The sequence below is a fragment of the Chryseobacterium sp. A321 genome, assembly GCF_054489265.1.
Genome location: NZ_JBTMWZ010000001.1, coordinates 691,692 through 749,362 on the forward strand (window position 1 = coordinate 691,692; position 57,671 = coordinate 749,362).

At 40.4% G+C, this 57,671-nt stretch carries 52 protein-coding genes and 3 tRNA genes (2 of these 55 cut by a window edge); 24 read left to right on the forward strand and 31 right to left on the reverse strand.

Features of this window, described 5'->3' with window-relative positions:
* Window positions 1–983 carry the 5' portion of an ATP-dependent zinc metalloprotease FtsH gene (gene ftsH, locus ACX3PZ_RS03305; RefSeq protein ID WP_459083096.1) on the reverse strand. Its footprint begins 1,042 nt before the window's first position, so 983 of the gene's 2,025 nt are visible here — the first part of the coding sequence; the start codon lies at window positions 981–983; its stop codon lies off the left edge, out of view.
* A gap of 42 nt (window positions 984–1,025) precedes the next feature.
* Window positions 1,026–1,388, reverse strand: a complete 363-nt coding sequence (gene rsfS / locus ACX3PZ_RS03310) for a ribosome silencing factor (protein ID WP_459083098.1) — start codon at window positions 1,386–1,388, stop codon at window positions 1,026–1,028.
* 87 nt (window positions 1,389–1,475) lie between these two features.
* On the opposite strand from rsfS, the gene ACX3PZ_RS03315 reads away from it, so the two are divergent.
* Entirely contained in the window at window positions 1,476–2,189 is a 714-nt protein-coding gene (locus tag ACX3PZ_RS03315; protein WP_459083100.1) for a biotin--[acetyl-CoA-carboxylase] ligase, read from the forward strand.
* Here ACX3PZ_RS03315 and ACX3PZ_RS03320 read toward each other — a convergent pair.
* Genes ACX3PZ_RS03320 through ACX3PZ_RS03335 form a run of 4 tightly spaced genes read right to left on the reverse strand, consistent with a single transcriptional unit; the run spans window position 2,183 to window position 5,515 of the window.
* A complete protein-coding gene (locus ACX3PZ_RS03320; protein ID WP_459083102.1) occupies window positions 2,183–3,277 on the reverse strand; it encodes an LptF/LptG family permease in 1,095 nt (364 codons plus the stop codon). The genes ACX3PZ_RS03315 and ACX3PZ_RS03320 overlap by 7 nt on opposite strands.
* Window positions 3,278–3,284: 7 nt before the next feature.
* Window positions 3,285–4,421 carry a tRNA guanosine(34) transglycosylase Tgt gene (gene tgt / locus ACX3PZ_RS03325; protein ID WP_459111961.1) on the reverse strand — a complete coding sequence of 379 codons (1,137 nt, stop codon included), beginning with the start codon at window positions 4,419–4,421 and terminating at the stop codon, window positions 3,285–3,287.
* 3 nt (window positions 4,422–4,424) lie between these two features.
* Window positions 4,425–4,802, reverse strand: a complete 378-nt coding sequence (locus ACX3PZ_RS03330; protein WP_459111962.1) for a DUF4296 domain-containing protein — start codon at window positions 4,800–4,802, stop codon at window positions 4,425–4,427.
* Window positions 4,799–5,515, reverse strand: a complete 717-nt coding sequence (locus ACX3PZ_RS03335; protein WP_459111963.1) for a polyprenol monophosphomannose synthase — start codon at window positions 5,513–5,515, stop codon at window positions 4,799–4,801. The genes ACX3PZ_RS03330 and ACX3PZ_RS03335 overlap by 4 nt, the downstream gene beginning before the upstream one ends.
* Window positions 5,516–5,598: 83 nt before the next feature.
* Here ACX3PZ_RS03335 and ACX3PZ_RS03340 point away from each other — a divergent pair, with 83 nt between their 5' ends.
* The 8 genes from ACX3PZ_RS03340 (at window position 5,599) to ACX3PZ_RS03375 (ending at window position 13,439) form a co-directional block, all read left to right on the forward strand.
* A complete protein-coding gene (locus ACX3PZ_RS03340; protein ID WP_459083110.1) occupies window positions 5,599–6,240 on the forward strand; it encodes a DUF4271 domain-containing protein in 642 nt (213 codons plus the stop codon).
* A gap of 12 nt (window positions 6,241–6,252) precedes the next feature.
* The gene (locus ACX3PZ_RS03345) at window positions 6,253–6,990 is read left to right on the forward strand and encodes a uroporphyrinogen-III synthase (RefSeq protein ID WP_459112742.1); all 738 of its coding nucleotides are present in this window, start codon (window positions 6,253–6,255) and stop codon (window positions 6,988–6,990) included.
* 86 nt (window positions 6,991–7,076) lie between these two features.
* Window positions 7,077–9,119: a S9 family peptidase gene (locus tag ACX3PZ_RS03350; protein ID WP_459112743.1), complete on the forward strand. Its 2,043-nt coding sequence runs from the start codon at window positions 7,077–7,079 to the stop codon at window positions 9,117–9,119.
* Window positions 9,116–9,490, forward strand: coding sequence for a hypothetical protein (locus ACX3PZ_RS03355; protein WP_459111964.1), 375 nt, complete (start codon window positions 9,116–9,118; stop codon window positions 9,488–9,490). Before ACX3PZ_RS03350 ends, ACX3PZ_RS03355 begins: the two co-directional genes overlap by 4 nt.
* 119 nt (window positions 9,491–9,609) lie before the next feature.
* Window positions 9,610–11,157 carry a sensor histidine kinase gene (locus ACX3PZ_RS03360; protein ID WP_459083114.1) on the forward strand — a complete coding sequence of 516 codons (1,548 nt, stop codon included), beginning with the start codon at window positions 9,610–9,612 and terminating at the stop codon, window positions 11,155–11,157.
* A gap of 44 nt (window positions 11,158–11,201) precedes the next feature.
* Window positions 11,202–11,888, forward strand: a complete 687-nt coding sequence (locus tag ACX3PZ_RS03365) for a response regulator transcription factor (protein ID WP_459111965.1) — start codon at window positions 11,202–11,204, stop codon at window positions 11,886–11,888.
* A 50-nt stretch (window positions 11,889–11,938) separates the two neighbouring features.
* Window positions 11,939–12,454: a hypothetical protein gene (locus tag ACX3PZ_RS03370; protein ID WP_459083118.1), complete on the forward strand. Its 516-nt coding sequence runs from the start codon at window positions 11,939–11,941 to the stop codon at window positions 12,452–12,454.
* 118 nt (window positions 12,455–12,572) lie between these two features.
* Window positions 12,573–13,439: a hypothetical protein gene (locus tag ACX3PZ_RS03375; protein WP_459083120.1), complete on the forward strand. Its 867-nt coding sequence runs from the start codon at window positions 12,573–12,575 to the stop codon at window positions 13,437–13,439.
* A 55-nt stretch (window positions 13,440–13,494) separates the two neighbouring features.
* Here the strand turns inward: ACX3PZ_RS03375 and rodA are convergent, their stop codons facing one another.
* From rodA to ACX3PZ_RS03400, 5 genes are read right to left on the reverse strand one after another with little or no spacing between them, the layout of a single operon-like run.
* Window positions 13,495–14,724: a rod shape-determining protein RodA gene (gene rodA, locus ACX3PZ_RS03380; protein ID WP_459083122.1), complete on the reverse strand. Its 1,230-nt coding sequence runs from the start codon at window positions 14,722–14,724 to the stop codon at window positions 13,495–13,497.
* A 3-nt stretch (window positions 14,725–14,727) separates the two neighbouring features.
* Window positions 14,728–16,734: a peptidoglycan D,D-transpeptidase FtsI family protein gene (locus ACX3PZ_RS03385; protein ID WP_459083124.1), complete on the reverse strand. Its 2,007-nt coding sequence runs from the start codon at window positions 16,732–16,734 to the stop codon at window positions 14,728–14,730.
* Window positions 16,731–17,237: a rod shape-determining protein MreD gene (gene mreD / locus ACX3PZ_RS03390; RefSeq protein ID WP_459083126.1), complete on the reverse strand. Its 507-nt coding sequence runs from the start codon at window positions 17,235–17,237 to the stop codon at window positions 16,731–16,733. The genes ACX3PZ_RS03385 and mreD overlap by 4 nt, the downstream gene beginning before the upstream one ends.
* Complete coding sequence (gene mreC, locus ACX3PZ_RS03395) at window positions 17,230–18,081, reverse strand: rod shape-determining protein MreC (RefSeq protein ID WP_459083128.1); 852 nt, start codon at window positions 18,079–18,081, stop codon at window positions 17,230–17,232. The genes mreD and mreC overlap by 8 nt, the downstream gene beginning before the upstream one ends.
* 24 nt (window positions 18,082–18,105) lie before the next feature.
* Window positions 18,106–19,131, reverse strand: coding sequence for a rod shape-determining protein (locus tag ACX3PZ_RS03400; RefSeq protein WP_459083130.1), 1,026 nt, complete (start codon window positions 19,129–19,131; stop codon window positions 18,106–18,108).
* Between the two features lie 202 nt (window positions 19,132–19,333).
* Between ACX3PZ_RS03400 and hemA the strand changes: the two genes are divergently transcribed.
* Genes hemA through hemE form a run of 4 tightly spaced genes read left to right on the forward strand, consistent with a single transcriptional unit; the run spans window position 19,334 to window position 23,261 of the window.
* A complete protein-coding gene (gene hemA, locus ACX3PZ_RS03405) occupies window positions 19,334–20,608 on the forward strand; it encodes a glutamyl-tRNA reductase (protein WP_459083132.1) in 1,275 nt (424 codons plus the stop codon).
* The gene (gene hemC, locus ACX3PZ_RS03410) at window positions 20,595–21,515 is read left to right on the forward strand and encodes a hydroxymethylbilane synthase (RefSeq protein ID WP_459083134.1); all 921 of its coding nucleotides are present in this window, start codon (window positions 20,595–20,597) and stop codon (window positions 21,513–21,515) included. Before hemA ends, hemC begins: the two co-directional genes overlap by 14 nt.
* Before the next feature lie 23 nt (window positions 21,516–21,538).
* Complete coding sequence (locus ACX3PZ_RS03415; RefSeq protein WP_459083136.1) at window positions 21,539–22,225, forward strand: uroporphyrinogen-III synthase; 687 nt, start codon at window positions 21,539–21,541, stop codon at window positions 22,223–22,225.
* A 7-nt stretch (window positions 22,226–22,232) separates the two neighbouring features.
* Entirely contained in the window at window positions 22,233–23,261 is a 1,029-nt protein-coding gene (gene hemE / locus ACX3PZ_RS03420) for a uroporphyrinogen decarboxylase (RefSeq protein WP_459083138.1), read from the forward strand.
* 79 nt (window positions 23,262–23,340) lie between these two features.
* Here hemE and ACX3PZ_RS03425 read toward each other — a convergent pair whose 3' ends face one another.
* Genes ACX3PZ_RS03425 through mutL form a run of 3 tightly spaced genes read right to left on the reverse strand, consistent with a single transcriptional unit; the run spans window position 23,341 to window position 26,852 of the window.
* Window positions 23,341–24,321, reverse strand: a complete 981-nt coding sequence (locus ACX3PZ_RS03425; RefSeq protein ID WP_459083140.1) for an endonuclease/exonuclease/phosphatase family protein — start codon at window positions 24,319–24,321, stop codon at window positions 23,341–23,343.
* A complete protein-coding gene (locus ACX3PZ_RS03430; protein ID WP_459083142.1) occupies window positions 24,312–25,058 on the reverse strand; it encodes a rhomboid family intramembrane serine protease in 747 nt (248 codons plus the stop codon). Before ACX3PZ_RS03430 ends, ACX3PZ_RS03425 begins: the two co-directional genes overlap by 10 nt.
* A gap of 3 nt (window positions 25,059–25,061) precedes the next feature.
* Window positions 25,062–26,852 (reverse strand): DNA mismatch repair endonuclease MutL, encoded by a 1,791-nt coding sequence (gene mutL / locus ACX3PZ_RS03435; RefSeq protein WP_459083144.1) that lies wholly within the window; start codon window positions 26,850–26,852, stop codon window positions 25,062–25,064.
* Window positions 26,853–27,248: 396 nt separating this feature from the next.
* Here mutL and ACX3PZ_RS03440 point away from each other — a divergent pair, with 396 nt between their 5' ends.
* On the forward strand, window positions 27,249–27,776 hold the full coding sequence (locus tag ACX3PZ_RS03440) for a hypothetical protein (RefSeq protein ID WP_459083146.1): 528 nt from the start codon (window positions 27,249–27,251) through the stop codon (window positions 27,774–27,776).
* Between the two features lie 99 nt (window positions 27,777–27,875).
* Window positions 27,876–28,520, forward strand: coding sequence for a hypothetical protein (locus ACX3PZ_RS03445; RefSeq protein WP_459083148.1), 645 nt, complete (start codon window positions 27,876–27,878; stop codon window positions 28,518–28,520).
* A 934-nt stretch (window positions 28,521–29,454) separates the two neighbouring features.
* On the opposite strand, the gene ACX3PZ_RS03450 is transcribed toward ACX3PZ_RS03445, so the two are convergent.
* From ACX3PZ_RS03450 to ACX3PZ_RS03460, 3 genes are all read right to left on the reverse strand, one after another.
* Window positions 29,455–29,538 (reverse strand) — tRNA-Leu (locus tag ACX3PZ_RS03450).
* Window positions 29,539–29,551: 13 nt separating this feature from the next.
* Window positions 29,552–29,624, reverse strand: a tRNA-Gly gene (locus tag ACX3PZ_RS03455).
* Window positions 29,625–29,662: 38 nt separating this feature from the next.
* A tRNA-Leu gene (locus tag ACX3PZ_RS03460) sits at window positions 29,663–29,744 on the reverse strand.
* 164 nt (window positions 29,745–29,908) lie between these two features.
* Between ACX3PZ_RS03460 and ACX3PZ_RS03465 the strand changes: the two genes are divergently transcribed.
* Together ACX3PZ_RS03465 and aat are read left to right on the forward strand one after the other, a co-directional pair.
* Window positions 29,909–30,292 (forward strand): DUF3127 domain-containing protein, encoded by a 384-nt coding sequence (locus ACX3PZ_RS03465; protein WP_459083150.1) that lies wholly within the window; start codon window positions 29,909–29,911, stop codon window positions 30,290–30,292.
* Between the two features lie 56 nt (window positions 30,293–30,348).
* Window positions 30,349–30,999, forward strand: a complete 651-nt coding sequence (aat, locus tag ACX3PZ_RS03470; protein WP_459111966.1) for a leucyl/phenylalanyl-tRNA--protein transferase — start codon at window positions 30,349–30,351, stop codon at window positions 30,997–30,999.
* 6 nt (window positions 31,000–31,005) lie between these two features.
* Here aat and ACX3PZ_RS03475 read toward each other — a convergent pair whose 3' ends face one another.
* A complete protein-coding gene (locus ACX3PZ_RS03475; RefSeq protein WP_459083154.1) occupies window positions 31,006–33,798 on the reverse strand; it encodes a carboxypeptidase regulatory-like domain-containing protein in 2,793 nt (930 codons plus the stop codon).
* Window positions 33,799–34,128: 330 nt separating this feature from the next.
* On the opposite strand from ACX3PZ_RS03475, the gene ACX3PZ_RS03480 reads away from it, so the two are divergent.
* Window positions 34,129–34,551 carry a DUF6146 family protein gene (locus tag ACX3PZ_RS03480; protein WP_459083156.1) on the forward strand — a complete coding sequence of 141 codons (423 nt, stop codon included), beginning with the start codon at window positions 34,129–34,131 and terminating at the stop codon, window positions 34,549–34,551.
* 6 nt (window positions 34,552–34,557) lie between these two features.
* On the opposite strand, the gene ACX3PZ_RS03485 is transcribed toward ACX3PZ_RS03480, so the two are convergent.
* Together ACX3PZ_RS03485 and ACX3PZ_RS03490 are read right to left on the reverse strand one after the other, a co-directional pair.
* Window positions 34,558–35,778: an aminotransferase class V-fold PLP-dependent enzyme gene (locus ACX3PZ_RS03485; protein WP_459083158.1), complete on the reverse strand. Its 1,221-nt coding sequence runs from the start codon at window positions 35,776–35,778 to the stop codon at window positions 34,558–34,560.
* Window positions 35,779–35,912: 134 nt separating this feature from the next.
* Entirely contained in the window at window positions 35,913–37,454 is a 1,542-nt protein-coding gene (locus tag ACX3PZ_RS03490) for a glycine--tRNA ligase (RefSeq protein WP_459083160.1), read from the reverse strand.
* A 200-nt stretch (window positions 37,455–37,654) separates the two neighbouring features.
* On the opposite strand from ACX3PZ_RS03490, the gene ACX3PZ_RS03495 reads away from it, so the two are divergent.
* Entirely contained in the window at window positions 37,655–38,665 is a 1,011-nt protein-coding gene (locus ACX3PZ_RS03495; protein WP_459083162.1) for a quinone-dependent dihydroorotate dehydrogenase, read from the forward strand.
* Here ACX3PZ_RS03495 and ACX3PZ_RS03500 read toward each other — a convergent pair.
* Window positions 38,658–39,902, reverse strand: a complete 1,245-nt coding sequence (locus ACX3PZ_RS03500) for a DUF445 domain-containing protein (RefSeq protein WP_459083164.1) — start codon at window positions 39,900–39,902, stop codon at window positions 38,658–38,660. The genes ACX3PZ_RS03495 and ACX3PZ_RS03500 overlap by 8 nt on opposite strands.
* A gap of 75 nt (window positions 39,903–39,977) precedes the next feature.
* On the opposite strand from ACX3PZ_RS03500, the gene msrB reads away from it, so the two are divergent.
* Both msrB and ACX3PZ_RS03510 read left to right on the forward strand, forming a co-directional pair.
* On the forward strand, window positions 39,978–40,517 hold the full coding sequence (msrB, locus tag ACX3PZ_RS03505; RefSeq protein ID WP_459083166.1) for a peptide-methionine (R)-S-oxide reductase MsrB: 540 nt from the start codon (window positions 39,978–39,980) through the stop codon (window positions 40,515–40,517).
* A gap of 115 nt (window positions 40,518–40,632) precedes the next feature.
* Entirely contained in the window at window positions 40,633–41,397 is a 765-nt protein-coding gene (locus ACX3PZ_RS03510; RefSeq protein WP_459083168.1) for a murein L,D-transpeptidase catalytic domain family protein, read from the forward strand.
* 95 nt (window positions 41,398–41,492) lie between these two features.
* Here the strand turns inward: ACX3PZ_RS03510 and ACX3PZ_RS03515 are convergent, their stop codons facing one another.
* From ACX3PZ_RS03515 to ACX3PZ_RS03525, 3 genes are all read right to left on the reverse strand, one after another.
* Window positions 41,493–44,144 carry a TonB-dependent receptor domain-containing protein gene (locus tag ACX3PZ_RS03515; protein WP_459111967.1) on the reverse strand — a complete coding sequence of 884 codons (2,652 nt, stop codon included), beginning with the start codon at window positions 44,142–44,144 and terminating at the stop codon, window positions 41,493–41,495.
* Window positions 44,145–44,796: 652 nt separating this feature from the next.
* Window positions 44,797–45,480 carry a C40 family peptidase gene (locus ACX3PZ_RS03520; protein ID WP_459083172.1) on the reverse strand — a complete coding sequence of 228 codons (684 nt, stop codon included), beginning with the start codon at window positions 45,478–45,480 and terminating at the stop codon, window positions 44,797–44,799.
* Between the two features lie 567 nt (window positions 45,481–46,047).
* Window positions 46,048–48,246: a glutamine synthetase III family protein gene (locus ACX3PZ_RS03525; RefSeq protein WP_459083174.1), complete on the reverse strand. Its 2,199-nt coding sequence runs from the start codon at window positions 48,244–48,246 to the stop codon at window positions 46,048–46,050.
* 340 nt (window positions 48,247–48,586) lie between these two features.
* On the opposite strand from ACX3PZ_RS03525, the gene ACX3PZ_RS03530 reads away from it, so the two are divergent.
* Entirely contained in the window at window positions 48,587–50,266 is a 1,680-nt protein-coding gene (locus ACX3PZ_RS03530) for a DUF6909 family protein (RefSeq protein ID WP_459083175.1), read from the forward strand.
* 53 nt (window positions 50,267–50,319) lie between these two features.
* Here the strand turns inward: ACX3PZ_RS03530 and ACX3PZ_RS03535 are convergent, their stop codons facing one another.
* Window positions 50,320–51,711 (reverse strand): aspartate kinase, encoded by a 1,392-nt coding sequence (locus tag ACX3PZ_RS03535; RefSeq protein ID WP_459111968.1) that lies wholly within the window; start codon window positions 51,709–51,711, stop codon window positions 50,320–50,322.
* A gap of 149 nt (window positions 51,712–51,860) precedes the next feature.
* On the opposite strand from ACX3PZ_RS03535, the gene ACX3PZ_RS03540 reads away from it, so the two are divergent.
* Window positions 51,861–53,705, forward strand: a complete 1,845-nt coding sequence (locus ACX3PZ_RS03540; RefSeq protein ID WP_459083177.1) for a M1 family metallopeptidase — start codon at window positions 51,861–51,863, stop codon at window positions 53,703–53,705.
* A 32-nt stretch (window positions 53,706–53,737) separates the two neighbouring features.
* Complete coding sequence (locus ACX3PZ_RS03545; RefSeq protein ID WP_459083178.1) at window positions 53,738–54,505, forward strand: type III pantothenate kinase; 768 nt, start codon at window positions 53,738–53,740, stop codon at window positions 54,503–54,505.
* 1 nt (window position 54,506) lies between these two features.
* Here the strand turns inward: ACX3PZ_RS03545 and ACX3PZ_RS03550 are convergent, their stop codons facing one another.
* The 6 genes from ACX3PZ_RS03550 to ACX3PZ_RS03575 form a co-directional block, all read right to left on the reverse strand.
* Window positions 54,507–54,965: a nucleoside deaminase gene (locus ACX3PZ_RS03550; protein ID WP_459083179.1), complete on the reverse strand. Its 459-nt coding sequence runs from the start codon at window positions 54,963–54,965 to the stop codon at window positions 54,507–54,509.
* A gap of 64 nt (window positions 54,966–55,029) precedes the next feature.
* The gene (locus ACX3PZ_RS03555) at window positions 55,030–55,500 is read right to left on the reverse strand and encodes a DUF6702 family protein (RefSeq protein ID WP_459083180.1); all 471 of its coding nucleotides are present in this window, start codon (window positions 55,498–55,500) and stop codon (window positions 55,030–55,032) included.
* A gap of 62 nt (window positions 55,501–55,562) precedes the next feature.
* Window positions 55,563–56,285: an LOG family protein gene (locus ACX3PZ_RS03560; RefSeq protein ID WP_459112744.1), complete on the reverse strand. Its 723-nt coding sequence runs from the start codon at window positions 56,283–56,285 to the stop codon at window positions 55,563–55,565.
* Between the two features lie 39 nt (window positions 56,286–56,324).
* Complete coding sequence (locus ACX3PZ_RS03565) at window positions 56,325–57,038, reverse strand: nucleotidyltransferase family protein (protein ID WP_459111969.1); 714 nt, start codon at window positions 57,036–57,038, stop codon at window positions 56,325–56,327.
* A gap of 34 nt (window positions 57,039–57,072) precedes the next feature.
* Window positions 57,073–57,489: a RapZ C-terminal domain-containing protein gene (locus tag ACX3PZ_RS03570; RefSeq protein ID WP_459083182.1), complete on the reverse strand. Its 417-nt coding sequence runs from the start codon at window positions 57,487–57,489 to the stop codon at window positions 57,073–57,075.
* A 1-nt stretch (window position 57,490) separates the two neighbouring features.
* Window positions 57,491–57,671 carry the final stretch of an aminoglycoside phosphotransferase family protein gene (locus tag ACX3PZ_RS03575; protein WP_459083183.1) on the reverse strand. Its footprint extends 851 nt past the window's final position, so the window shows 181 of its 1,032 coding nt (coding positions 852–1,032); its start codon lies beyond the right edge, outside the window — the gene reads right to left on this strand; the stop codon is at window positions 57,491–57,493.

Consider the following 57,671-nt stretch of genomic DNA (forward strand, 5'->3'; position numbering starts at 1 on the left):
GTGTCGGTTCCAAAACCATCCATCTCCGTAAGGAGTTGGTTCAAGGTGTTTTCCCTTTCATCGTTTCCTCCCGTAATGTTTCCTTTTCCTCTCGCACGTCCAATCGCATCAATTTCATCAATGAAGATAATGGCGGGTGATTTTACTTTTGCTTGAGCAAACAGGTCTCGAACTCTAGAGGCTCCTACTCCTACAAACATCTCAACAAAATCAGAACCTGACAGGGAGAAAAAGGGAACTTTTGCTTCGCCAGCTACGGCTTTTGCAAGAAGGGTTTTCCCAGTTCCCGGAGGACCTACTAAAAGGACTCCTTTCGGGATTTTCCCACCTAATCTTGTGTATTTATCTGAATTTTTTAAGAAATCTACAACTTCTTGAACTTCTTCTTTTGCTCCTTCTAGTCCAGCTACGTCTTTAAAGGTAACTTGTACTTTGTCTTTTTCGTCGAAAAGCTTGGCTTTCGATTTGCCAATTGAGAAGATCTGTCCGCCAGGTCCTCCGCCTCCGCCACCCATTCTTCTAAAGAGGAAGAAGTAGAACAAACCAAGTACGGCAACCCAAATTAGGATCGTTACAAATAAGTCCGAAATCGGGTTTTTAGCGGTCGTGTAATCCATTGTGGTAGCAATGGCAGGGTTGGTCTTTTTAAGGTCTCGATACGTTTCTAATAGAATTGTTTTGTCCCCGTATGCAAAAGTATAGTCGGGTCCCGTTTGAGGACTTAGCATTTCAAAAGGGCTCGGAGTCTGCTCTTTGCCGTTTTTTGCCAGTTCTGCCTTGGCATCTTTGGTTAAAAAGACATCGGCTTTGCTGATGTCCGTGTAGACTAAGACATCTTTTACCTTGCCTTGTTCCACGAGCTCATAAAATCGCTCTTCGTCTAGTTTCGATCCTTCGCTAGAGCTAAACATGGGCTGTAAAAAGAGAAACAGCACCACTGCTATGGCGATCGGAAAAAACCAGTTAAATCCTTTATTTTTCATTTTTAATGGTCTTCTTGGTAGGAAACGAATTCCTTTTAATAATTAATCTTCGATGCTTGTAATCTTGGCATCCCCCCATAGTTCTTCTATTTCATAGTATTCGCGGGTTTGTCTTTGGAATACATGCACGACAACAGAGACATAGTCCATAAGCACCCACAGTGCATTGTCGGTTCCTTCCACGTGCCATGGACGTTCGCCCAGCTCGTTTCGAACTTTCTTTTCTACATTGCCAGAAATGGCGTTCACTTGGGTGTTGGAATTCGCACTACAGAGAATGAAGGTTTCTGCGACAGAGTTTTCGATGCCAGTAAGGTCAAAAATTTTGATATCCTCACCTTTGGTATCTTGAATCGCCTCGACGATTTTGTCTATAAGTTGTTGCTTTTGTGTATTTTTACTCATTCAAAAATTGGTCTAATCTGCAAATTTATTGTTTTTTGTTTACTTTCTGCGCTCCAAGGAGGGTTTTAATCTCATAAAGTTTCATAAATGTTTCCTCTCTACTACTTGACTTCCTGCCTTTCTACGAATGATGCCATCATAAACTTCCTTTCGGAACCTACACGATCGCTCGCTGTTTACACCTTTAATCAAACCAAGGGGCGCGGTCAGTACGGCAATTCGTGGGAAACTCAGGAGAATCAAAACCTGGCATTTTCTCTCGCACTTCCCGAGCAGATGCTCGCACTTAGTGAGAATTTGCTCAATTATCATACCGCGGAAACCTTTCGGCAGTTTCTTGCCAAATTGACCCAATCGGATACTTTGATCAAATGGCCAAACGACTTAATTCTACACAAGAAGAAAGTGGGAGGGATGCTCATTGAAAAACGACGGATTGGTAAAGTGGGATATTATATACTCGGTGTCGGAATCAATGTTCGCCAAAGAGATTTTACAGCTTTACCCTCGGCAGGCTCCTTATGGACGCAATCTGGGCAGGAGTTCGACTTGCATGAGACCGCGCAATTGCTAAATGAGTACCTTTTTCAGAACTTACAAAAATGGCCGAGTAGCGAGGCTATTCTAGAATCTTACAATGCTCATTTGTTCAAAAAAGACGAGGTTAGTGTTTTTGAAATTCAAGGCTTGCGCCAAAATGGCATAATCAAAGAGGCAGACCTCGAGGGAGGGCTCCTGGTGGATTTAGAAAAGGACGAAATGAGGCGGTTTTACCACAAAGAAATCAAAATGCTTTATTGATTCGCTCTTCTAAAATAGAGGATAAGGGCCATCGGTCCAAACAGTAAATTCGGAAGCCACATGGCTACCACAGGAGGAAGCACATTGTTTTGAGAAACGACCTTCAGGGCTTCAAAGGAGAATACAAAAGCAAATGCAAGGGAGATTCCAATAGCCAGATTGACACCAAGACCTCCTCTTTTCTTTTGCGAGGCGAGAGAAAGAGCAAGAATCGTCAGAATGATAATGGAAACGGGCATGGAAGTTCTTAGGTAGAGTTCGTTTAGAAAGTAATTTAAATTTTTGTTTCCTTTGTTTTTCTCCTGCTCAATTAGTTTTAAAAGTTTGGGTGTAGTTTTGGTTTGTCCTAAGTATTCGTCCGGAAACAACTCTTCCGGCGGATAGCCGAAATTCAGGTCTTTCAAATCCCCGTTCGATATTTTTTCTGTCTGTTTTGGGCCGCTTTTCCTCTCCAAATAACTCGTGATCGTGAATTTGTTCTTTTTGGCATCCCAAAAGATCTCGTTCGCAGAAATTTCTTCAATCAATTTGCGGTTTTTATCAAATTTTTGATACAAAAAGCTAGACCCTCGTTTTTCTTTCCGGTTGTAATTGTGAATAAAGATAAAGGTGGTAGGGGAGAGCTGAGTCGCTATTTCCACGTTGCCTAGGATTTTCTCTTTAGAAGTGTCCCCCATGGTATAAACTTCCAATTTGTTTTTTTGAATGTTTGCCCAAGGCAAAACAAAATGGTTTGTTGCTAAGGAAAAAATGGCAATCACCCCCGAGGCAATAAAATAAGGACGAGCAAACCGGTGGAAACTTGCGCCACTGCTTATGATAGCTACAATTTCGGTGTTGTTGGCCAGTCGAGAGGTGAAGTAAATTACGGAGATGAACACGAGAATGGACATGAACGTAATGACCAAATAGATCATCCAAAACGGATAGAAATTAAGCAGGAAATATCCTACCGTAAATCCATTTCCTTCAATTCTTGGAGATTTAGATTGCACATCGATTACCACTACAATTAAGGAGAGTAGCAAAAGCATGAACCCGAGCGTCCCTAAGTACTTTTTGATGATATATTTGTCTAGTATGGTCATAAATAAACTAGAGTCTTTGTTTTAAATTAGGAAGTATGGAATCTTTCCAGGAATAGAAGTCCCCTTTCACGATGTGTTCTCTTGCCACACGAACGAGATCAAGATAGAATGCGAGGTTGTGAATTGAAGCAATCTGTTTGCCTAAATATTCTTTCGAAACAAAAAGATGCCTTACGTAGGCTTTGGAGTATTCCTTATCGACGAAGCTAGTTCCAAAAGAATCGAGGGGTGAAAAATCGTCCTTCCATTTTTGGTTTTTCATGTTCATCACACCGTTCCATGTAAAAAGCATCGCGTTTCGAGCATTCCGAGTCGGCATCACGCAGTCCATCATGTCAATTCCAAGACCGATGGCCTCAAGAATGTTCCATGGCGTACCTACGCCCATTAGGTAGCGGGGTTTCTCTATAGGAAGAATGTCCGTCACTTCGTTTGTGATACGGTACATTTCCTCCTCAGGTTCTCCCACAGAGAGTCCTCCTATGGCATTTCCTTCAGCTCCCTGCTCTGAAATGAATTCGGCTGAAGCTTTCCTTAGGTCTGAGTAGGTGGATCCCTGCACAATTGGGAAAAGTCGCTGTTTGTGGTCGTAAATTTCTTTGTTTTGATCCACCCATTGAATGCATCGCTTTAACCAACGGTGGGTCATTTCCATAGACTCCTTTGCTTGGTTATACTCACAAGGATACGGAGTGCACTCATCAAAGGCCATAAAGATGTCTCCTCCAATTTGTCGCTGGATCTCCATTGATTTTTCAGGGGATATGAAATGAAGGCTTCCGTCAATATGCGATTTAAATTGCACGCCTTCTTCCGACATCTTTCTACTTTTGGACAAAGAAAAAACTTGATATCCTCCAGAATCGGTAAGAATAGGACCTTGCCAGTTCATAAACTGATGCAGACCTCCTGCTTTTTGCATGATGTCCATCGTAGGACGAAGATATAAATGGTAGGTATTGCCCAGTATGATCTGCGCTTTAATGTCGTCTTTAAGTTCTCTTTGGTGCACCGTCTTCACGGAGGCCACTGTGCCCACAGGCATGAATATTGGCGTTTGGATTTCGCCATGGTCTGTGGAAAGAAGGCCCGCTCGAGCTTTGCTTTCTGATTTTTTCTCAATTTGAAAAAAAGGTTTTCCCATAATTTATCTTGCAAAAATAGGCACTGAGCCTACTTCTTTTAATTTTTTCTCAATATAGCTTTTCGCTTTGGGGTCTTTTTCCGCTACGATTTGCTGTGCTTGCACAAGGATTTTTTCAAGTACCCTAGGGGAAGCAATATAATAATTATAACTTTCTTGAAACTCTGTGGCGCTTACTTTTTGGGAAGCAAGCACATAGCGCGAGGTGGTTTCTAAATCCCCTCCTTTGCTTTGGTAATTTACTTGTTCGCTGACCGCAAACTCGGCAATAATCGTAGCCATCTGATCCGGTTCAATCAGATTCTTTGGCTTATCGACGGCGCCCGATTTTTGACACGAAGCGGCAAAGAGTACTATAAAAAGGAGTCCTAGTTTTTTCATAACCTTCCCAGAATTGATTTCCAACGCAAATTAAGAATCCCGAAAATAGCCTCTCCAATAATCCCTCCGTTCATTTTGCTTTCCCCGAGCAGACGATTGGTAAATATAATAGGGACTTCTTTGATTTTAAGACCTTTTTTAAAAACACGGTATTTCATTTCCACTTGAAAACCGTAGCCTTTTAATTTAATACGGTCTAAATCAATTTCACGAAGTGTGCTTTCTTTAAAGCATACAAACCCTGCTGTTGTATCGTGCACAGGAATTCCCAGAACGATTTGTACGTATTTAGAGGCGAAATAAGAAAGAAGAACTCGTCCCATCGGCCAATTCACTACGTTTACTCCTTGAGAATACCTACTGCCCACACTCATGTCCACATTTTTACATCCTTCCCATAGGGGAATGAGGTCGTTTGGATTGTGCGAAAAATCAGCGTCCATTTCAAAGATATAGGAATACTTCCTTTCTAAAGCCCATCTAAATCCGTGGATGTAGGCTTTTCCAAGTCCGTCTTTTACTTTTCGAACGGTTAAATGGAGAGTAAGAGGAAATTCCTTTTGCAAGGATTCCACAATTTGAGCGGTTCCATCAGGAGAGGAATCGTCTACCACTAAAACGTCAAACTTCTCTTCCAAAGCAAAGACGGCGCGAACGATGGATTCGATGTTTTCCTTCTCATTGTAAGTCGGAATAATGACTAGTTTTTCCATATTAATTTGCAAAGATAATGTATTTTTCAAATGCGTTTTTTCGGATTTAAAAATAGTCTTACTTTTGCAAAAACAATGTGGGCTTGGTAAGAATTATAGAAAACAGGGACTGGGTAGTCGGGGTTCTTTTAGCCTCTGTACTTGTGATGATTGTCGTATTGCAGTATTTGCAACGCGAACGCGGTCTCAAAGGATTTTTTACTGCGGCGTACAGTGATTCTGGAAATATATTTCCCACTTGGATTCTAATCTCAGTTGTGTACGTCTTCTTGTTATCTACTTTGTTTTGCTCTTACGTTCCCATGGTACCTCTCGAAATCGAGCGGCTCTCTATTTTTGGTTTTTCTTTGAATCGATTTGGCTATACACTTCTTGTTTTTAGTTTGTTTTATTTCTTGCGGTTTTTTCTCACCTTCTTTTTTTACAGCAGCGTAGGTCAAGATCGCAAATGGGGGCGTTTGTACTTTGTGACTTCCAAATTTTATATGGCTCTTTGTTTTTTACTGATTGGAGCGGTGGTCTTGAACTATTACTTTCTTATCGAGCGACTGGAGTTTCTCCAAGTGACACTTTTGGTGGCGGTTGGACTGTTTTTATTTAAAATTTTATTCTACGCCTTCAACCCAAACTACATTCTTCCAAAAGAGTGGTATTATAAAATTTTGTATATTTGCACGCTGCAATTTATACCCATACTTGCCCTATGGAAGTTGCTTTTTTTATAAACGAAATTAATGATGAAAGTAAAGTCTATATTGGTGTCTCAACCAGAACCAAACGAATCTTCTCCTTATTTGGAAATCGCCAAAAAAGAGAAGATTAAAATCGACTTCAAACCCTTTATTTTAGTGGAAGGTGTGGATGCAAAAGAGCTCCGGACACAAAAAATTGATTTGAGTCAGTATACAGGGATTGTGTTTACGAGCAAGAATGCAATTGATCATTATTTTAGATTGGCAGAAGAAATGCGTTTTTCAGTACCGGATACCATGCGCTATATTTGTCAAAGTGAAGCGGTAGCCAATTACTTGCAAAAGCACATTGTCTATAGAAAACGAAAAATCAGTTTTGGGGAAAAACTCTTTTTGGATCTAGCTCCACTGTTCAAAAAATACCCAAACGAGAAATATCTCCTTCCGTCTTCTGATGTCTTGAACGCAGACGTACCTAGCACCTTGGACAAGGCTGGAGTGGAATGGACTAGAGCGATTATGTACCGTACTGTTTATGCGGATCTATCACAGACTCCAGTAAACGACTATGATATGCTCGTGTTTTTCTCCCCACAAGGAATTCGTTCTTTGTTTGAAAACTATAAAGATTTTAAGCAAAATAGCACACACATTGCAGTGTTTGGAACTACTACGCAACAGACGGCTGAAGAATTAGGCCTCGTGGTCAATTTAATGGCACCTACGAAGGAAACCCCGTCCATGACCATGGCCATCGAAAAATACATTCGTAACGGGAAGTAGAGTTCATAAAACTCAAAATTAAAATAAGCCGTCTTTTCCCTTTGGATAAGATGGTTTTTTGTTACTTTTAGACCATAAATAAGATGATGCAGGCACCTAGGGCCCAAAGAATAGAAAAAAAATTAAAGAAGCATGGCGATTTACGAATCGATGCCTATTATTGGATGAACGATCGGGAATCTAAAGAGGTGAAGGCCTATTTAGAGCAGGAGAATGCTTATTGTGACGAGGTGATGTCCTCGACACAGGACCTCCAAAATGAGCTTTATGAGGAGATGAAGAGTCGGTACAAAAAGGACGATGAATCGGTCCCCTATTTTTTCAATGGCTATTGGTACATCGTTCATTACTTTGAGGGAAAAGAGCATCCCGTTTTCGTTCGCAGGAAAGGATCTCTTGACGCGCAGAGTGAAACAATCGTGGATGTGAACTCTCTTGCTCTCGGCTATGAGTTCTTTGAGATAGGAAGCGTAGCAGTAAGTCCTGACAATGAGTTAGTAAGCTATGCTTGGGATGCGGCAGGAGATCGTAGTTATTCCATTTCAATTGAGAACTTACGTACGGGAGAAGTCCTTAAGGATGAGCTTTTGAGCACCACGGGAAAACTCGTGTGGGCCGAAGACAATACCCACGTTTTTTATGTGAAACTAGACGAACAGCTCCGCGCAAGTCGAGTGTATCGACATCAGGTGGGTACCGATCCCTCTGAGGATGTACTGGTTTTCATGGAAGAGGACGAAGCCTTTGATGTGCATGTGCAAAAATCCAAATCCCAAGAGTATATTTTATTAGGTATTTCAAGCACCCTTTCGGATGAGTGTTGGTTTTTAAGATCCGATGAGCCTCTTGGAAACTGGAGCTTAATTCAGCCGCGTGAAGACGGATTAGAATACTGCGTCGAACCTTATAAACAGGAGTGGATCCTTTTAACCAATGAAGGAGGGGCTACCAACTTTAAGTTAATGAAAACAAGTGTTTTAACTCCCACTAAAGAACATTGGCAAGAGTTGCTTCCTTACGATTCTAACGCACTGTTGGAAGGGTTTGAAGTGTTTGAAAACTACCTCGTGGTAGAAGAACGGCGAAAAGGGCTTCTTTTCATCCGAATTGTAGATCGAAAAGCAAATGAGTCTCATTATCTTCCTTTCCAGGATCCTACCTACAGTGCTTATATAGGTCTTAATTTAGATTTTGAGACCGACCAGCTTCAATACGGGTACAGTTCTCTTACACATCCGAACCGGGTCTGCAACTACGATATGTCCCTTCGAGAGAGTACAGTGCTGAAGGAGCAGCAAATTATGGATCCTACGTTTAAGATTGAAAATTATACGTCTAGTCGACTTTGGGTGAAGGCGCGAGATGGAAAAGAAATTCCTGTTTCATTGGTGTACCGTAAGGATACAGAGCTTAGTACAGAAACTCCCTTGCTTTTGTATGCCTACGGTAGTTATGGGAGTACGGTAGATGCGCACTTTTCAAGCGTAAGACTTTCCTTATTAGACCGAGGATTTGTCTATGCCATTGCTCATGTACGTGGAGGAGAATATCTAGGAAGGGAATGGTATTTGGACGGAATGATGCTCAAAAAGAAGAACACCTTCTACGATTTTATAGACGTAAGCAAGGAATTGATTGCACGTGAAATGACCTCTTCACGTCATTTGTACGCGATGGGCGGCAGCGCGGGAGGTCTTTTGATGGGAGTCGTGATGAATTTAGAACCGACTCTTTATCATGGAATTGTTGCTCAAGTGCCGTTTGTCGATGTTGTGACGACGATGCTAGACTCATCCATACCCCTAACCACAGGGGAATATGACGAGTGGGGGAATCCAAACAAAAAGGAGTATTATGAGTATATGAAATCCTATTCTCCCTACGACAATGTTGAGAATCTTCCCTATCCCAACCTTTTGGTGACCACGGGTTTTAACGATTCCCAAGTGCAATACTGGGAACCGGCTAAATGGGTTGCGAAGCTAAGAGTACACACTCAGTCTGAAAATCTAATTCTGCTAAAGACAGATATGGATTCTGGACATGGGGGCGCAGCAGGACGCTTTGAATCCTTAAAAGAAGAAGCTTTAGAATTTGCTTTTTTATTAAAATTAGAACAAGCCACATGAAAGAAAATGAATTATGGAGCGAAGTAGAACGCTTCTTTGTCACGAATTTTGATACCGAACCTCACGTAGCCATCGAAACGGTCCTGTTTTTAATTGGAGTTCAAGAACTGGGAAGTGGCAAACAAAAGTACACGAAAGAGGACAAACTGAATTTGATTCACATCGCAGTATGTCGACTTCTTCAGCCTTATGGGTTTTACGAGTTCTCGCATTACGACGATGCGGGGTATCCTCATTTTAATGCCAAAGAAGAGATGCCTGAACTCAAGCCAAACGAGCAGACGATTTTGATGAAAAAGGCAGTCGTTCAATATTTTATAGATGAAAATCTCTTTTCTCAGGAGGTTCTCGATTCTCTATCTAAGGCGTAATTGAAATAATTGTGTTAAAAACCAATGTTTTAAGAGTGTTTGCTTAATTTTATGGCCTATTTTTTGTATTTATATTGTTAAATGGTTTAATTTTAACAATTGAAACTTAAAAAGAGCTCATGAATCAACGGTTTATTCCTATCATCTCCATCTTGATGTCAATTTCAGTGGTGGTTTTTGTGACGCTTCAAATCAAATGGTTGAAAGAGTACTACGGTGCGTTAGATCAGGATTTCTCGAACAAAGTAGAAGCCTCCCTTGTTAGTTCCGTGAGAGAACTTAATGATTTGGAGGTGGATAAATATTTGAACGAGACGTTTAAGAACTTCGGAAATACAGTCGTTGCCAACAGTAAACAACCTAGCTCCACAATCATTCAACAAACGGAGGACTCTGCGACCAAAAGAACCATCACGTATCAACAGAATATTATAGAACGGGAAAATTTACCGATTGCCAATACGGGCGATAGTTTAAACCGTATCAAGATGTGGACTGACGAGGTTCTCGTCAAGCAAACCAAAGATTCTTCGCATGCCGAGCCTTTAACAGCCGCGCTGAATAGTTCCATTAATTCAGGAGAATACAATCTAAAAGAATTTTATCGTATTGTTGGGAATAACCGTCCTATCGAAAAAAGGGTAGAACCAAAGGCGATTGATTCGCTCGTTCGAAAATCTTTAAAAAACCACGGAATCGAAATCGATTTCGGCTACGGAATTTTTGACAAAAGCGGAAACGTGACCAGCATCGCTAATGTAAACTACGAAACGCAAACGCAGAATGCAAAGTACGAAGAAGTGCTTTTTCGCGATGCGGATGACCAACCCTTATATACACTTTCCCTTGTGTTTCCTAGGCAGAACTTCTCGCTCGTGAAAAACAATCTTCCTATGCTTTTAGGTACTTTTTTGTCCCTTCTGACCATCCTAGGAATCTATATAACCTCCATCAATTATATGATGCAGCAAAAGAAGATTGCGGACATTAAAACGGATTTCATTAACAACATGTCGCATGAGTTCAAAACTCCACTTGCGACTATTTCCGTGGCCACAGACTCGCTGGCAAATGATAAAATCGCAAGTGTTCCCGAGAAAGTAAAGTACTATTCGCAGCTTATAAAGCAGGAGAATTTGCGCATGAAAAAGCAGGTGGAGAACGTTCTAAATATGTCTAAATTAGAACGTAACGAAGTTCAATTGTTCCTCAAGGAAACCAATGTAAGAAGTCTAATCCAGAAGATCACTCAATCGTTTGAACTTATTGTGCATGAAAGAGGAGGAGCGCTTATTCAAGAATTTGAAGCCACCGATTTTACTTTTAAAATTGATGAGTTTCACCTTTCCAATATGCTCGTGAATTTACTTGACAATGCAAATAAGTATTCTCCTGAAGCCCCCAAAATCTGGGTTCGAACCCGAAACGAAGGCTCCTTTTATGTCATAGAAATCCAAGACAAAGGAATGGGCATGGAAACGGTGAATAGAGTAAAAATCTTTGAGAAGTTCTTCCGCGAAGAAACGGGAAACATTCATAATGTCAAAGGGCAAGGACTAGGGCTTTCGTATGTAAAGAAAATTGTAGAGCTTCACAAAGGAAGTATTCACGTGGAATCCACGATCGGAAAAGGATCTAGCTTTACGGTAAAGCTGCCCATGGTTTAATAGAAAATCAATTTATAATCAAACAATCACAAAATAGTAAGAATATGAGCAATAGAATTTTATTAGTAGAAGACGACCAAAGTTTTGGTGCCGTACTAAAGGATTACCTGACGATTAATAACTTCGAAGTTACGCTCGCTACGGACGGAGAGCAGGGGTTAAAAGAGTTCACGGAGAATGAATTTGACATTTGCATATTTGATGTCATGATGCCAAAGAAAGATGGATTTAGCTTAGCGGAAGACGTCAAGAAAATTGATAAGTCTACGCCCATTATTTTTCTGACCGCAAGAAATTTAAGAGAAGATATTTTAAAAGGATACCAAATCGGCGCAGACGATTACATCACAAAGCCTTTCGATACCGAACTGCTTCTTTACAAGATTAAAGCGATCTTACAACGTTCTTCTACCATTGAGAATGAAGAACAGGAACAGTTTAAAATTAGCAATACGTACTTCGACTCAATGCTAAGACAATTGAAAGTAGGAGATTTAGAATATAAGTTGTCCCCTAAGGAAAATGACTTATTGAAGCTTTTGTGTATTCATAGAAATGACTTTATGCCGAGAGACTTGGCGCTTCGAAAAATCTGGAAAAAGGAAAACTATTTCACAGCCCGAAGTATGGACGTCTACATTGCAAAACTGAGAAAGTTACTGCGCGATGATGAAGGCTTAGAGATCATTAACGTACACGGAGAAGGGTTCCGTTTGCTTGTGAAAAATTAAATTTTGAATAAATATTTGAATTCTGCCTTTTTAGAGGCGGAATTTTTTTTGTGCGTCAAACAACACAACCATCTAGGATTACAGACCAACTTGATGAGTTTCCATGTGCACAAGAACTTGCACGATCATTGCCCAATTTAGAAAATGACATTTCGAAATTGCTAAATAGTACTTTTGGTAATAATGATCGGTATCACATTAGCTTTAATGCGAAAAGTGGATTAGGTGAAATCGATGGATATGAAATATCAAGTGGCAGTTATGAGTTTGATACATTTAAGTCTACAATTTATCTTAATGACGAAATGTTGAATAATGCAACAAAAGAGTATATCCTAATCACTATGTTTCACGAAGCAATTCATTCTTTCTTGCGATATGAAATGTTCAAGTTGGGACAAGAAATGTTTAGCAGTAAATATCCCATGTTTATTGTTTATAGTGAAAAATTACCAAATGGTATTCCTGTGTTTAAGTACTACTATGATCATGATCATAGTAATTTTGGCTTATTTATTCACGATTTAAAGAAAGTATTGTCTAGTTTTATAGTAGTTTGCCATTAAATGTCATTGAGGCGTTAGTAAAAAGAGGTATTGCACCAGAGAGCGATCAGCAAAAGCAAATTAATGAAAATGAGCGAAATACATTAATGAATAATTATCAAGGAACTAAATGTTAGATATGAAAAAGACTCTCATTATTTTAATTGGCATTTTGCCTTTGTTGATTTTTGGACAGCGATATGTTTTATTAAGCGAGTTGCAGTCAAATTTCAAGGTTAATTCTTTTAATTTGGATACTAAGGATATCTATGATATAGATGAACAAATCAGGGTGCATAATGTTTATGTGAGCCCAAACACTATTCTGTTATTCTCAGAGCTACCTGATCTCGAACCGACAAAGAGTAAGAATGTCCTCGAGTTAAAGGATATTAAGGGAGAAATCCTGTCAGGAAAGGATATTTTGAAACTAGTCACTGATTTTTACGCACAAGAAAGTGTAGAAACCCCATTTCCGAAAACTTTTGAAATCATTTTAGTGCGAGAGGAAAGTGGCAAGTACATCCCTAGTAAAACGCTCACAGAATTATTTCATGTCAAGAGGCTGCCCGCTCCTATGGTAGCCAGTCCTGGTGTAATAAATATATTGGAAGATCCAATTTCGATTGCTAACATGAAGAAGGTGGTTACGGAAGATGATTCTGGAGCCGTTTTTTTATTAGATGTTCGAGCGAACGCTCAACTAAAAAGTTTGCCTCAGGCGTTTTCCAACAAATATTATTTATCGAAGAAATATGAGATAGCGGGTAAAGAGGCTTATCAATTTTGGACTTTGGACGGATGGTATGTTACCGATGGTTATGACCTTCATCGTGGAATTGATCGGTTTGTTTACATTGAAAACCTTGGAATTGTTGGTGGATCTTTCGACTTTTACTTTAAACAGAAACCAACTCGCTCATCTCCTTCCTATTTTACGGTCTCCAAAGAAATTCTGTGGGACAATATCATTAACGAGAAAGTGATGGTAGCCAAGGAATTATAACCCATGAGTAGGATTTCAGGTTTTTCGGTGAATTAGTTCTTCGAAGTGTAGAAAATTATACCAAACTATTCTTATCCGCGTAATTCAATTTAAAAAAGATAGCCGTCATAATGGAAAAGGCGAGTAGTGAACTGCCTCCATAACTAAAGTAAGGAAGCGGAATCCCCACAGTGGGAAAGAGTCCCATCACCATTCCAATATTGATTGCGTAATGAATTAGTAGGATGGAAGCAAAGCTATATCCAAAGATTCGGTTAAAGTGGTTTTTCTGTCTCTCTGAGAGGTAGTAAATTCTAGCAATGTAGATGGCGTATGCGATGAGCAAAAGAGCACTTCCGAAGAATCCCCATTCTTCTCCAACCGTACAAAAGATATAATCGGTTTCTTGTTCCGGTACAAATTTACCTTGCGTAACGGAGCCTTGCTTGTACCCTTTTCCCCAAAATCCGCCAGACCCAATGGCTGTTTTTGAATAGAGTAAGTTGTATCCTGAAGTATCGCGAAACGCTCTTTCCCCTTTGTAGAGTACTTCAATTCTTTCCCGTTGGTGCTTCGGCAATTTTTCTAAAACGCTCGGTGTGGCGAAGGCCAAAGCGGAAAGTACAGCAAGAGAGCCACCAATGTTCGCGAAGGTGTAAACGTTCCACCGAATTTTACCATAGTATCGCAAGATTAAAATAGCGGTTAAAAGCAAAAGACCTAAAACCACATAGAGAGGGTTTACAGCGATAGAAACTAAAAAAACAACAGCTAGAATACCCACCACACCAAAGAGCCAACCGCTTAGTCCTTCTCGATAAAGCGCGATGAAAAAGGCGCCAAAGACGAGAAGAGAACCTACGTCCGGGATTGCCAATACAACAATGGCAGGAATGGCGACAATCGCAATGGCGGTTCGAAGGCTTTTGCCGTACTTGATATTGAAATTGGGTCCAGAAACGTAATGAGCAAGCATCAGGGCGGTGCCTATCTTTGAAAATTCGACGGGCTGCATGGTAAAGCTTCCGAATCTATACCAGTTCTTCTGTCCTAGAATCTCAGTTCCAAAAGGGAAAAGCCCTACAAGTAAAACAAGTCCAAGCAGGTAAAAAACACTTGACATATTTTCGAAGAACTTGGTTCGGGTAATGAAAATCAAGATCCCCACAAAAAGGGAAATGCAAAAGAAAAGGAATTGCTTTTTACCTAATGCGGGATCCACACTGTAGATATTCGCAATGGCAAAGGAGCTGATTAAAAGATACAGCGTAATTCCGAGTTTGTCTAATCCTTGAGTCCACTTCATAACCTACTTTTTAGAAGTTTTGCGTTCGTTGAATCGTGTGAGTAGGGAATCTCGACGGTAGAGTAGTTTCTCACGCTGCGCTTTGTTTTTGATAAAACGAAGACTGTCTTGAATCTGAACAATTTGCAAAGAGTCTTTGCTTGGTTCTTTGTAGAGACCTTTGCGCTTTTGCTCTTCAACCCATTGTCTACGGTATTCTCCCATAAAGCTCGCGTTAATCATGCGGTCGTAGAGGTATTCTCTTTTAATGGTACCTGTCAAAAATTTTTCTGCAATGATCGTACTGGCGGGACCTGCCCAGGTGGAGCCGAAGCCAGCATGTTCAATTAGGGCGATCACCACAATTTGCGGCTTTTCTTTGGGCGCAATTAACACGTATACGGAATTGTCTTTCCCTTGCGGTACTTGGGCCGTTCCCGTTTTCGCAAGCTGCGTAAATTCATTTGACTTTAATCCTCGTCCGGTACCGGCTAAAACCACCTGTTCCATTCCTTTTAAAATCGGATCGTAATGTTTGGGATCCACTAGGGTCTTATGTTTTACCTTAAATCGGGGATCCGGATTTGGTTTGCCGTCAATGGACTTGACGATATGGGGCGTGTAATAGAATCCTTTGTTAGCAATGGCTGCAATTCCATTGGCCAATTGAAGGGGCGTAAGCATGACATCGCCCTGTCCCATTCCATTAAAGATGGCTCCTGTGGAAAGTGGACTCCAAACTTTCGTTTTTGCTCGTTTTTCGTAAAATTCACCGCTAGGAATTTGTCCCTTGGCTCCTGTGGCTAAATCGTTGTTAAGGTATTGGCCAAAGCCAAAGCTTTCCATTATTTTCTTCCATTCGTTTACGCCTTTTGAAGGGTTGCCAGGGTATTTGTTGACAATGGCGAGATAAGCATATGAAAAATAGCAGTTGCTGGAGACCTGAATGGAGGGGATTAAGGGGTCGGCTCCTCCATGACCTCGAATCCGAAGACCTTTGTAGTTGAATCCTCCTCCGCATGGGAAAATAGTATTTTCATCCATAACTCCCATTTGCATGGCAGCGAGTGCGGTAAACATTTTGAAAGTAGAGCCGGGCATATGGGCAGACTGGGTGGAGCGGTCAAACATGGGCTTGTTAAACGTGTCGTTTAGTAGCGCATTAATCTGTTTGGATTTGCCAGGTCCGGTGAAAGAATTCGGATCGATATCCGGCCCCGTTGCGAGGGCTAAAATCTCTCCATTGTTTGGATCTAAGGCCACAATGGCCCCTCTTTTATTGACCATCATTTCTTCTGCAATTCGTTGCAGGTCGTAATCGATGGTGAGAGTTAAGTCTTTTCCAGTCACGACATCGACATCAAGATCTCCGTCTTTGTAGGGACCGATGTTTCGAAGTCGAATGTCTTTTTGAATATAGTGGATTCCTTTGGTTCCTCTGAGTACCTTTTCATACGATTTTTCAACCCCTGATTTTCCGATATTGTCTCCCGGTAAATAATAAAGTGAGTCTTTCTTAATGTCATTGTCATTAACCTCGTTGGTGTATCCTAATAAGTTTCCGGAAGTACCCACTTCATACTGTCTCTGTGGCCTTTCTATGATGCTAAAGGCTGGGTATTTAAAAATGATTTCTTGAATTCTAGCAATTTCGTCCCGACTAATGTTTTTCTTAAAGGTGATGGGAGTCATTCGAGAATAGTAGCGTTCTTTTTTGACCGAATCAAGAATCGAAATAAATCGAGGTTTGCTGATCTTCATTAACTGGCAGAACCCAAGAGTGTCAAAATCAGGTTTTAAAAGCGCTTGAGTGAAAGAGATTTCGTAAGAAGGTTGATTGCCCACGAGTATTTTCCCATTGCGATCAAATATAACCCCTCTTTGAGGAATAATGTATTCCTTTTTAATGGAAGTATTGGCGGCATTTAGGGCGTACCGATCGGTAAAAAGTTGTAAGTACGCAAGCCTCGCTATAAAGACAATAACGAGAAAAAGGAGAAAAAGAGAAATTTTTAAATACTGGGACCTCACACTTTTTGTTTGATTCTAAAAGCCAAAGCGTATATCAATATAAAGACAAACGAAATGCAGCTGCTTGCTAAAATGTTTAATAAAATTTCTATCGTTCGAGAGAATTTAAAGAATTCAATGGTTTGAACGGTAAACTGATGAACAAAGATACTTGAAAAAATAAAGAAGAGGAATTGACTCCATTGCAAGGTTTGAAAAGAGAAGAAATCTGTGGAGGTATCTGTGGAGGTTCGAAAGATGATCGTCCTAAAATACGCGATCAGCGTGGTGGCGAAGGCATTAATTCCCCAAGTTCCTAAAAAGGCGTCAATGCAAAGCCCTAAGATAAAACTTGAAACAAGAAAAAGGTACTTGTTTCGAAAGAAAGGATAAAACATGACGAAGACCGGATATAGGACAGGGGTATATTTTCCGGCCAGAGTAATTCGGTTTAGCACAAAGATTTGAAGTGCGACGAGCACGACAATGGAAAGAATGTCGGTGAAAATACTTCTACTAATCATCTCTTGACATTTGTACTTTTAGGGTATCCTGAATTTTTGCAACTTCTACTTTCTTTAGATTCTCAACGATATAGATCTTATTCAAATTCCCCATGGTTTCGCTGAGCTCCACGGCGATGTCCCAAAATCCCGTCTTGCGGTCTACTTGGTAACCGGCCACGGTGCCAATCATTACCCCTTGAGGGAAGATGGCGGATTTTCCGTCGGTTACTACGGTGTCTCCCACGAGCAAAGGAACGTATTTTGGAACGTCTTGCAAATGCATAATTCTAGAATCTTCACCTCTCCAGGTGAGGGTTCCAAAATATTGTGAGTTTTTCAACGCTGCATTAATTTTGATCTTGTTTGTGCTTAAAACAGACTGAACCAAAGCGTAGTGATCTGTCGTATTCACGACTATGCCTGCAATCCCTTTGGGAGCAATGACTCCCATTTTAGGTTTAACCCCATGAAGTTTGCCTCGGTTGATTGTGAAATAGTTATCCTGTCGATTGATGCTATTGTATACGATATCCCCATCCACAATGGTGTAAGCTTGGGCAATTCCGGTCGTATCTCGGATCGTTTTAAGAATCGCAGGGTCCGCATTCTGGTTCCCATAAAGCTCTTGGAGTAGGGACTTGTTCTGCGCGACAAGGCGATCGTTAATTTGCTTTAGTTTCAAATAGGAAGTCCCTTCGTCGACAAATCCAGAGACCGTCGAATTGAATGCAGTGGTTTGTCCGGCAATCCAACTTTGTTGCATAGAATTGCGGGTAAACACTAGGACAAGTGCGATTACTTGCAAGACCAGAAAAAAGAAGAACAGTGCATTCTTCGAAATTAATCTTAACAAAAATCCCATCCCCAAAAAGTCAAATTAGTATGATTAGCGAATCAAAAAGTTGAATTTATCCATGTTTTTAAGTGCAATCCCAGTTCCTCTTACTACGGCTCTTAAAGGATCTTCTGCTACGAAAACAGGCAGGCCTGTTTTGCGGTGCAAACGGTCGGCAAGGCCTCTTAAGAGAGCTCCTCCTCCTGCTAAATAAATACCTGTTTTGTAAATATCGGCTGCAAGTTCTGGTGGTGTTAAGGAAAGCGTTTCCATCACAGCATCTTCAATACGAACAATAGATTTGTCAAGCGCTCTTGCAATTTCTTTGTACCCTACCATGATTTCTTTCGGTTTCCCCGTAATAAGGTCACGCCCTTGAACTGGAATGTCATCGATGTCTACATCAAGTTCTTCCACGGCAGACCCTACCTCGATTTTCACACGTTCAGCCGTTCTTTCACCAATGTAAAGATTATGGTGTGTTCTAAGATAGTAAGCAATGTCACTGGTAAAAACATCTCCGGCAATTTTTACGGATTTATCACAAACAATCCCTCCTAAGGCGACTACTGCGATTTCCGTAGTTCCTCCCCCTATGTCGATAATCATGTTTCCTTCCGGCTTTTGAACATCAATTCCTACACCGATGGCCGCAGCCATGGGTTCATAAATTAAGCGAACTTCTTTTGCGTTTACTTTTTGTGCGGAATCTCTTACGGCTCTTTTTTCTACTTCTGTAATTCCTGAAGGAATACAAATTACAATTTTTAGGGCAGGTTGTATGAGCTTGCCTTTGATGGCAGGAATTTTTTTAATGAATTCTTTTATCATGTGCTCAGAGGCATGGAAGTCTGCAATAACTCCGTCCTTTAGTGGACGAATCGTGCGGATGTCCTCGTGCGTTTTCCCCTGCATGTGTTTCGCCTGTTCCCCTACGGCAATTGGCTTCCCGGATTGACGCTCGATAGCGACAATCGAAGGTTGGTCCACAACAATTTTGTTGTTATGGATAATCAGTGTGTTAGCTGTTCCTAAATCAATTGCGATTTCTTGTGTGAACATATCAAATAAACCCATCTTCTTCGATAAAAATATTAAGGATACAAAGATATAAATTTAGACCCATTATAAGAATCGATACAATCAATATTTGGTTAAAGTTTTATTAAAGTTTACTCAGGGCAAAGAGTTACTAGCAATATCCAGGAATTGGAATTTCGGAGTGACTTTCGTCATGGGTTTATTAATTAAAAAAGCCCTAAATTTGCCTTTGTTTACTATGCCACAAAATAATAACATACATCAGACCTCTAATTTTGCGGTGTTAAGTGTCAGTTTTGAAAAAGCCGACGCGAAAACCAGAGGTAAATTTGCTTTTTTTGACCAGCATGTCAAAGAATTTGTTGACCGAATTCATTCGGAAAACTTGGGCGATGCTTTCGTGGTTTCTACCTGCAATCGAACGGAAATTTATACCACCACTCCTAACTACCTTTTAATTGCGGAGCAATATTGCAAATCTGTCGATGTGGAATTGACGGATTTTATGAAATATGCAGAAGTTCTAAAAGAGAAGCATGCGCTCAACCATCTGTTTCGTGTAGCGGCGGGTCTAGAAAGTCAGATTCTGGGAGACTTTGAGATTATTGGTCAAATCAAAAACGCATACAATCGATTCAAAAAAGAGAAATCGAAATCAAATCCGTATCTTGAACGAGCGATTAATTCGGCGATTCAGATTTCCAAGCGAATAAAAAACGAAACTGGAATTTCTAATGGGGCTGCAAGTGTATCCTACGCAGCGGTCCATTATATTTTGAATTCCCAAACCCAACTCTCTGGAAAAAACATCCTTTTGCTAGGGGTTGGAGAGATTGGACAGAATACCGTAGAGAATTTGGTAAAGCACATTTACCAACCTAAAGTAAAGATTGCCAACCGTACCAACGAGATTGCAGAGAAAATAGCGCAAAAATACCAGATTCCCTATGTGGAATTTGAGGATTTTTCCAATGAGCTTCTTGAAACAGACATTTTAATTGTCGCCACGAGCGCAAAAACGCCGATTATTAAGAAGTCCCATTTTTCTGGAAAAAAACCTATGCTCGTGATTGATCTCTCGATTCCGAACAATGTGGATTCGGAAGTGAAAGAAATCAAGGGAGTAGAACTTGTGGATGTGGATATTCTTTCAAACCATATACAAGAAACCATGGAGCAGCGAAAGAAAGAAATTCCAAAGGCTGAAGAAATTATTAAAGGAATGACGAGTGATTTCATAGATTGGGAGAAGAAGCGGACGCTTGCTCCCACAATTCATGACTTTAAAGCCATGTTGAAAAACATGGAACGCCATGAGATGCACAGCATCCATAAAAAGCATCGGTATATTGCCGTAGACGATATGGAGCTCACAGATAAGATGATTCAAAAGATCACGAATCGTTTTGCGAAGTACATCATAGACAACCCGTCTCGAGCGAACGAAGTAAGTGATCTTATGCACGAAATGTTTGTGGAACAACCAAATAAAGAATTCAATGAAAAGCATTAAAATTGGCACACGCAAATCTCCACTTGCTCTTTGGCAAGCGAGAGAAGTGGCGAGGCATTTGCAAAATCGGAATTTTAAAACAGACATTACTCCGATTCTTTCGAAGGGCGATAAGCAACTAAATCAACCTCTTTATCAAATGGGTATTACAGGTGTGTTTACACGCGATCTTGATACCGCCCTTTTGAATAAGGAAATTGATATTGCTGTGCACTCTTTAAAAGATGTACCCACTTTGCTTCCAGAGGGACTAGAACTTGTAGCTTTCTTAAAAAGAGATTACCATCAAGATGTTTTGGTCAGGAGTCAAAAAGCAAAAAGCAAGCGACTTGAAGAGTTGACTCTTGCCACGAGCAGTCTTAGAAGACGAGCGTTTTGGTTGGAACAGTTCCCGGATACGAGCTTTGTCGATATTCGCGGAAATGTCCAGACGCGACTGGATAAAATTGAGAGTGGTCTGGCAGATGCAACACTTTTCTCAAAAGCCGGTCTCGCAAGGTTGGAGCTAAAAGTAGAATTTGAAGAACTGCCTTTTATGCTAAGCGCACCCTCGCAAGGTGTAGTTGTAGTTACAGCGCGCACAGAGGATTTAGAGATAAAAGAAATTCTACAGGGAATAAACGATCGCGACACACAAATATGTGTAGAAATAGAAAGAGCCTTTCTTCAAACTTTAGAAGGTGGCTGTACGGCGCCGATTGGCGCGTACGCAGAAATTATTGAAGAAGACGTTCGATTTCAAGGGAGAATATGCACTCTTGATGGACGCAATTGCATCGGTTTGGAAGAGATCTTGTCCAAGGAAAGTCCAAGAGAGCAGGGGATTAAGATGGCGCAAACCTTCCTTAATTCGGGTGCAAAAGAAATTATGGAGGAAGTGAAACCAAGATTGGGTGGTACTTTATAAGGAAGGATAAAGCGTTTTTTGAAATGAATATACTTTTCACAAAAAAAAATCTAGATCGAAAACTGATCGCCAAGTCACTTGGGGATCAGTTTTCCTATGATTTTGTAGAAGTAATTAAAACGACCCCTCTTAAAGTCGAACCCTTTGACTTAATAGATTATTCCTTAATATTCACGAGTGTGAACGGCGTAGATTCCTTTTTTGAAAATGGTTTTAAACCTAATGAAGTGTTTACCAATCGCCGGTACAATCGTATCTACACCGTGGGTCCTAAGACGAAAAATGCACTTCGCAAATATGGATTTGGCACCTACAAAGTAAAGCGCCATGCGCAAGAACTTCGAGAGTTTCTAGTCGAGAACGCTCAAGGGGAAAAGTTTTTGCATTTTTGCGGAACGTTATCCCTAACGATTTTAGACTCTTCTCTACCTCTACAAAACTTTAGCTACCGACAAATTCCGGTGTACCAAACCGAACTCCTACATCCAAAAGTAGAACAAGAGTACCAAGTGTTGGTCTTTTTTTCACCTAGTGGAGTGCGAAGTTTTGTTGAGCACAATAGTCTTGAAAACAAGAAATTGTTTTCAATCGGTCTCACCACCGAAAAAGAATTAAGAAAATATACTCAAAACAAGATAAATACAAGTATGGAAAGTAATTTCGAAGACCTGATGAAGGTTTTAGTTCGAGAACTTTCGCATACGAAATAAGCCCATTATGATTAAAAATGATTTGTTCCTTAAGGCCCTAAGGGGTGAACAGGTGGAAAGACCGCCGGTTTGGATGATGAGACAGGCAGGACGCTATTTGCCGGAATTCATTGCGCTACGGGAGAAATACGATTTCTTTACCCGCTGTCAACGTCCAGAGCTTGCCTCTGAAATTACGGTTCAACCTCTTCGCAGGTTTCCACTTGATGCTGCGATTTTGTTCTCTGATATTTTGGTCGTGCCTCAAGCGATGGGGATTAATTTTGAAATGAAAGAATCGGTGGGTCCTTGGTTAGAGAACCCAATTCGTACGATGGCACAAGTAGAAGCGGTTCAAGTACCCGATGTGGATGAAAGCTTAGGATATGTCTTTGATGCGATCGAGATGACCTTAGAGAAATTAGACAATGAAGTTCCACTGATTGGATTTGCGGGATCGCCTTGGACTATTTTATGCTATTGTGTGGAAGGGAAAGGCTCCAAAGCCTTTGATATTGCAAAATCCTTCTGTTTTCAACACCCTGAGGCCGCGCACCTATTGCTTGAGAAAATTACACAAACTACGATTAAGTATCTCAAGAGAAAAGTAGAGAAAGGAGTTTCTGCGGTTCAAATTTTTGATTCTTGGGGAGGGATGTTGTCTCCGACTGATTATCAAGAGTTTTCATGGAAATACATCAACCGTATTGTGGAGGCACTCAGTGAGGTGACCCAAGTGATTGTTTTTGGAAAAGGATGTTGGTTCGCACTAGAAGAGATGGCGCTTTCAAAAGCCTCTGCATTAGGTGTAGATTGGACCCTAACCCCAGAGCACGCTAGAGCTTTGGTTGGCCCAAATATGACTCTACAAGGGAATTTTGATCCTGCTAGACTACACTCCTCACCAGAGGTGATCCGAAAAATGGTTCATGAAATGATTGACCGCTTTGGAACACAGAGGTATATCGCGAATTTAGGGCATGGTATTCTACCTAATATTCCAGTGGAAAATGCAGAAGCTTTCATACGTGCAGTAGTAGAGTACGAAAAGAAATAGAAACCTCCTTGATTAAAGATGAAAAAGCGGCCTCTTGTTTAAGAAGCCGCTTTTTATATGGAGTCTTTGTCTAGTCCGATTACTTAATGTCAAATGTAGCAATGACCGGAAAGTGATCCGAGATGTGAACACTTCGATCTACCTGATAACTTCTTGCTTTTAGAGAGTTCGAGTGAAATAGATAATCAATTCGGATTGGAAATTTATAATCGTGAAAACTCGTGGCACTTCCATGTCCTACTTCTAAGAAGGGATCGAGTAGGCCTTCGACCAAATGATAGTATTCCCAAGAATTTGGAACGGAGTTAAAATCTCCTCCGATAATGACAGGGTAAGGTGACTCCTGAATTGCACGACGAATTTGTTGTACTTGGCTTTGGTGCGCTTTAAAGGTAGGGACGAGTCGGAAAATGAGTTTTTTAGCCTTCGCTTGATCTACAGCCGCATCCCCCGAGGGTTTTACCATCGATTTTTGAAGCTGAAAGGGTTGAAGATAAACATTTACAATGCGTACGATTTTCCCTTCTATATCAAGGTCAGCGTAAAAAGCGTGAGAATTCGATCCGTCTGTAATTAATGTTTCCTGGTTTACAATTTTGTACTTAGAAAACAGCTGAGTCCCACCCTGCGTAATTAGGTTTTCTGAATCCAGTTTTGTGTGATCTTCCTGCACAATGACAATGTCAGCATTTTGACTGGCCAGATAGTCTTTGACACTTGTTTGGGGGTTGCCAGTGGCTTCTATTCCATTTTTGGTGTTGAAGGTGATAATCTTGATTTTCCCTTCAGCAGAAACCGACGGGTTGTAATTTACAATACGCTGAGCCGGTTTTAGAAAGAAAAGAGATAGAAGTATAAAGACAATGGCCCTTTTTTTCCAAAGTACAATCCAAAGAAGCGTAAGTCCTAGATGAAATATCAGAAGAATAGGAAAGGACAGAGATAACAAGTTTAAATAGCCTAAGGTTTTAGGAGCTATATAGTCATTTAATAACGTGCCTAGCATCAAAACGACGATACAGAAATGGACAAACGTGAGGGCTGCTCGAATTAATGCCATCTTTGAATGTGATTTTTTCTAAAGTACAAGGCAAGCAAGAATCCAACGATTGCGCCTCCAATGTGAGCAAAATGGGCAACTCCTCCCATGGATCCACTAAATCCTAAATAGAGCGACACGACTAGGATAATTGGAAATAAATATTTTGCTTTTATAGGGAAAGGGATGAACAAGAAAACCAATTTCGCATCCGGAAACATGGTTGAAAACGCAGCGACTACGCCGAAAATGGCACCGGATGCACCAAGCATTTTCCCGTTCAGCATTTGACCCAGAAGCAGGGCGTCTGGATTATTAAATACACTCATATCACCGTGATACCCTTGGGCGCTTTTCCGAAACACCTCCGCAATGTCGACTCCTTGCGTTTGCAATTGGGTTACCACTGTGTTTACTTCGTAAAAATTCCATACGTTAAAGAGAATGAAAGCACCAAGTCCACTTACAAAATAAAGGATTAGGAATTTTTTCTCTCCCAAAACCTGTTCTAATACTGGGCCAAAGCTCCATAGGGTGAACATGTTAAAAAGAATGTGTGTAAGGCCAATTCCTTCTCCCATGGGTGCATGCATGAACATATGGGTGACAATTTGCCACGAATGAAAATTAGGAGAAAAAGGATAGTAGGCCGAGAGTAAGTCGTAGAGTTTTCCGCCAAAAAGTAAATTACTAAGGAGATAAACAACGATATTGATTATAATAATACTTCTTGTAATGGGGGGGATGTTTTTAAACATGCTTTAAAATTTAGTTTTTAACTCATCAAGTGGGAGTTCAATAAAACATTTTTTACCTCCTGGAGTATAGGTTGGGAATCCAATCGCAATGTATTCCTTGATAAGTGCCTCTGCTTCGTATTTATAAAGGAAATCAAAACGAGATTTGGAATGGATCTTGTCCCATTGGTATTGGTACTGGGAGAGGAACTCTTCCTCACTTTTGTATTCCAATTTTTCAAATAAGTTTTCTAGGAATTTGATGACCATACTTTCTTTTAAACCCTCTGGCACAGCATCGATTCGAAGCGTGTTTTCATGGGCTAGGGTCATTTCAAATCCTAAGGAAGGCAAATGCTTTTTAAAGGATTTGTATTTGAGTTTCTCAATTTCATTCATTAAATATTCTAAGGAAAATAGCAGCGGTTGACTGACCGAGCTTCTTTTTTTGCCTTGGTTTTTATGACCAATCAGAATTCGATGCATTCTTCCAAGGTCTAGCATCAAGGTTTTGTCTCCTTGATTGAAAAGCCAATACCCATTGGGAAGTCGCATTAAGTCTTCATCAAATTCTTCGTCCTCGAATAAGTTGATTTTGGAAGGTTTTGCCTCTAGAGGTGTATCGTATATTTCTTGCAGATTGACGATCTCATTGGCAGTAGCAGCATCCGTTGCACGGAATGGATTGAAATCACGAGGTACCGAAATATGACCCGGCTTTTCGTTCATAGCACTAGCAGACGATCCGTTGGATCCTCCCTTGTTTTGGAAATCAAGAAATGTATCTAGGTTAGGGTCTCGGTCAAAATCAAGGCTAGGGGCAATGTTGTAAATACCAAGCGCTTTTTTGATTGTGGAACGAATTAAAGCAAAGATGAGATTTTCATCTTCAAATTTGACCTCTGTTTTTTGAGGGTGAATGTTAATGTCAATCTTTTCAGGATCAATTTCCAAGAATAGAAAAAAGGAAGGGTGGTAACCAGGCATCAATAATCCTTCAAAAGCATCTTGTACTGCCCGATTAAGATAAGGACTCTTGAAAAATCGATGGTTAACAAAAAGAAACTGTTCTCCTCTAACCTTTTTTGCACCTTCAGGTTTCGAAACGAACCCACTAAGCTTGATCCAATCTAAATCTTCTTTGATGGGAATCAAAACGGGCTGTAATTTTCGACCAAAAATTTCAATGATTCGTTGAAGCATGGTGCCCTTACGCAATCTAAAAATGATTTCGTCGTTATGATACAATTCGAACTCTATGTCTTGATGGGCAAGTGCAACACGTTGAAATTCATCAATAATATGACGAAGCTCAATATTGTTATTTTTTAAAAATTTACGTCTTGCCGGAATGTTGAAGAATAAATTTTTAACCGCAAAACTAGATCCTTCGTGCGTTTGGATGGGTTCTTGAAATTTAAATCCACCCCCTTCAATGTATAGGTTGGTGCCTGTTTCTGCCAGCCTTTGTTTTGTTTTTAGCTCCACTTGAGCCACAGCTGCAATGGAAGCCAATGCTTCTCCACGAAAACCCTTTGACCTGATCTTAAAAAGGTCTTCAGAACTCTTTATTTTCGAAGTCGCATGGCGTTCGAAAGCGAGTCTAGCATCGGAATCCGACATGCCTAGTCCATCGTCAACAACTTGGACTAAATTCTTACCTGCTTCCCGTACAATAAGCTCAACTTTAGTGGCTTGTGCGTCGATTGCGTTTTCCAAAAGTTCTTTTACAATGGATGCAGGACGTTGCACGACTTCACCCGCCGCAATTTGGTTGGCGACGTGATCAGGTAAAAGTTGTATGATATCAGACATGCACGAATTTATTAAGGCAAAAATACGGATTAGATTCGGTAATAAAAATATGTAAACGAGTGAACAGCTAAAATAAGGCCATACCTAGATTTGAATTTACAGTGCGCTTTATAACCTTTTGAAATAAGGACAAAGCTTGGCTACAGCTTTCGTAGGTATTTCTGTTTTCTTCAAAAATTTCTTGTCTTCGTAATACACCGTAAGAGGGAGATTACACGTTCGTTATGGGATCGTGTGAAAGCACTAGAAAGAAAGCACTGCTCCTTGTTTCGCCGCTTCACGATTGATGCTCTTTTATAGAGGTCCGGTAAAATACATCTTGTTTCTTGTTAAATACATGCTTGTTCTGTAGAATACTAGACTGAATTTAAGGAACTTCACAAAAATAAAAATGGCGTGAAGAAAAAGAGAATTGATTTTGAAACGAAGATTTGGGAGGGAGTCGAACTAGACTCTTGGTTGTCTGTGATGCGAGCCTTTTTTCGTGTGGAGGACCTAGTGACGCTTAAAGAACAACGAAATGAAATGCTTCGTTTTGCATTCTCTTCGAGTTCCGCTCCGATTAGAATGGGGCACAACGTGTTTTGGAACTATCTCTGCATGCGATCCTTTCTTAAAGCGTGCTTTGTTTTAAGTAAGCAAACTTATAAGTGGAGACTATCTGAGGCTCTAATTCCTTCCTCTAATTTATTGTTTGCATCGCTATCGAAACTGGAGTACCAAGATCCGTTCTCAATCTTTCGAGACGCGTTTAAAAAATACAGCCTTAAGGATTTTGAATGCTTTAATAGTCAGGTAGTTCACTTGTCTATGGAGGAGTTTTCTGAAGCGCCTGAGGTAAACCTTCTCGTTTTGCAACACTTTTTGGTTAAAATGCTTGATGGAGCACAACTTATTCTCGAGCGTGATCCACAGAGGATTTAGCCCTAAAATAGGGCGTTTGAGACGGGTTAACAGATTTTTAAATTAGGATTTTACAATTAATTAGCAATTTATTACATTAACCTCAACTAAAACTTAACTATGGAATCGAAGAATCGCTTCAACACGCGGTATATAACTAACGTAGAGGACGCTAGAAGATCTTTAGAAGCTCTGCTTGGAAAAAATGAAAAGGGTGCACTAGAAAAAAGTGTTTATGATCTGAGTTCAAGCTTGAACATTCCTATTCTTGAGATGCATGTTAGAGAATTTCCAAAAATTTTACAACGGTATCGGTTTGACCAATTAATCTCTGCTGAATTCGAAATTAAAGGGATGGAATCAGTTGATATTAGACGTTTGGGTTATATGACCAGTATTCTTTCGCTCGCATCCTTCGGAGGTGGCTTAATAGATGAGAATAATAAGTTAATCCCCTTGCCAAATATTAAAGGTAACAATGCTTGCTTTGGGATGATACAGTATCTAACTAATTTCATTTCACTGGATGATTACTTTGATGTTTTGTATCTGATGGTATTTACCGCGGTTGGTAAGGAGTATTATGATGTGATTAACTCGAAAATACAGCATGGTGAACTTAGGGCAGAAAATTTGGAGATTATTTACTCTGACCCTGATCTAGAAGTTCACCGTAATTTGATGCTTGCTTTTTCTATGATACGGATGTTTTTAGAATCTATCTATGTCTACTTTGATTTAGAAAGTCATTATGCTGAAAACTAATTCTTGATTTTGACCGCAATTCGAACTACAGTATTCCCATGTTTACCAATATAGTGTGTTTAGTTAAGTTATCTGAAGATTCCTATTCAAACTTGTATGATTAAATACTAAATGATTTGGAAAGGGAAACAAGACGAAATGCTTTTACCCAAAAGAATCTAGTTACTAATAATTAGGGAAAGACTATGCCAATACCCTATCCTTTTTAAATTGAATTAAAGAAAATGAAAATTTCTTAATGCATTGGCACTTAATCTTAAAAAAAAATAAACATGAAAAAACTTTTCTTGCGTAACAAACTTTACTTTGGCAAAGAGTGGTCAAGCAATGATGTTAAAACAAGATAAAACAGAAAATACCGCAAATGATTATAGAGAATTGGAAAGAAGTATACAAAATAATTTGAAGAGATATAACAATCCAATTGAATTATCTCAGAAAGTGGATTATAAATAGTACCAAAATAATAACTAATTTTGGTTTCATCCTTCATCTAGAATAAAAAAGGCTATTAATCGTTGATTAGTAGTCTTTTTATGTACTCCAGACGGAGGTGTAAATACGTCCCTAATTTTAAGTTCTGGTTCTATATTTCAGGACAAGACATAGTTTAGAGCGGATATGACATAAGGGAAATGGGGCTTCCCTCCGACCAAAAAAACATCTCCGAAATTCTAGAAATATAATTCTTGGAGAATTTTTGCATTTCTTGGAGAATCGAATTATGATCATAATCTCAATTTTTCAATTGGTGTATTTGCCAATAATTCGCCTCCAAAAATCTTTGTAATAATTTGCACAAAAATATTTTGTCGCACCAAACTGTATCTTCAGTAATGAGAATTTGTTCTTGATCCCTTTTATTAAAGCCAGCATTGAAGCCAACTCTAAAAACAAAAAAGACTGTTAATCAATGATTAACAGTCTTTTTGTGTACCCCAGACGGGACTTGAACCCGTACGTCCTTGCGGACACAGGATTTTAAGTCCTGCGTGTCTACCAATTCCACCACCAGGGCAAAGTAGAAGTTGAGCGAAAAACGGGACTCGAACCCGCGACCCCAACCTTGGCAAGGTTGTGCTCTACCAGCTGAGCTATTTTCGCAAAAAAAATTTCTAAGTGATTAGAAATTTTTAAAATAGTGCGGATGAAGGGACTCGAACCCCCACGCCTCGCGGCACCAGATCCTAAGTCTGGCGTGGCTACCAATTACACCACATCCGCAGTTATTATAAGATCTTCTTTTCTTTTTTGTGAGTGCAAATATAGCTTATTTTTAAATTGTAAAACAAATTTTTTTTCATTTTTTTTATTTGCAAAATACTAGGTTTTGAATTCATTTTTTTAAGTTTGTTTTTGCTATTTTTACCGAATTAAGTTTTTAGATTATGGAATTACAAGGCACAGTGAAGAAACTTTCTGAAACCCAAACTTTTAACAGTGGATTTCAGAAGAGAGAATTAATCCTTTTAACGCAGGAACAGTACCCGCAGCCTATTAGTATTGAGTTCTTGCAAGATAAGATCTCATTGCTAGATACAGTAAGCGAGGGCGACCAAGTTAAAATTGGAATTAACCTCAGAGGAAGAGAGTGGACAAGCCCTCAGAATGAAGTTAAGTACTTTAACTCGATTGTTGGCTGGAGAATTGAAAAATTGGCTTCTGACAATTTTAATGAACCCACTCAAGCTGCCCCACTTGAAGAAGGAGCAAAGCGTGAATCGCAAAATGCAAATCCTTTCGAAGAAGAGGATGATGATTTACCTTTCTAAAAAGTAAAAAATAATTGATTTGAATCCCACTATCTTTGGTGGGATTTTTTAATTCTATGGTTTCATTAAAGAAAGAGGAAATAGGATTTCCGGATCCAAGAGAGTACCATCCTTTAGGGGGTCTCATTGCTATGGGAGGTGACTTGTCTTCCGAAAGGCTATGGCTTGGTTATAATCTTGGACTGTTCCCGTGGTTTAATCCCGGTGAAGAGATTTTATGGTGGTGTCCGGATCCTCGATTCGTTCTTTTTCCAAAGAATTTGTATGTCTCCAAATCCATGAAAAAGGTTCTTAATTCCAACCAATTTACCTTTACTAAGGATCAGGCCTTTGAAGAGGTTATGCGTGCTTGCATGGAGGTCCCTAGAGTGGACCAAGACGGAACTTGGATCAGTGAAGAGCTGATCAGTGGGTTCTTAGAACTGCATCAACAAGGCAAAGCTACGAGTATTGAAGTTTGGCAGGGTGATACGCTTGTAGGTGGGTTTTATGGTGTAGTGGTGGGAAATGTGTTTTGTGGTGAAAGTATGTTTTCAAAAGTAAGCAATGCTTCAAAGGCCGCATTTATCACCTTTGTACAATCCAACCAAGGCAATTACAAATTAATCGACTGTCAAATTCACTCCAATCATTTGGAAACTTTTGGAGCCGAAATGATTTCAAAAAAGGAGTACCTTGAAATTCTCTTTGAGTCGAATGGGCTCTAAATTCGATTAAAACTTAAATGAAACATTTGCGAAGAACGTACGTCCGCGATCATACCAGAATTTGGTGCCAAATAGAGGTTCTGATCTTTGTGAATCTATTTGGGATTCCGGATAGTTTGTGTTTCTAATTTGTTCGTAGCCACCCGAAATATAATCTCTGTTATTTAGTACGTTGATTACGCTTAAACTTAACCCTAAGGTGTAGCGCCCCACACTGAAAGACTTTCCTGCATCCAAATTAAATAGCCACTGATCTTCCATTTTGACTTGAGAAAGTAGGGGTGAGATGGAAGAGGGACGCGCTGCTGGAATTACAAGTCCTGTATTTTTGTCTGTGCTTTGCTCGTAATGGCTTCCTGTTTGAGGATTGGTGTAAAAATTGGAAGTTCGATTGGCTGCATAAAAGTCCATGTAATGGTCTGCGAAAAAATTGGCAGAACCGCCTAGCCACCAAAGTTTTTTATTGCTATATCTAAATCCTAGCGTAGCTGCTGTTTGTGGGGAACCCGCTAATTTATAATCTTTGATTTGTGCCGGGCCTAAGTCTTGATATCCTTGGGCAGAGGTTTCGTTTTCGGTGGTTAGAAGTACGATTGGATTGTTCTCAATGGTATACTCTCCTAAACTGGATATGGCAAAGAGTTTTAAATTCGGAAAAATCCTCGCCTCGATTCCGACTTCGATTCCCTTGTAGCGCTTTTCAACTCCGGATAAGAACTCGGTTACATAGGATTCTGTGTTGTTATTTGTGCCCTGAGAGTAAAGATCTGTGTAGAATCTTGAAACTTCGGTCCCATTTTTTAAATCACTCCAAAATCCTGACACACGAATTCTTAGGGCTTGGCTACTATAGTTATAGCGAAGTTCGTTGGAACTTACAACTTGGTTCCTTATTTCAGGCGTTTCCAGATTGCTTAATCGAGGGTTGACAAATAAGTCCGTAAGGGTAGGGGCAGCGCTGTAAAGCATCGCATTGTATGAGAGCTGACTTCTAGGATTTAGTTTGTAGCTAACTCTTGCTTTCACGCCTGCATCCAGATTTTCAATTCGCTTGCTTAAACCTTTTGAGTTGCTGTAATATGGATTTAGGTAATTGCCTTTTCTTTGAGAGGATGTATAGTTTACGAAAACAGAGGCCATTACATTCCATTTGTTAAGTTCAGCATCTGTGGACAGATTGAGGCTGGCTTTGTTCTTAAAAAACAAAAAATCGTATTTATAATGATCGCCGACGGTAAGTTTCGTATTTTGATTGGAGGAATCGTAGTTTTCATTGCCATTGGAAGCGTACTGGTTTAGTGCAAATTCTGCCCCCAGTAAATCGTTTATTTCTTGATAATGCTTCGAAGTGAAATTTTGATAATTTAAATTCAGATTTAAATTCCAAAAATCAGTTAGTTTTGTGTCGAAATGCGAAGCGAAATTAAAATTTTTGATGTCACGAACATCTTCTACCACCATATATTTAGCACCTTCTTCTAAATGGTTTTGATTTTCCATTCGTAAAGCTTGCCAATTGATTTGATTAAAGGAATCGTCTTCGTTCCATCTCTGTTCGAGCAGTTCTAATTCACCTGGGCGTGCATTTATAGATCGGTAATAGCTGGGTAGGTTTGTGTAGTACGTAGGGTAGGGATTGGGTGCGTTTCTCCAGGAAAGACGGCTTTGGGCGTCTCTTCCGTATTGATACGATAAGGTATTGTTCCAATTGCTGTTCTCGCCAACCACATTGTAAAATTGCAGTTGGAAGACAGGCATAAAGGAATTTCTAGTACGCGCACTGCGATTTTTTCCTCCATCAAATCCCCAGTATGCATTGTAATTTTTACCCATTAAATCGTACACTTCTCTTGTGTTTGCACTATAGGTGTCTCTTTGAGTGGGTGCTCCAAAGGCCGTAAAGTTTATAGAAAAACGGTCTGACAACTTCTTTTCAACCGATCCAAAGTAAGCGTAGGAGTCTTGTTCAATTCCCTGAATCACGCCATCGCTTCCTGATCTTTTGCTTACAGAAAGAGCAAACGCCCATCCGCTAGGAAAAAGTCCACTTGCGTAAGAGGCTAGAAGTCTGTTTTTATAATTGCGATTGAGGTAGGAATAAGTAATCGAAGCCTCTTTGTTCAAATTAGAAGCTTTCGTGTCGTAGTAGAGGGAGCCAGCAAGATTTGCAAAGCCGTATTTTGAAAAGGATAAATAGTCAGAGATTTCAGAAGGATGCCTCGTAACGTCGCTTAATCCTCCCCATTGAATAGGATCTACTACGCCGTCTATGGGATCCGACATTGATACTCCATTAAAGGAAATTTCTTCGTAGCGGTTGTCCACCCCTCTTGGAACAAAATTATACATGCCCTGTTCAAGCATGGCATTTTTTTGATACACATCCCGTCTTGCACTTAGTAGTGAGGTCATGGGCTGTACTAAAGATCCGTCACTATCGGCAATGGCATCATCAAGAACTAAAATTCCTAAGTCAGTACTATGGTTAGCAGAGCGCATGCTGATGACCCCAAGGTCTTTTCTTTTTTCACCCTGCTCGATAGTAAAGGTGATTCGTCGCGGTTCTAGTCCGGCCTTGGAAATGTTTATTTGGTAGGTACCGGGATCTAATCTTACAAATTGGAAGTAGCCAATTTTGTCGGCTACAAGGTCATTGGAGGATTGGCTTAAATCAACCTCCGCTCGTTCTACTGCATTCCCATGCTCATCTTTAATGTAGGCAAAAGCCGTAGTTTGCGATTGAAACCATGCAAAAGTGAATACGGTAAGGGCGATTGAAAAGAGAATCCTAATTTTCAAACTTTGATTTCTATTTGTCTTTTGCACTCCCATAACCATGGCTTGCCTTCTTGCAAGAGTGCAACAAAGGTTTGACTTGAAAAATGATTTGGAAACTAAGGAAATCATTCGGATTCTAGTGGTTTGGTCCAAAGTTTTCCCTTGGAATTTTTGGATTCACAATGAGGGACTTTGTGGGGTGGGTTTCGTACAATATTTTGCTAGAATTTTGCAACAATAACCGTTCCAATCTTTCCTATTGCGGGCTCAATAAGCAAAGTTGCTTGGATTCTTTGAGTGTAGTTCAAGTTTGGCGTTTAATTTGCTGCCTTTCCAGCATATACAACAGTCATGAAAACAACATTCTATCTAGTTTTGCTCATTGGAGCTTTAAGCTTTGTCACGAGTTGCAGTAGTTCGCGCGCACTGAGTAAGGGCGACTCGACTGTGATGAAACCGGAAAAGAATGAAGAGGGGGAATGGGAGCTGATTGTAATGGACACACAATTTGATTATTTTCTCTCTGCGATTGCAAAACCGCAGAGTATGTATAGCGAAAGCAGTCTAAAAGTACGCAATGCAAGTTTGGTTTCGGAATGGAATAGCTATTACTATTCAGGACGTTACCGAAATGTAATTGAGTCAGGGATTGATTACGATCCCAATGAAAATTACGGAATGGCTTTCGAATATAAATTGTATCAAGTCTTTGCCTATGTCCAATGGAAATACGGCTTGAGACTTCGAGGTCTTGGAGGAGCCGAGGTGCGCTAATTTCTTCTAACTTAGCATTCTTTGAGCCTTACGGACTCCCTCTACCAATGCGTCTATTTCCTCTAGTGTATTATAAATTGCGAAACTCGCACGAATGGTACCTGCTATTCCATAAAAGTCCATAATAGGTTGAGTGCAGTGATGTCCTGTGCGGACGGCAATACCCAGTTTATCTAAGATCATTCCCGCATCGGATGCAATTCCCGCATTATTCAACGTGAAAGAAATTACGCCTGCACGGTGTGCATTTTCGGCATAGATATGTAAGTCGTCGAGCTGCTGAAGTTCTTTTTGGGCGTATTCAAGTAGTGCATGTTCGTGACTTTGTAAATTGTCATGTCCAATGGATTCCATGAAATCTACTGCTGCCCCTAGGGCGATATTTCCTCCCACATTCGGGGTTCCTGCTTCGAATTTGAAAGGGAGTCCCGCATACGTGGTTTTCTCAAAACTACAGGTAGAAATCATTTCTCCTCCACCATGGAAAGGAGGAAGTTTTTCAAGTAACTCTTCTTTTCCATAAAGGATCCCAACTCCCATGGGAGCGTACATTTTGTGGCCAGAGAAGACGAAAAAATCACAATCCATTTCTTGCACATCAATTTTTAAATGTGGCACAGACTGAGCACCGTCAATGATGATTTTAGCACTAGAATTTTTACGGATCATGGAAATAATTTCCTTCAGGGGATTGACTACACCTAGCGCATTGGAAATTTGATTAACCGAAACTATTTTCGTTTTCTCACTTAAATTATTTTCAAGAAAAGTAAGATCGAGCTCACCTTCCAAGTTCATAGGGATCACCCGTAGTTTTGCGCCAGTTCTTTCGCAAAGCATTTGCCAAGGCACTATGTTGGAATGATGTTCCAAATAGGAAATTATGATCTCATCACCAGCCTTAATCTCGCTTGTATGCGCATAAGCAAGTAGGTTGAGGCCCTCCGTAGTTCCCTTTGTAAAAATGATTTCATAATCATGTTTTGCTCCAATGAATTTTTGAATTTTCTTACGCGAATCTTCCATAGCCTCTGTGGCAATTTGACTAAGGGTATGAATTCCTCGATGCACGTTTGCATTGTATTCAAGATAGTACCGGTCCCAGGTTTCTAGTACCGAGAGGGGTTTCTGCGAGCTTGCTGCATTGTCCAGGTATACTAAAGGTTTTGAATTCACTTCTTGCGAAAGAATTGGAAATTGGGATCGTATGGCTTGTATTGAAAACATGTGTCTTATTTAGAATGGTTCAAATTTACGGAATTTAAAAGGAATCAAACAGTTTATGCCTCGAAGAAATTAACAGAAATAGCAAATGGCCTAATGCAATTAGACCATTTGAATTTTCTTTTTTCGATGAAAATTTAAAGCTTAGACAAAAGGGTTCTAAAGTTTGTTTTTTCGTCAATGATTCTTCGTAAGTCTGCTACCTTGACTCTCTCTTGCACCATGGTGTCACGGTCACGTAGCGTCACGGTGTGTTCTGTTAAGGATTCATGGTCCACGGTGATGCAATACGGAGTTCCAAGCGCATCGTTTCTACGGTATCGTTTTCCAATGCTATCTTTTTCCTCGTAATTCAAGTTGAAGTCGAATTTTAAATCGTTGTATATTGATTCTGCATATTCCCCTAACCCGTCTTTTTTCATAAGCGGAAGTATCGCCGCTTTAATAGGAGACAAGGCCGGAGGTAGAGAAAGAACAGTTCGCTCAGACCCATCTTCAAGCACTTCGTCTTTTAAGCAATGTGACATTAAGGCAAGGAACAATCGGTCGAGTCCAATGGAGGTTTCGACTACGTAAGGAACGTAGTTCTCGTTTTTCTCAGGATCAAAATATTGAATTTTGCGACCGGAAAACTCTTCGTGCGCCGAAAGGTCGAAATTGGTTCTGGAGTGAATACCTTCGAGTTCCTTAAATCCGAAAGGAAATTTAAATTCAATGTCCGTCGCTGCATTTGCGTAATGGGCTAACTTTTCGTGGTCATGAAATTTGTAATTTTCTGCTCCGAGTCCTAACGCCAAGTGCCAGTTAAGCCTTTTTTGTTTCCATTGTTCAAAATGAGAAAGTTCGGTATTTGGTTGTACAAAAAATTGCATTTCCATCTGTTCGAATTCACGCATTCTGAAAATAAATTGTCTAGCAACAATTTCGTTACGAAAGGCTTTTCCGATTTGAGCAATCCCGAAAGGTAATTTATGTCGGGATGTTTTTTGTACGTTCAAATAGTTAACGAAAATTCCTTGAGCAGTTTCGGGTCTTAAATAGAGGTCAGTCGCGTTTTCAGCAGAGGCTCCTAGTTTGGTTCCAAACATCAGGTTGAATTGTCGAACGTCCGTCCAGTTTTTACTTCCTGAATCAGGATCTGCAATCTCTAGTTCCTCAATTAATGATTTAACATCTGCCAAATCATTGCTTTCTAGTGATCTCGCCATTCTAGAAAGAATGGTTTTTTGACGTTCGCGATAGTCTAAGACTCTCGCATTTGTAGATTCAAACGTCGAGAGGTCAAAGGATTCTCCGAATCGCTTTGCCGCTTTGTCAATTTCTTTCTGTGCCTTGTCTTCTAGCTTTGCACAATAATCTTCAATTAAAACATCGGCACGGAAGCGTTTTTTACTGTCCTTGTTATCAATTAACGGGTCGTTAAAGGCATCTACGTGACCGGAAGCTTTCCAGATCGTAGGGTGCATTAGAATCGCGGAATCAATTCCGACGATGTTTTCGTTTAACTGTACCATGGCTTTCCACCAGTACTGCTTAATATTGTTTTTCAGTTCCGCGCCGTTTTGTCCATAGTCGTAAACGGCAGATAGTCCGTCGTAAATTTCAGAACTTTGAAAAATAAACCCATACTCTTTTGCATGGGAAACTACTTTTTTAAACGCATCTTCCTGTTTTGCCATAATTGTCTTGATAATTTGGACAAAATTAGTGAAATAAAACTGAATAACGTCGGATTTAGCTCGTTTCGAGACTTAATTTGCCAAACAGGGCGGATCGCATTTTTAGCAGTTTTGAATAAGGTTTTGCAAAAGAGAAATTCCTAGATTATAGGGTCAGACTATAGAAAAAGCTTTAAATTTGTCGTATCCATCTTTTTACTATGTACAAAACTATTTTACGTCCGCTTCTATTTAAGTTAGATCCTGAAAAAGCTCACCATCTGACGTTCTGGATGCTTCGGAATTTCGGGTTCCTGGCTCCCTGGTTTTTACGCAAACCCTTAGAGGATTCCAAACTTGAACGAGAGGTTTTTGGATTGAAGTTTAAAAATCCAGTGGGTCTTGCAGCGGGATTAGACAAAGATGCGAAACTTTATAAGCAGCTAGGAGCCCTTGGATTTGGATTTGTAGAAATTGGAACCTTGACACCTAAGGCGCAAAGTGGCAATGAAAGGAAGAGGCTCTTTCGGTTGGTGGAAGATTCCGGTATTATTAACCGAATGGGGTTTAACAACGAAGGTGTAGATAAAGCGGTTGAGAGGTTGAAGTCGAATACGGGTGTGTTAATAGGCGGAAATATTGGAAAAAATAAATTAACGCCGAACGAAAAGGCAAGTGCCGACTATAAACTTGCTTTTGACGCTTTGTTTGAGGTCGTGGATTATTTTGTCGTCAATGTAAGTTCGCCGAATACTCCAAACCTTAGAGCACTTCAAGATAGAGGTCCTTTGACAGAGTTGTTAAATGAATTGCAGAAGCAAAACAATACCAAAACCAAATCAAAGCCGATTCTTTTAAAGATCGCCCCCGATTTGTCCGAAGACCAATTGCTAGACATCATTCAAATTGTTAAAGAAACAGGTATTTCTGGGGTGATTGCTACCAATACAACTCTTTCGCGTCAGAATTTAATTTCTGTCAATCAAAAAGAGTCGGGAGGGTTATCGGGAAAACCCCTAAAGGAAAGATCCACCGAAGTCATTCGTTTTCTTCATGAGAAGAGTGAGGGAGCGTTTCCTATTATAGGTGTCGGTGGAATTCACTCAGCGACTGATGCACTTGAGAAACTGGAGGCAGGTGCTTCCCTTGTTCAACTGTATACGGGCTTTATTTACGAAGGGCCACAGCTGATCACAGAGATTAACAAAGCCCTTTTGAAACAGGCTAAATGAAAAAATTAGCAATCGTATAGAGGATTAGTCCCACGAGTCCTCCCACGAGAGTTCCATTCACACGAATAAATTGAAGGTCCTTTCCGACTTCCAATTCTAATTTTTCACTAAGCATTTGTCCGTCCCAGTTTTCCACTGTGCTCGAGATTAAATCGCTAACTCGGTGCGTGTTTCGTAAAAAATATCGATAGGCTGTAAGTCGAACCCATTTGTCAATTTTAGTTTTTAAGTTCGGGTCCTCAGTAAGATCCACGGCTAAGTTATGGATGGATTTTTGAAGATAGGCCTTTAGTGGAGAATCACTTTGAGCGAGTTCCTTTAAAAGAAGGGTTTTTATGGAATGCCAAATATCCTTTGCGTAGCTCTGTACCCTTTCTTCCGTGAGAAAATAGGATTTCATCGAATGGATTTTCTCGTTCCATTCTTCTTTCGTTTTTAAGTCCAGTGACAATTCCTTTATTTTTTCTGTCAGAACTGATCGAACAGGATGAGATAAATCCGATTCAATTTCTTCAAAGTACGAGACAATTCCTTTTGAAATCTTATCTGCAATGGCTTTGTCTACAAAATTGGGAATAATCGAATAACTCTGTCTTTTCACACGCTCTCTAATTTCCTCCTCGTTTTCAAGAATGTACGTTTTGATGTGAGAAGCGATCGAGCTTACTAGAAGTTGGTGTTGATCTTTTTCGACCAAATATTCCATCGTACTGCCTAGTGCGGAGGCTAAATTAAGATTTTCTGTAAGTTCGTTTGTTTTTTGAACTAGGAAGGATTCTATGGAATGGTCTTCCAGTTTTGAAATAAGATCTTGTATAATAATAGACCCCTCGGAGATTAAAAGTTGCTGGTTGCTGGGTTTTAGAAGCCAAGTGCCTAGGTATTCCGATAGGTTTAGCTTTGAAATGTAAGGGCGAATCGTCTCCGCAGATAAAAAATTGCCGACGACGAACGAACCTAAGTTGTCTCCGATTTGGTCTTTTTTGTTTTGAATCAAGTTTGTATGCGGAATTTTCAGCCCTAAAGGATAATGGAATAGGGCACTGACCGCAAACCAGTCCGCAAGTGCGCCTACCATTGCCGCTTCTGAAAATGCATGCAGATATCCTATCCAATGCGAATCAGACTGCTTTTGTATGGCGGTGGTCACCATAAAAATAGCCGCCATTAAAACAAAGAGTCCCGTTGCAAATAGCTTATGATTTCGTAATTGTCTTCTTTTTTGTGTTTCTGTCATTTAGTATTATTTCACTAATTTTGAACTAAATAAATAAGTTTTAATAGGCTCTTTAGGCCTTAAGAAACTGATCAAATGAAAAAAATTCTATTAATATTGGGAGGTATACTACTTCTGCAAGCGTGCTCGCAGAGTTATTCTCCTATTAAGTCCAACGTTATGCAAGATTCTACATCAAAAAACAATCCATACTTTTCTCCTAATGACTCTACAGCAGTAAGCAAAAGCAATGAGGAGTGGAAAGAAGTGCTCGCACCTGAGCTCTATTATATTGCACGAGAAAAAGGAACCGAGCGTCCTTTTAGTGGCAAATACAATGAATTCGACCAGCACGGCGATTATTATTGTGCGGTTTGTGGTAACCATTTGTTTAGGAGCGACCAAAAATTTGCTTCCACTTGTGGCTGGCCTAGTTTCTTTGAGGCCGATAAGAACGGAGTCTCTTACATGAGAGATTCTACCCACGGAATGGAAAGGATTGAGGTTCTTTGCAAAAAATGCAGTTCGCACCTTGGACACGTTTTTAACGACGGTCCCAAACCTACGGGTGTTCGTTACTGTATGAATTCGGTGAGTCTTACTTTTGTAGCTGACACGCAAAAAGAGGCAGAATAATAAGGATCAGAGCTGTTAACATTGTTATAAATTTCTGTTAAAGTGTTTCATAATAACGTTCTGATTGTTATGATTTTATAAATTTGCAATCGCAATTCTATTTAACATAATATTTATGACAAAGAAAATACTGCTCTCTCTGGTTTCCGTTTTGGCCTTAAGTACGTCTTACAAATCGTCAGACTCAGCTAAATCAGTCAGCACGAAGGAAGCTAAATCAGATACTTCTGCATACGTGGCCTTACCTGAAGTGAATGTAGAGAAGAGTTCATTGTCCCAGATCGTATTGAGTTCATACAACCGACTTGATTTTTCAAAAGCGAACGAACTAAGTTTTGAGGTGTTTGAAAAAGCAATGACGGGATTCGAAAATCTCAAAAAAGCAGGGGAAATTAAGGAAGAGACCGTTTTATTGACCGTTTTGGATTTTTCCAAATCTTCGAATGAAAAACGTCTGTGGGTGATTAACACCAAAACGGGGGCGATCCTGTTTAATGCATTAGTTGCTCATGGGAAAAACACCGGGGAGGAATTTGCTCAGAACTTCTCGAATACCGAAAGTTCCCTTCAAAGCAGCCTTGGCTTCTATCGTACGGATTTAACCTATCAAGGGGGTAATGGATACTCTTTAAAATTGCACGGGCTCGACAAGGGATATAACGACGCTGCATTTCGTCGGGCTATTGTGATGCACGGTGCAAACTATGTAAACGAAAATTTCGCAAAACAGCATAAGCGTATCGGGCGAAGCTGGGGATGTCCCGCTGTTTCTACTGAATTAGCGAAACCTATTATTAATACCATTAAGGACGGAAGTGTTTTGTTTATATACTATCCGGATCAATCCTACTTGAATGAAACTAGATGGCTTAAAAGCTAAGAGCTCTGAACATCGAAAACAAAATGAACCTGATTCTTGAGAGAGTCAGGTTCATTTTGTTTTAGAGTGGAATGCAGTCTATTCCAGTATTTAAATTAGAATTTCACATCAATTCCAATGTAAAAATTAGCAGGCATGATTGGCGCGTAGATCATGCCGCCATCGAAATAGTTTCCAAAAGGATTCTGTGCATCTATAATGGCAAGGTCTTGCGTATACGACGTCAAGTTTTCACCCCCAAGATAAACTCGGAATTTTGAGGAGAAATCTCGAGCGATCTGTGCGTTTAGTGTACCGTATGACGGGGAGTAAGAGGCAAGCCTAAATTCCGCTGGGTTTTGCTCCGTAAGAGGTAGTCTTTGTTTTCCAACATAATTAAGGGTTGTGTCAAAACTCCAAAAGGCACCCTTGTCATTTTTTGTTGTAGCATAGGCAATATTGAGGAAACCTCGGTGCTTCGCCATAAATGGAGCTTGCTTTTCGCCACTGTGGTACTCTGCCTTTACATCGTAAAATTTGTAGGCTAGGCGAACGTCTAAGTTTCTTACTGGACTTAGGTCAAATTGAGTTTGAAAACTGTTCGCGTACGATTTATTCTTAAGATTGTAGAAAAGAATTTTATGTGTGGATTCGTCCAAATCTAAAATGACCTGGTTTTGGAAATCGGTACGGAAAAAATCGACAAGTACTGCGGCACTGCGACCAAATAGTTTTAGCTGTTGGTTAAAGCTAACACCATAATTCCAGGCGATTTCGGGATCTAAGCCATACAGATCGTCTCTTGTTTTTTCCACTTCAATTTGACGGTTCGAAGCAAGGTAAGCTTGACTTTCTGCAAAAATATTGGCAGTTCTAAAGCCTCTTCCTGCGGAAAGCCGAAGGGTAGTAGAAGGCGAAAGATCGTAACGGAAATTTAGACGCGGGGTGAATTGTGTTCCGGCTAGATTATGGAAATCCGCTCTTGCCCCTGCCACTAAAGCATAGTTAAGTCCAGTTAGAGTGTATTCAAAAAACACACCTGGGACCGTTTCTGTCCTTTCGATTGGGTCCTCTCGATATATTTCATCAAATCGGTCGTAAAGGAAGCTTACCCCCGTTTTGTACTTATGGTTTGTGTTTCCAATAATGCTTTCAAAGACCAAGTTAGAGTAGAAGGTTTGTTGCTCTCCTAAGTAATTTCGAAGCCCAAAGAAACTATCCTGCTGATGGTAGGTGTATTGGTTCATCAAGCCAAGGCTTTGATAGGGTTTTCCTTTGAAGATGTATCCTGTTTTATTCCATACTTGAAATCTTGAGATATCAATGCCTACACCGTAAGCACTTTGCTCTGAGGCGGCCTTGTGTTTATCAAAGAGGGTCTGTCCACCGTAACGGGAGTCACGAACCAAGTTAATTCCAAAGTGGCTTCCCCATCCAGAGTGGTCCAGATCATTGTAATTTAGGAGATACGCTAAGTTCATTTGTTCTCCTGTCGGTTGGTCCAAAAACCCATCTTGGTTGTGGTCTTCTTGCCCAAGGGTTGCATTTCCATGAAGAAGGATGCTTTGGTTCCAATGCTCATTCAAACTTGAGGTATGCGTAAGGTTCATCTCGGTTCTTGCATTTTGATCGACAAACAAATTGAGCTGGGTCTCATTTTCCCCTGAATATTTACGCAGCTCCGTGTTAATTTGGCCTGTAATACTTTCATAGCCACTCGTCACGGTACTTCCCCCTTTGGTGAGTTGAATTCCTCCTATCCACCTTCCAGGGATGAAATTAAGGCCGTATGCAGTGGCTAGACCGCGGATCTCCGGCAAGAGTTCCTTTGTAAGGGCGGTGTATTTTTGGTCAAGTCCTAGCATTTTAAGCTGCTTGGTTCCGGTCACTGCATTGCTATAGGACACATCGACTGTTGCATTCGTTTCAAAGCTTTCTGCCAGATTGCAGCAGGCTGCTTTTAGAAGTTCTTTCTCTCCAATGTTGAAAACAAGGCCTGCGCTCTTTTTGTCTAGTGCGGTCGCCGCTTTGGTCTTTAAAAGAGAAACCGTTTCTAAGTTTGTTTCTCGACCTTCTGGAGTAGTGGTATCAGACTCGTCCTTGTCAAAATGAACAAGCTCGCTAATTTGCCCTAATGGAAGATCACGGTCATACAAACAGCAATCCGGTAAATTTTTATACGCCTTATCCTCTGCTGTAAAAAGTTCATTGTCATGCCCAACCATTGCGATTTCTTTGAGAATGGTTTCGGCCGAGGTTCTCGACTCGTCAAATTCAAGCGTTAGTTTCTGCGTTAAGGGTGTCCATTTTGCCTCCGTGGCTCCCGCTTTTTTCGCGGTCGATTCGATACGCAATTGACAGGATTCACAGTTTCCCCTTACAAAATATTCGTTTGAATGCTTGTGGTTAGTAGAATCTGCATCTAAGAAAGAAGGCTCACGTGCATACAGACAGCAGGCGGGAAGATTTTGATAGGCCGCTTCCGATGCTTGCATATATTGATTGTCATGTCCTGCCTCTGCAATCTTCGTGAAAATAGCGGGTATGGAGGTCTTTTGTGAATCGTACTGCACGGAAAGAGTCTGAGTGCTAAGGTCCCATGCCGCAACCGTCGCACCTGCCTCTTTCGCGCTTGATTCAATTCGCTCTTTGCAGAGCTCACAATTTCCTTTGACTAAGGCGCTATGTTCATGAGTTGTTTGCGCCTGAAAACTACTGCTGATAAGTAGTATGCTTAAAAATAGGAAGTATTTTATAGTAAATTTCATTAGAATAGTTCGTTGTATAATTTAAAGTTCATCCTTCCGGAGGTCTTAAAAAGTTCATCAAAAATGGAACTTTCAGGACTTAAGAAAGTCTTGCAGCTGGAATGCAGTAGACTCCTTACCTGGGATAGGATAAATTTGGGGTGCAATAAAGGGGGAGAAAGTGGAAAGGAGCGTGCGTCCTACGTCCAATAAAGGGTTTAGCCTATTTTAGGAGGTTGCCATATGTCCTTGCTGCTATCTAGCACGAAAGAAGATATGTAACTAAAAGTACTTGTTCTGAATTTTCGAGCCGAACAAAGACTCGTGTCTGAGAAGCTCGAGTTGAGTAGGGGTGTCCCGACATGCAGACACAAACCGCAGTGCTGCGCACAGTGCGAGTCGCAATTCTGATCAGAAGATGGATTTGAACGGTCTGAGCCCGAATCCGTTTGTTGCATGGGATTATGGCATGGATCTGTGCTTTGGGTCTCGCAGCAATTGAGCGCCATGATTTGAGCGGAAAAATTTTGCTGTGGAAGTAAAAGAACTCCCAAGGATAAAAGGATTAAAAAAAGCTTGAGTTTGCGTTTCATTGCAAATGCAAAATTATGAAATACTTCTTAGGGCAAAAAAATAAACCGCTAGAAATTTTCTAGCGGTTGATATTTTTCAATTAATTAATCTTACTATTATTCTGTGCTAAGTTTTGCGCATCCATAAAGCCGTCGTTTATAACGCGTTTGGCGAATCTGAATTTTGGACCCCAATAACGATCGCTAAGCGGGGAAATCATTACGCCTCTAGAGGTTGCCGCATGAATGAAGTGAATCTCTCCGTTGCTATCCACATCGTGAACAATTCCTACATGAGAAATTCTGCCTCCTCGTGAGAAGAATACTAAATCTCCTTTGCGGATGTCTTCTTTTGCGATTTGTTCTCCTTCTTTTGCTTGGGAAGCGGCTACTCTTGGTAAGTTAAGTCCCATAGTGGCTCCAAACACAGAAAGGACGAAAGCGCTGCAGTCAATTCCGTTTCTTGTGTTGCCACCATAACGGTAAGGGACTCCAAGATACGATTCTGCTTCGGCTAAGAGTCCGTCCATTTTTTTCTCAAACTGAATGGTCTTCTCAATTTCCGCCGCTTTATTGGCAGTTTCGACAGAGGCAAGTGCCATGTCGATTTGTTGAGAAGGGGTTAAATCTTTCTTTAAAAAGTTGAGAGTCTTAGGACTTACAGCTGCCAGTTTGGCATCTGTTTTGTATAATATGGGTTGAGTAACAACGTAGTTCGAAACGCAAGATTGTAATGTGAATACAGAAGTAATTACAGTCACATAAAATAGAACTCTTTTCTTCATATATATTTGATTATCTGTGTTATAGATATTATTTACTTTGATTTTGACTAGACAAATGTAGATAATAGAGCCAAAAGATGCTGTTTTTCAAAATTAAAAACACTCTTTTTTAACACATTTTAACATTATCATCCGATATGTTAAAGGAAGACGGTCCGCAATCCCTTTATTTAGGGGTTGCGGCTTTTTGTTTTGTTAAGGTTTATTAACATTTATTGTTTTGGTCTATTTATTATATAAATCTATACTATAATTCCGTAAAAGTGGAGAGGTCGAAGTGCTCTATATTTGTCATGTTGTAAGGTCTGTCTTGTAACTCACTTTGAATCTTATAATTTGTACTTTTTGAAACCTAACCTTAAGTGTAAGTTGGCAAAGAAAAGTGTTGAGGGTCAATGATTTTATGAATTGCTTTGCTCTCTTAATTTATTTCCTTTGTAGAAAATAATACAACCTTAATAGAACAAGATAACGAGGGGACAAGAAGAAAACAAGAAGAGCGCAAATCCAAGGGGATTCCCTGGGTTTGCGCTCTTCTTTGAATTAAGCTTTCGTAGCCGCTTTTTTCTATCTTGTAAATAGAAGTTCGCGGTACTTTGTCATTGGCCAAAGTTCATCGTCTACAAGCATTTCCAGCGTATCGCATGCCTCTCGAATTTTATCAAATCGGGGTCTTACATCGTCGCAGTATGTTTCGGCTTGCTTCTGTCCGTGCTCCTTTTCGGCTTTGTCTTTTGCTTTCAAGAGTTCATCTACCCCCACTTTGATTTGAGATACATTATGGGAAATGCTGCGAATTAAATCCATTTGCTCTTTAGCAAGCGTTTGAAATTCTTTATCTGTGAAAATTTCTTTTAGGCCTTTTACATTGTCTATCAATCGGTTTTGATAAGAAAGAGCGGCAGGCACAATGTGATTTCTTGCAATGTCTGAAAGTACTTTGGCTTCAATGTCAATCTCAGTTGCGTATTTCTCTAATTTGATTTCGTTACGAGCTTCAAATTCTCTATGATTATAGATTCCGAGTCCTTCATAGAGTTGAATGAATTTCTCGTCAAGTTCACTTTTTAAGGCTTCGGGAGTGGTTCTAAGGTTGTTGAGGCCTCTTTTTTTAGCTTCTTTGGGCCAGTCATCAGAATATCCATCCCCTTCAAACATAATTTGTTTGCAGTCCTTTATGTATTCTCTTAAGACGTTAAACAATGCTTCGTCTTTCTTTAGTTTTTTGTCTGCAATTAATCCATCTACTTGCACCTTAAACTCTTTCAATTGTTGAGCTACAATTGCGTTAAGTACGGTCATCGGTTCTGCGCAGTTGGCTGAGGAACCTACGGCTCGGAATTCGAATTTATTTCCTGTGAATGCAAAGGGAGATGTTCGGTTACGATCCGTATTGTCCAAAAGGATTTCTGGAATCTTACCTACCACGTTTAATTTAAGTTCCGTTTTTTCTTCAGGGGAAAGTTTTCCGTCGGTTACCTTCTCAAGCTCTTCAAGGACACCAAATAGCTGGGTGCCTATAAAGGCCGATATAATTGCAGGTGGAGCTTCGTTTGCCCCGAGGCGGTGATCGTTGCTTGCGGTGGCAATTGAGGCGCGAAGTAAATCTGCATATTCGTGTACCGCTTTAAGGGTATTGACAAAGAAGGTAAGGAACTGAAGGTTTTTCTTGGGGTTTTTACCTGGACTTAATAAATTCTCTCCTGTATCCGTTGCCAGTGACCAGTTGTTATGCTTTCCGCTTCCGTTTACTCCTTGAAAAGGTTTCTCATGAAATAAAATATGAAAGTGGTGTTTGTGTGCCACTCTGGCCATGATGTCCATTAGTAAGGAGTTGTGATCGACCGCTACATTCGTTTCTTCAAACATGGGCGCAAGCTCAAACTGGTTGGGAGCAACTTCGTTATGACGAGTCGTGACCGGGATTCCAAGTTTCATGCATTCGATTTCCAATTCTTTCATGAAGTTCATGACTCGCGTTGGAATCGATCCGAAATAATGGTCGTCTAATTGTTGGCCTTTGGCCGGGGAATGTCCTAGCAGCGTACGACCTGTAAAGATTAGATCGGGTCTTGATTGGTAAAGAGCGCTGTCAATTAGAAAATATTCTTGTTCCCAACCTAAGGTAGGGGTTACTTTGGTGATGTTTTTGTCAAAATAAGCTTTGCAAACTTCGGTCGCAGCATCGTCTACGGCGGATAACGCTCTTAAAAGTGGCGTTTTATAATCTAATGTTTCTCCCGTATACGAAATGAAAATGGAAGGGATGCAAAGGGTTGTACCCATGATGAAGGCAGGAGACGTCGGGTCCCACGCAGTGTATCCACGGGCTTCAAACGTATTTCGAATTCCTCCATTAGGAAACGAGGAGGCGTCAGGTTCCTGTTGGATAAGCATGGCTCCGCTAAAGCGTTCAATGGCTCGGTCGCTTTCGAAAGGGGTGAAGAAGCTGTCATGTTTTTCCGCAGTGGTTCCCGTTAGAGGTTGAAACCAGTGTGTGTAATGGGTTGCTCCTTTCGAAAGAGCCCAATCTTTCATGGCAACCGCAATTTGATCCGCAATTAATCGAGGGGTTTTCGTTCCTTTTTTAATGGCGTCTTGGATAAAGGTGAAAGCTTCTTTTGTTAAATAACTACGCATGGTCTCTTCCGAGAATACGTTTTCACAAAAGAGTTCTGATAATTTTTTAGGAACTTCGATCGCGTTGTTTTTTCTGTAATCGCGAAAGGGAAGTTGCGACAGGGCGTTGAATCTTAGTGTTGGCATAGTGATCTGTTTAGACTGCAAATTTAAATAAAAAATCAATTCAAAATAAAAAAATGGAAAAAAACAGGGGGTCTGATTTGAAAATAATAGTATTTGTGCATTTGCACCTGCTGTATTTAGGGGTTAGTGTGTTTAATTCTGAATTTTCGTGAGAGGTCTATTTTTCCCAGCATGTCTTTTTATGACCCGAATCCAAGTGGATCACCTGTCTACTTAGACGTGATTATTGGCGAACGGAACTCATTTCATAGGATGAACTCATAAATTCACAAAAGATTAATTTAATTTTCATTAACTTTGTGCGTCATTAATTGTAAATTTAACAATCTAAATATAATTTATGGCGACCAATTTAAAAGCACGCGAAACGACAGAAGCAATTGAAAGGCTGTATGTCACGATGCGTCACTTATTCTATAGAGGTTTCTTCAAGCCGGGCGGCATTTCGGGAGAAACAATTCGAAACCTTTTAATGACTATTTCACCTGAGATCTATGGATCGATGGGCATCAAAAACAAAGTAGAACTAGACGGTTTGCTTTATGTTCTTGATCGATTGCCAGCAGGAATTGAAGAAACGGCATTTGTTCATTTGACTTCAGACGAAGGATTTGAGAAGGGAAGCTTCGAGCTGATCGTTCCTAAGAAAAGGAGACGGAATTGCTACCGTATTGATTCTCATCAAATGAATATTGAAGTCCTTTTAGGACGCTCTGAGATTTACGACATCTTAACTCACTTAACCTTCTTATATATAGAGGCGGATAAAATTCGAGAAATAGCTTATCATCAAGGAGAGAACTATGCTCCTACAAGAACCTGGCGAATTATTGAACAGGTGGCAATGGGGGAAAAGAAATTAAGTCGAAAAGAAAAGGAAGTGGCATTAATTCACTTGTCTTCACTTTTAGGAAGAACCTTTGAAGAGGTCCTTCAGGCCTACCATAATTTTGGAGACGACCAGAATCCCGATCGCCTTTTCAAAATCATTTACCATTTAGGAAACAATTCCTTAAATGATTTGAAAGGGATTAGAGATCGTGAAATATTCTTTAGTGCTATTCTAAGAGAACGGGTGGGTCACCACCTTTTCGGAGAACGTTGGGCCAATCAATTAAAAGAAGAACTCGTGAGCAGAGGACTTCAAATGAAACCACTCCACATCATCTCAGCGAATATGCACTCCGTTAAAAATATGCTGTTTGCCGAGAATGCTTTAGGGTTAAAACCCTCGTCGAATGAGGTAGATTATACTCTTTACGAGGAAATTAGCAACAAGAAGCCTTTACAAGAAAAGATTTTAACTTATTCTGAGAAGCACGGCCTAACCTACGTGAAAGATCACAGCGGAAGTAATATTGATGTTCAAATAATTGACCTCTCGAAAGTGAACCTTAAGAATTCACCTTTTGGTTCCTTAGGATTTAAGGGAGACGATGTGGTACTCGTGTTTGACTATGCATTTGGGGAACAGGCCTTTGAAGTGATGGATGAGTTGTTAAGACCATATCAGTCGAATGAAGAGGTCTATACAATGAAAGTGAAGTCCATTTCCATTATGGGGAAAGCGGGGATTTTAACCGGAAAAAAAGGAGATATCATGATCCCGAACTCGCATATTTTTGAAGGAACTGCCGACAATTATGTGTTTGAGAATGCACTGAAATTAGATGATTTTAAAGACGATGAAATTAAGGCTTACGAAGGCTCAATGCTTACCGTACTAGGAACTTCTCTTCAGAACAAAGATATCCTTTCTTACTTTATGAATTCTACATGGAACACTGTAGGATTAGAAATGGAAGGAGCGCACTACCACAAAGCGATCCAGGTTGCCTCAAAGATTAGACACCATATTTCACCCGATTTGTTTGTTTGTTACGGCTATTACGCCTCAGACAACCCCCTTGAAACGGGAAGTACTCTATCCTCCGGAGGACTAGGGCTCACCGGGGTGAAACCCACCTATATGATTACAAGACGAATAATTGAAAAAATTCTTTTGTCTTCCCGATCGTAAGATAAACTGTGTATTCGTACTAAAGGTCGCCCAGTAGGCGACCTTTAGTCGTTTTACGACTGTGGGCCGCAAAGAGCCTGGTTTAGTGCCTGAATGGCTTTGTTGTAATGCTCACGTTTAATAATGAATTGCAAGTTTACTTGCATAAGCGATTGTCCGTAACATTCAATGTTAATCTGGTTTTCATAAAAAGCTTTCGCAGCTCGATATAAAAATCCAGGTCCTTTAATGTTCGTGCCCATAGCACACACAATGGCCGCGTCAATGGTCGAGACGCGATAGAATGTTTTTGTGAGCTCTTCAATGAGTTTATGGGCCTCGGCTTGATCCCATACCACCATTGTAATTGAGTTCGCATTGGTGGATTTGAATACGTAACTTACTCCGTGTTTTTGGAAATAACTCATAATACGGGCATCGAAACCGACTTCGTTCACCATAAGTGGATCGTGGATTTCAACGGCAATCATCTGGGTGGATCCCGAGACTATTTCTACGCGAGCCTCCTTCGAGATGTAATCTTTTGAGATCAGAGTTCCCTCGTGAAGCGGCTCAAACGTGTTTTTAATTCGGATGTTAATTCCTGCAAGTTCAAGGGGTTTTGCTGCTTTTGGGTGGATTGCCTCCATCCCTATGTCTGCCAATTGGTCCGCCACGATGTAATTGGTTTGCCCCACAGGAGCACAATTCTCCACCCCAACAATGGCCGGGTCTGCGCTAGACAGATGGTATTCTTTGTAAATTATGGCTTCGTGCGCCTTTAATTCCACGGCAATTTTGCTAAAGGTAACCTCTGAATATCCACGGTCAAAAGCTCTCATAATACCTTCGGTACCTTTGGTATAACCTGTACAAATACAGACTGTCTTCGCGAGATCAAGGTCTTCAAATTCACGCTTAATTCTTTGGTCAATGGTGAGCGATTCATTGTCATTGAAACCACATAAATCGATGTATTTTGCATTAAAACCTTTGCTTTGCACGATATTGACTGAATTCCATGCAGAATGAGCTTCTCCAATGGAGGCGAGAATTTCTCTGGCTGCAAGTCGAATGTCGGTTGGGTTTACATACCCTGAGGCCATTACTTGACTCAAACTCAAAAGCATGGTTTTGGCCTGCTCGATCCGGAGCGTAATAAACTGCGCTGCCTTTACGGAGTCCAGGCCTAAGGGAACGTATTTTTCATTGATTTCTAAAAGTCTCCCTAGCAGTTCGTCTAAAGCCTCGCTGTAATTTTTGTTCTCAACGAAACGGCTGTAAACTCCCTTTTCTCCTGTTTTTTTGTGCTCCAAGAGCCAGTTTGTCACATGGCTATACGCGGAAACCACAAACACTCTTTCGTAAGGGGCTTTTCTGCTTGCACTGGTTCGAAGGATAATGTTTTTTAGGACGTCTTCAAATTGACTCATGGAGGTGCCTCCAATTTTCTCTACTGTGACCATGGATTTTGATTCTGCATGCAAAACTAGTAAAGTTTCAGATTGAAATTATGCAAAATCGTAAAAAGTATGCATCCAATCCCTGACTTTAGCCTACCTAGATTTTGAAATTTGCTAAATTTCCGTAACTTTCCCTCAAATTTAAGTGTTTCATGGAAAAAACGATGTTTCTAGCGCTAGGTCTTTTAAGCGCTTTTTTATTTGGTCAAAAAGAGCAGTACTATCAGCAGCACGCGAAGTACAAAATGGAAATTGATGTGGATGCGGCTCATTTTACGTACAAAGGGAAGCAAACTCTTACCTATACAAACAATTCTCCAGACGAATTAAAAGTAGTCTATTTTCATCTGTATTGGAACGCCTTTAAACCGGGTTCCATGATGGATCAAAACGTTTCGAATCAAGGTGTGAATGGCGACAGCCGTTTGCAAGTAGGCGGCGTTTCTCGCCTCGCTAGTATTCCTACAGAAGAGGAAGGTGTTCAAAACATTCGCTCTATTCAACAGAACGGTGCCGACTTACGTTTTGAGATCCAAGAAACGATCATGAAAGTAGTTTTAAACGAACCGATAAAACCGAATTCTTCTACAGTATTCACCCTAGATTGGGATGCGGTGGTTCCCTACCAAATCCGTCGTGCCGGTAGAAACAATAGAGAAGGCATTGACATGACCATGACCCAATGGTATCCGAAGATTGCAGAGTACGATTACGATGGCTGGGCGACGTTTGATTATATCGGACGTGAATTTCATGCTCCCTTCAGTGATTACGATGTGACGATTAAAATTGACAAAGACTATGTACTTGGTGCAGGCGGGGTACTTCAAAACCCTGGAGAAGTGAAAGGATACCAAGACAATGCAGAGATAAAAACAGATAAAGGAGGCAAGGCAACTTGGCGCTGGAAAGCAAACAATATTCTTGATTTTGCTTGGGCTGCAGACCGGGACTACACCGTGGAGAGTTTTACAGTTTTAGATGGACCTAAAGTTTATTACGTTTATCAGAAAAACGAAAAAACAGCCTTTTGGGAACAAAGTAAGCCCCTTATTACCAAGTATTTTCAAATCATGAATGCCGATTACGGTCGTTATGCCTATCCAACCTATTCGTTTATCCAAGGAGGTGACGGAGGTATGGAGTACGGAATGGCCACGATGGTCTTAGGAGAACATAGAACCCTTGAACGATTAGTGGGACTGATGGTTCACGAAGGTTCACATATGTGGTTTCAACAAATGCTTGCAAGCAATGAAAGCACAAAACCTTGGATGGACGAAGGGTTTACAAGCTATGCTTCCACCAAAGTAATGAGCCAACTTTTTCCTCCTGCGACGCCTGAAAGCAATCCTTTTGTAGGAACCTTGAGAAGCTATGCGAATTTCACGAAGACAGGAAAAGAAGAGCCTGCTTCTTGGTTAGGGGATCATCACGATGATGGAAGAGCTTATAGTGTGGCAAGTTATACGAAAGGAGAAACCTTCCTTGTTCAACTGGGCTATATCGTAGGGGAGAAAAATCTTTCTCTCATCATGAAAGAATATTTCACTCAATGGAGTTTAAAGCATCCTTCCGATCGGGATTTCATGCATATCGCTCAGAAAATATCAGGCATGGATCTAAAATGGTTTTACCACTATTGGATTAATACGGTAAAAACAATTGACTATGCGATTAAAAATGTGGAGTTTTCTGAGGGAGCTACGAAAATCACTTTAGCGAATGAAGGAGGGGTTCCCATGCCGATTGATTTTAGTGTTCTTACAGCAGATCAAAAGATTGTGAATTACCAAATACCTCTGAACATGACAAGAGAATGGAAGAAAGCGGATTTGTACGGATCCTTCACAACTCTGCATTATTGGCCTTGGACTCAAAAAGAGTATACCTTCGTAATTCCTTACGGGAAAGAGCAAATTAAAGCACTTGGAATTGATTTTTCTGGCCGATTGGCAGACGTTGATTTAGAAGATAACTATAGAGAAGTGCAGTAATTTCAATTTGGACACTAGACTAGAAATTAAAGATGAATGCGATTGTAGTCAATATCGGGAATACCAATATTCGCTTTGGTCTCTTTAGGGACGATGAGTGTCAAAGTTCATGGATTATTAACACGAAACCTTATCGGACTCGGGATGAGCTTTATGTACAGTTTCTTATGCTGTATCAGAGTTATTCCGTGAAGATAGAAGACATCGATCTTCTGGTCATCGGGTCTGTGGTCCCTCAACAGACCCATGATATTGTTCGGGCTTTAGAAAAAATTCATTACATCAAGAATTTAAAGGCTGTTTTGGTCGATCGAAATACACCCTCGGGCGTGCGTGCGAAGAGTAAGCAAATGGGTACGGATATCTATGCCAACCTTGTGGCAGCGCACAACCTATATCCTGGGCGAAAGAAAATCATCTTAGATTTTGGAACCGCCCTTACGGCAAGTTGCGTGGATGAAAATGGGGAAACCTTGGGCGTAATTATAGCCCCAGGGATTATTACAGCATTAAACTCGTTAGTGGGTCAAACGGCTCAACTTCCGGAGATTGAACTCGTAAAGCCAAAAACTGTACTTGGACTGGATACCGTCTCTTGCATGCAGAGCGGAATGGTCTATGGATATTTAGGGATGGTGGAAGGATTTATTGACCGTATTAATGAAGAAGTAAAGGATACCTGCATGGTGATTGCCACGGGAGGTGTATCCCATGTGTACAAACCGCTGACGACAAAAATTGACATAGGTGATCGTCTCCATACTCTGAAAGGACTTTATTATTTAGGAAAAGACAAGTAGGTCATTTTCTTTTCGATTGAAAAAATTCTAAAAGAAGTGATCTGCACTCGTCTTCAAGAACTCCTGTGATTACTTTGGTTTTCGGATGAAGCTTTAGGTTGTGCTTTTGATAGCCGCGCTCCGGATCGGGGGCTCCAATCACCACATTTGAAATTTGACTCCAATTTAGGGCTCCAGCGCACATAACGCAAGGTTCTAAAGTGACATAGAGTGTACAGTCGAGTAGATACTTGCCGCCAAGATAATTGGCTGCACTTGTGATCGCCTGCATTTCCGCATGTGCCGTTACGTCATTTAGCGTTTGGGTTAAGTTGTGACTCCGCGCTAGGATTCTATCTTTGGCCACTACGATGCAGCCCACAGGCACCTCGTCCCTTTCAAAGGCTGCCTTGGCTTCGTTTAGCGCGAGGCGCATGTAATATTCAGCACTAAATTCCATAGGGATTTTTTCTTTGCTCATTTCCGAAAATAGAAAAAGGCTTAACGAGATCGTACAGCCTTTTATGTTCGTTGGAATTTTAGAGTTAAAATTCTACCTGATTGGTTTCTCTTCCTCTCGTAAAATTCATTGTTTTTTGTTGCCCTTTGTATGCGACGTTCACTACATTAAATTGTTTAGGGTAGGTCTCAAGTAAGATCGAATTTCGAATTTTTAATTGTTTGATTTCACTTACACCCTTCGCTTCAAAATAAACCCAAACGGACTCTCCATTCACTTGGCTGCCCGTAAAGGTTAGTGTTTTTGCACTTCCGTTGACGTGGACATCTACATTTTTATTGACATAGCGCTTAACCTCCGCTTCAAACCCTGCTGTTTCTGGCCTAATTTTAATGGCGCTTGAAATGTGCTCCGTGTTTAATTTGGTGGTAAACTTAAGTGTTTTACTACCCTCGACATAATCTACTTTGGTCATCGAGGAGTAAAAGTCTGCATTTGTGGAGCTTGTCATTAAGAAGAAGCCCAAAAGTGCAAATATGTATAATTTAATATTCATTATAGTTTAAATCTAATTGCAAATATAAGATTTATGATATAATCTCAAATAATATGCCATTGCTAGAAATTAACATCAATCGTGTACTTGTCATAGAAAGCTTTGATATGAGCTGCCGCCTCTTCAGCCGTATCTACGACTCGGTAGAGGGATAGATCCTGCTCCGAAATAAGTCCATTTTCTAAAAGTGTATTTTTGAACCAGTCTAGTAAACCACTCCAAAACTTGGAGCCTACAAGTACAATGGGAAAGCGAGCCACTTTTTGCGTTTGAATTAAAGTCAATGCCTCGGAAAGTTCGTCAAGGGTGCCAAATCCTCCAGGCATGACCACAAATCCCTGAGAGTATTTCATAAACATCACTTTGCGAACAAAGAAATAATTGAAATCCATGGAATAGTGCTTGTCGATATAGGGATTAAAATGCTGCTCAAAAGGAAGTTCTATGTTAAGTCCGATGGATTTCCCACCCGCCAAATGCGCTCCTTTGTTTCCTGCTTCCATAATACCAGGACCCCCTCCTGTAATGATGCCAAAACCGATTTCGGTGATGCGGCGAGAAATATCCACAGCCATTTCGTAGTAAGGGTCTTCTTCACTGAGTCTTGCCGATCCAAAGATAGAAACGCAGGGTCCAATTTTCGCTAATTTTTCATAGCCGTCAACAAATTCGGACATGACTTTAAAAACCATCCAACTGTCCTTGGTGACGGTTTCATCCCAAGTTTTTTCTTTGAAACTCATCTGAACTCGTTGGTCAATTTCTTTTTCTGGACCTGCGACCATTTTGGTTAGCCCTTTATCTCTTTTTATTTTTTTCATAATTTAATCAAAGTGTTTTTCCGCTTCTATGACAGATTCGGGACGACCGACATCGACAAGCTTAGCCTTGTGCTCGAAGCCCTGAATAATGCCTTCCTGCATTTGGTCTAAATACTCATCCATGATTGAGAATTTCCCCGTTCTTTTCATTTTCTCCAGGAATTTTGAATCAAGACAGTGAATTCCACTAAATGCAAGGGGAGTTAGGCCCGTGTTTTCCCCAGACAGTTTTTCTTCGCCCGTGGTAGTGTTGCGCCAACCTTTAAGTTCCATTTGACCATTGAAGAGGAGCTTTCGGGAACTGTTTCGATTGGATACAGCAAGGGTCACGAGAGCCTCCGTATTTCTATGGTGGTTGATGAGAGAGGATAAATTCAAATCCGTGAGAATATCAGCATTCATAATGAGAAAGTCCTTTTCGTTTTGAAGCATTTCTTTTGCGAACAGCAATCCTCCTCCTGTTTCTAATAGCGCTAAGGACTCGTCTGAGAATTCAATATTCGCGCCGAAGTTCTTATGGTCATTCAAATAGGTCCGAATTTGATCTCCAAAATGATGAAGGTTAATCACGACATCTTTTATTCCATAAGACTGTAGATAGAGCAAATTTCGCTCGAGAAGCGTTTTGCCATTGACTTTCGCTAAGGCTTTGGGATGAGAATCTGTAAACGGCTTTAAGCGAGTGCCTTTTCCTGCGGCAAACAATAGAGCTTTCATAAAAGTAGAATTGCGTGGTACAAAGAGTAAAAGGCTAGGAGGCTAATTGAGGCTGCTCATCATGCTGAATCGTCACGCGGGTCTCCGGGTATTTTTCCTGAATGAATTTCGCCGTTTGGATGGCTGCATAAACGGAGCGGTGTTGTCCTCCCGTGCACCCAAAATTAATTTGCAAATGCTCAAAGCCTCTATCCACGTAGTTGTCTAGTGTAAGACTTAAGATTTCGTGCGCAGCCTTAAGAAATTCAGGCATTTTGGTTTGGGTTTCCAGAAATTCTTGCACCGGCACTTCTGCACCTGTCATAGGTTTGTACTCATCCATTCTTCCTGGGTTGAGAATCCCCCGGCAATCAAAAGCGTAACCGCCACCGTTCCCAGTAGAATCTTTTGGAATTCCACCTTTTTTATAAGAAAAACTATGAATTTCAACATGTAAAGTGCTCATGGACATTTTATTTTAAGGTATTTGTAGAATGGGAACCCAGAAATATGTTCAATTTCGATTTCGTTTCGGGGCTTTCTAAAGCTTGAATTACGCTTAGCAGTTCTGGAAAATGAGTTATTTCTTTCCATTGACGAGAAAGGGAAGACGTATTTTTAATTCCATTTTCAAGGCTGCTTAAGAAGTGGGAT

Coding starts and splice junctions, on each gene's coding strand:
- rsfS (WP_459083098.1), bottom strand. CDS start 1,388: ATGAGTAAAAATACACAAAAGCAACAACTTATAGACAAAATCGTCGAG.
- ACX3PZ_RS03315 (WP_459083100.1), top strand. CDS start 1,476: ATGTTTCCTCTCTACTACTTGACTTCCTGCCTTTCTACGAATGATGCC.
- ACX3PZ_RS03320 (WP_459083102.1), bottom strand. CDS start 3,277: ATGACCATACTAGACAAATATATCATCAAAAAGTACTTAGGGACGCTC.
- tgt (WP_459111961.1), bottom strand. CDS start 4,421: ATGGGAAAACCTTTTTTTCAAATTGAGAAAAAATCAGAAAGCAAAGCT.
- ACX3PZ_RS03330 (WP_459111962.1), bottom strand. CDS start 4,802: ATGAAAAAACTAGGACTCCTTTTTATAGTACTCTTTGCCGCTTCGTGT.
- ACX3PZ_RS03335 (WP_459111963.1), bottom strand. CDS start 5,515: ATGGAAAAACTAGTCATTATTCCGACTTACAATGAGAAGGAAAACATC.
- ACX3PZ_RS03345 (WP_459112742.1), top strand. CDS start 6,253: ATGAAAGTAAAGTCTATATTGGTGTCTCAACCAGAACCAAACGAATCT.
- ACX3PZ_RS03350 (WP_459112743.1), top strand. CDS start 7,077: ATGCAGGCACCTAGGGCCCAAAGAATAGAAAAAAAATTAAAGAAGCAT.
- ACX3PZ_RS03355 (WP_459111964.1), top strand. CDS start 9,116: ATGAAAGAAAATGAATTATGGAGCGAAGTAGAACGCTTCTTTGTCACG.
- ACX3PZ_RS03360 (WP_459083114.1), top strand. CDS start 9,610: ATGAATCAACGGTTTATTCCTATCATCTCCATCTTGATGTCAATTTCA.
- ACX3PZ_RS03365 (WP_459111965.1), top strand. CDS start 11,202: ATGAGCAATAGAATTTTATTAGTAGAAGACGACCAAAGTTTTGGTGCC.
- ACX3PZ_RS03375 (WP_459083120.1), top strand. CDS start 12,573: ATGAAAAAGACTCTCATTATTTTAATTGGCATTTTGCCTTTGTTGATT.
- rodA (WP_459083122.1), bottom strand. CDS start 14,724: ATGAAGTGGACTCAAGGATTAGACAAACTCGGAATTACGCTGTATCTT.
- mreD (WP_459083126.1), bottom strand. CDS start 17,237: ATGATTAGTAGAAGTATTTTCACCGACATTCTTTCCATTGTCGTGCTC.
- mreC (WP_459083128.1), bottom strand. CDS start 18,081: ATGGGATTTTTGTTAAGATTAATTTCGAAGAATGCACTGTTCTTCTTT.
- ACX3PZ_RS03400 (WP_459083130.1), bottom strand. CDS start 19,131: ATGGGTTTATTTGATATGTTCACACAAGAAATCGCAATTGATTTAGGA.
- hemA (WP_459083132.1), top strand. CDS start 19,334: ATGCCACAAAATAATAACATACATCAGACCTCTAATTTTGCGGTGTTA.
- hemC (WP_459083134.1), top strand. CDS start 20,595: ATGAAAAGCATTAAAATTGGCACACGCAAATCTCCACTTGCTCTTTGG.
- ACX3PZ_RS03415 (WP_459083136.1), top strand. CDS start 21,539: ATGAATATACTTTTCACAAAAAAAAATCTAGATCGAAAACTGATCGCC.
- hemE (WP_459083138.1), top strand. CDS start 22,233: ATGATTAAAAATGATTTGTTCCTTAAGGCCCTAAGGGGTGAACAGGTG.
- ACX3PZ_RS03425 (WP_459083140.1), bottom strand. CDS start 24,321: ATGGCATTAATTCGAGCAGCCCTCACGTTTGTCCATTTCTGTATCGTC.
- ACX3PZ_RS03430 (WP_459083142.1), bottom strand. CDS start 25,058: ATGTTTAAAAACATCCCCCCCATTACAAGAAGTATTATTATAATCAAT.
- mutL (WP_459083144.1), bottom strand. CDS start 26,852: ATGTCTGATATCATACAACTTTTACCTGATCACGTCGCCAACCAAATT.
- ACX3PZ_RS03445 (WP_459083148.1), top strand. CDS start 27,876: ATGGAATCGAAGAATCGCTTCAACACGCGGTATATAACTAACGTAGAG.
- ACX3PZ_RS03465 (WP_459083150.1), top strand. CDS start 29,909: ATGGAATTACAAGGCACAGTGAAGAAACTTTCTGAAACCCAAACTTTT.
- aat (WP_459111966.1), top strand. CDS start 30,349: ATGGTTTCATTAAAGAAAGAGGAAATAGGATTTCCGGATCCAAGAGAG.
- ACX3PZ_RS03480 (WP_459083156.1), top strand. CDS start 34,129: ATGAAAACAACATTCTATCTAGTTTTGCTCATTGGAGCTTTAAGCTTT.
- ACX3PZ_RS03485 (WP_459083158.1), bottom strand. CDS start 35,778: ATGTTTTCAATACAAGCCATACGATCCCAATTTCCAATTCTTTCGCAA.
- ACX3PZ_RS03490 (WP_459083160.1), bottom strand. CDS start 37,454: ATGGCAAAACAGGAAGATGCGTTTAAAAAAGTAGTTTCCCATGCAAAA.
- ACX3PZ_RS03495 (WP_459083162.1), top strand. CDS start 37,655: ATGTACAAAACTATTTTACGTCCGCTTCTATTTAAGTTAGATCCTGAA.
- ACX3PZ_RS03500 (WP_459083164.1), bottom strand. CDS start 39,902: ATGACAGAAACACAAAAAAGAAGACAATTACGAAATCATAAGCTATTT.
- msrB (WP_459083166.1), top strand. CDS start 39,978: ATGAAAAAAATTCTATTAATATTGGGAGGTATACTACTTCTGCAAGCG.
- ACX3PZ_RS03510 (WP_459083168.1), top strand. CDS start 40,633: ATGACAAAGAAAATACTGCTCTCTCTGGTTTCCGTTTTGGCCTTAAGT.
- ACX3PZ_RS03515 (WP_459111967.1), bottom strand. CDS start 44,144: ATGAAATTTACTATAAAATACTTCCTATTTTTAAGCATACTACTTATC.
- ACX3PZ_RS03520 (WP_459083172.1), bottom strand. CDS start 45,480: ATGAAGAAAAGAGTTCTATTTTATGTGACTGTAATTACTTCTGTATTC.
- ACX3PZ_RS03525 (WP_459083174.1), bottom strand. CDS start 48,246: ATGCCAACACTAAGATTCAACGCCCTGTCGCAACTTCCCTTTCGCGAT.
- ACX3PZ_RS03530 (WP_459083175.1), top strand. CDS start 48,587: ATGGCGACCAATTTAAAAGCACGCGAAACGACAGAAGCAATTGAAAGG.
- ACX3PZ_RS03535 (WP_459111968.1), bottom strand. CDS start 51,711: ATGGTCACAGTAGAGAAAATTGGAGGCACCTCCATGAGTCAATTTGAA.
- ACX3PZ_RS03540 (WP_459083177.1), top strand. CDS start 51,861: ATGGAAAAAACGATGTTTCTAGCGCTAGGTCTTTTAAGCGCTTTTTTA.
- ACX3PZ_RS03545 (WP_459083178.1), top strand. CDS start 53,738: ATGAATGCGATTGTAGTCAATATCGGGAATACCAATATTCGCTTTGGT.
- ACX3PZ_RS03550 (WP_459083179.1), bottom strand. CDS start 54,965: ATGAGCAAAGAAAAAATCCCTATGGAATTTAGTGCTGAATATTACATG.
- ACX3PZ_RS03555 (WP_459083180.1), bottom strand. CDS start 55,500: ATGAATATTAAATTATACATATTTGCACTTTTGGGCTTCTTCTTAATG.
- ACX3PZ_RS03560 (WP_459112744.1), bottom strand. CDS start 56,285: ATGGTCGCAGGTCCAGAAAAAGAAATTGACCAACGAGTTCAGATGAGT.
- ACX3PZ_RS03565 (WP_459111969.1), bottom strand. CDS start 57,038: ATGAAAGCTCTATTGTTTGCCGCAGGAAAAGGCACTCGCTTAAAGCCG.
- ACX3PZ_RS03570 (WP_459083182.1), bottom strand. CDS start 57,489: ATGTCCATGAGCACTTTACATGTTGAAATTCATAGTTTTTCTTATAAA.